The sequence below is a fragment of the Alkalihalobacillus alcalophilus ATCC 27647 = CGMCC 1.3604 genome (assembly GCF_000292245.2).
GTDB lineage: Bacteria > Bacillota > Bacilli > Bacillales > Bacillaceae_D > Alkalihalobacillus > Alkalihalobacillus alcalophilus.
Window position 1 is genome coordinate 1 of record NZ_ALPT02000004.1, and the last position, 57,671, is coordinate 57,671.

The 57,671-nt window shown below is 37.5% G+C and carries 59 protein-coding genes and 2 pseudogenes (1 of these 61 running past the window's edge); 19 read left to right on the plus strand and 42 right to left on the minus strand.

Features of this window, described 5'->3' with window-relative positions; translation table 11 throughout:
* Positions 1 to 42 precede the first annotated feature (42 nt).
* Complete coding sequence (locus BALCAV_RS01625; RefSeq protein WP_003324881.1) at positions 43 to 432, plus strand: DUF7147 family protein; 390 nt, start codon at positions 43 to 45, stop codon at positions 430 to 432.
* 149 nt (positions 433 to 581) lie between these two features.
* On the opposite strand, the gene BALCAV_RS01630 is transcribed toward BALCAV_RS01625, so the two are convergent.
* The 3 genes from BALCAV_RS01630 to BALCAV_RS01640 form a co-directional block, all read right to left on the minus strand.
* On the minus strand, positions 582 to 1,817 hold the full coding sequence (locus tag BALCAV_RS01630) for an MFS transporter (protein ID WP_003321068.1): 1,236 nt from the start codon (positions 1,815 to 1,817) through the stop codon (positions 582 to 584).
* Between the two features lie 225 nt (positions 1,818 to 2,042).
* Positions 2,043 to 2,321, minus strand: a complete 279-nt coding sequence (locus BALCAV_RS01635; protein WP_003321069.1) for a YlbG family protein — start codon at positions 2,319 to 2,321, stop codon at positions 2,043 to 2,045.
* A gap of 254 nt (positions 2,322 to 2,575) precedes the next feature.
* Positions 2,576 to 3,016: a YlbF/YmcA family competence regulator gene (locus tag BALCAV_RS01640; protein WP_003321070.1), complete on the minus strand. Its 441-nt coding sequence runs from the start codon at positions 3,014 to 3,016 to the stop codon at positions 2,576 to 2,578.
* A gap of 170 nt (positions 3,017 to 3,186) precedes the next feature.
* On the opposite strand from BALCAV_RS01640, the gene BALCAV_RS01645 reads away from it, so the two are divergent.
* Positions 3,187 to 3,963, plus strand: a complete 777-nt coding sequence (locus BALCAV_RS01645) for an ATP-grasp domain-containing protein (RefSeq protein WP_003321071.1) — start codon at positions 3,187 to 3,189, stop codon at positions 3,961 to 3,963.
* 680 nt (positions 3,964 to 4,643) lie between these two features.
* Here the strand turns inward: BALCAV_RS01645 and BALCAV_RS01650 are convergent.
* From BALCAV_RS01650 to BALCAV_RS01660, 3 genes are all read right to left on the minus strand, one after another.
* Complete coding sequence (locus BALCAV_RS01650; protein ID WP_003321072.1) at positions 4,644 to 4,889, minus strand: YlbE-like family protein; 246 nt, start codon at positions 4,887 to 4,889, stop codon at positions 4,644 to 4,646.
* A 15-nt stretch (positions 4,890 to 4,904) separates the two neighbouring features.
* Positions 4,905 to 5,384, minus strand: coding sequence for a spore coat protein YlbD (gene ylbD / locus BALCAV_RS01655; protein ID WP_003321073.1), 480 nt, complete (start codon positions 5,382 to 5,384; stop codon positions 4,905 to 4,907).
* A gap of 77 nt (positions 5,385 to 5,461) precedes the next feature.
* Positions 5,462 to 6,559 carry a CAP domain-containing protein gene (locus tag BALCAV_RS01660; RefSeq protein WP_003321075.1) on the minus strand — a complete coding sequence of 366 codons (1,098 nt, stop codon included), beginning with the start codon at positions 6,557 to 6,559 and terminating at the stop codon, positions 5,462 to 5,464.
* Between the two features lie 230 nt (positions 6,560 to 6,789).
* Here BALCAV_RS01660 and BALCAV_RS01665 point away from each other — a divergent pair, with 230 nt between their 5' ends.
* Positions 6,790 to 7,137, plus strand: coding sequence for a YugN family protein (locus BALCAV_RS01665; protein WP_003321076.1), 348 nt, complete (start codon positions 6,790 to 6,792; stop codon positions 7,135 to 7,137).
* Positions 7,138 to 7,196: 59 nt separating this feature from the next.
* Here the strand turns inward: BALCAV_RS01665 and BALCAV_RS01670 are convergent, their stop codons facing one another.
* The 7 genes from BALCAV_RS01670 to cyoE form a co-directional block, all read right to left on the minus strand.
* On the minus strand, positions 7,197 to 7,658 hold the full coding sequence (locus BALCAV_RS01670; protein WP_003321077.1) for a TcaA NTF2-like domain-containing protein: 462 nt from the start codon (positions 7,656 to 7,658) through the stop codon (positions 7,197 to 7,199).
* Positions 7,659 to 7,740: 82 nt separating this feature from the next.
* Positions 7,741 to 8,301 (minus strand): DUF420 domain-containing protein, encoded by a 561-nt coding sequence (locus BALCAV_RS01675; protein WP_003321078.1) that lies wholly within the window; start codon positions 8,299 to 8,301, stop codon positions 7,741 to 7,743.
* Positions 8,302 to 8,606: 305 nt separating this feature from the next.
* Positions 8,607 to 8,951 (minus strand): cytochrome C oxidase subunit IV family protein, encoded by a 345-nt coding sequence (locus BALCAV_RS01680; protein WP_003321079.1) that lies wholly within the window; start codon positions 8,949 to 8,951, stop codon positions 8,607 to 8,609.
* Between the two features lie 4 nt (positions 8,952 to 8,955).
* On the minus strand, positions 8,956 to 9,576 hold the full coding sequence (locus BALCAV_RS01685) for a cytochrome (ubi)quinol oxidase subunit III (protein ID WP_003321080.1): 621 nt from the start codon (positions 9,574 to 9,576) through the stop codon (positions 8,956 to 8,958).
* Positions 9,577 to 11,454, minus strand: coding sequence for a cytochrome c oxidase subunit I (gene ctaD / locus BALCAV_RS01690; RefSeq protein ID WP_003321081.1), 1,878 nt, complete (start codon positions 11,452 to 11,454; stop codon positions 9,577 to 9,579).
* Between the two features lie 37 nt (positions 11,455 to 11,491).
* Positions 11,492 to 12,544, minus strand: coding sequence for a cytochrome c oxidase subunit II (gene coxB, locus BALCAV_RS01695; protein ID WP_003321082.1), 1,053 nt, complete (start codon positions 12,542 to 12,544; stop codon positions 11,492 to 11,494).
* A 99-nt stretch (positions 12,545 to 12,643) separates the two neighbouring features.
* Positions 12,644 to 13,579, minus strand: a complete 936-nt coding sequence (cyoE, locus tag BALCAV_RS01700) for a heme o synthase (protein ID WP_003321085.1) — start codon at positions 13,577 to 13,579, stop codon at positions 12,644 to 12,646.
* Positions 13,580 to 13,867: 288 nt separating this feature from the next.
* Here cyoE and BALCAV_RS01705 point away from each other — a divergent pair, with 288 nt between their 5' ends.
* On the plus strand, positions 13,868 to 14,770 hold the full coding sequence (locus BALCAV_RS01705; protein WP_003321087.1) for a COX15/CtaA family protein: 903 nt from the start codon (positions 13,868 to 13,870) through the stop codon (positions 14,768 to 14,770).
* A 128-nt stretch (positions 14,771 to 14,898) separates the two neighbouring features.
* Here BALCAV_RS01705 and BALCAV_RS01710 read toward each other — a convergent pair whose 3' ends face one another.
* Positions 14,899 to 15,180 carry a YlaN family protein gene (locus tag BALCAV_RS01710; RefSeq protein ID WP_003321088.1) on the minus strand — a complete coding sequence of 94 codons (282 nt, stop codon included), beginning with the start codon at positions 15,178 to 15,180 and terminating at the stop codon, positions 14,899 to 14,901.
* A 114-nt stretch (positions 15,181 to 15,294) separates the two neighbouring features.
* The gene (glsA, locus tag BALCAV_RS01715; RefSeq protein WP_003321089.1) at positions 15,295 to 16,221 is read right to left on the minus strand and encodes a glutaminase A; all 927 of its coding nucleotides are present in this window, start codon (positions 16,219 to 16,221) and stop codon (positions 15,295 to 15,297) included.
* Between the two features lie 428 nt (positions 16,222 to 16,649).
* Between glsA and BALCAV_RS22655 the strand changes: the two genes are divergently transcribed.
* The gene (locus tag BALCAV_RS22655) at positions 16,650 to 16,907 is read left to right on the plus strand and encodes a hypothetical protein (protein WP_052044319.1); all 258 of its coding nucleotides are present in this window, start codon (positions 16,650 to 16,652) and stop codon (positions 16,905 to 16,907) included.
* Positions 16,908 to 16,966: 59 nt separating this feature from the next.
* Here BALCAV_RS22655 and BALCAV_RS01725 read toward each other — a convergent pair whose 3' ends face one another.
* Positions 16,967 to 18,295 carry a PhoH family protein gene (locus tag BALCAV_RS01725; RefSeq protein ID WP_003321091.1) on the minus strand — a complete coding sequence of 443 codons (1,329 nt, stop codon included), beginning with the start codon at positions 18,293 to 18,295 and terminating at the stop codon, positions 16,967 to 16,969.
* Positions 18,296 to 18,576: 281 nt separating this feature from the next.
* Entirely contained in the window at positions 18,577 to 18,840 is a 264-nt protein-coding gene (locus BALCAV_RS21940) for a hypothetical protein (RefSeq protein WP_136446000.1), read from the minus strand.
* A gap of 206 nt (positions 18,841 to 19,046) precedes the next feature.
* On the opposite strand from BALCAV_RS21940, the gene BALCAV_RS01730 reads away from it, so the two are divergent.
* Positions 19,047 to 19,250: a YlaI family protein gene (locus tag BALCAV_RS01730; RefSeq protein ID WP_003321092.1), complete on the plus strand. Its 204-nt coding sequence runs from the start codon at positions 19,047 to 19,049 to the stop codon at positions 19,248 to 19,250.
* Positions 19,251 to 19,272: 22 nt separating this feature from the next.
* Here BALCAV_RS01730 and BALCAV_RS01735 read toward each other — a convergent pair whose 3' ends face one another.
* Positions 19,273 to 19,602, minus strand: coding sequence for a YlaH-like family protein (locus BALCAV_RS01735; RefSeq protein ID WP_003321093.1), 330 nt, complete (start codon positions 19,600 to 19,602; stop codon positions 19,273 to 19,275).
* A 43-nt stretch (positions 19,603 to 19,645) separates the two neighbouring features.
* Positions 19,646 to 21,487 carry a translational GTPase TypA gene (gene typA, locus BALCAV_RS01740; protein ID WP_003321094.1) on the minus strand — a complete coding sequence of 614 codons (1,842 nt, stop codon included), beginning with the start codon at positions 21,485 to 21,487 and terminating at the stop codon, positions 19,646 to 19,648.
* A 175-nt stretch (positions 21,488 to 21,662) separates the two neighbouring features.
* Here typA and BALCAV_RS01745 point away from each other — a divergent pair, with 175 nt between their 5' ends.
* Positions 21,663 to 21,848, plus strand: a complete 186-nt coding sequence (locus BALCAV_RS01745) for a DUF5325 family protein (RefSeq protein ID WP_003321096.1) — start codon at positions 21,663 to 21,665, stop codon at positions 21,846 to 21,848.
* 225 nt (positions 21,849 to 22,073) lie between these two features.
* On the opposite strand, the gene BALCAV_RS01750 is transcribed toward BALCAV_RS01745, so the two are convergent.
* The 4 genes from BALCAV_RS01750 to BALCAV_RS01765 form a co-directional block, all read right to left on the minus strand.
* The gene (locus BALCAV_RS01750; protein WP_003320955.1) at positions 22,074 to 22,964 is read right to left on the minus strand and encodes an NAD(P)-dependent oxidoreductase; all 891 of its coding nucleotides are present in this window, start codon (positions 22,962 to 22,964) and stop codon (positions 22,074 to 22,076) included.
* On the minus strand, positions 22,965 to 23,771 hold the full coding sequence (locus tag BALCAV_RS01755) for an inositol monophosphatase family protein (protein ID WP_003320953.1): 807 nt from the start codon (positions 23,769 to 23,771) through the stop codon (positions 22,965 to 22,967).
* A gap of 170 nt (positions 23,772 to 23,941) precedes the next feature.
* Positions 23,942 to 25,330, minus strand: a complete 1,389-nt coding sequence (locus BALCAV_RS01760; protein WP_003320951.1) for an alanine/glycine:cation symporter family protein — start codon at positions 25,328 to 25,330, stop codon at positions 23,942 to 23,944.
* Positions 25,331 to 25,583: 253 nt separating this feature from the next.
* Positions 25,584 to 25,775 (minus strand): hypothetical protein, encoded by a 192-nt coding sequence (locus tag BALCAV_RS01765; RefSeq protein WP_003320950.1) that lies wholly within the window; start codon positions 25,773 to 25,775, stop codon positions 25,584 to 25,586.
* A gap of 251 nt (positions 25,776 to 26,026) precedes the next feature.
* Between BALCAV_RS01765 and BALCAV_RS01770 the strand changes: the two are divergent.
* A pseudogene (locus BALCAV_RS01770) lies at positions 26,027 to 26,672 on the plus strand (YktB family protein).
* A 51-nt stretch (positions 26,673 to 26,723) separates the two neighbouring features.
* Here the strand turns inward: BALCAV_RS01770 and BALCAV_RS01775 are convergent.
* Both BALCAV_RS01775 and BALCAV_RS01780 read right to left on the minus strand, forming a co-directional pair.
* On the minus strand, positions 26,724 to 27,248 hold the full coding sequence (locus tag BALCAV_RS01775; RefSeq protein ID WP_003320948.1) for a hypothetical protein: 525 nt from the start codon (positions 27,246 to 27,248) through the stop codon (positions 26,724 to 26,726).
* A gap of 24 nt (positions 27,249 to 27,272) precedes the next feature.
* Positions 27,273 to 27,548 (minus strand): UPF0223 family protein, encoded by a 276-nt coding sequence (locus tag BALCAV_RS01780; protein WP_003320947.1) that lies wholly within the window; start codon positions 27,546 to 27,548, stop codon positions 27,273 to 27,275.
* Positions 27,549 to 27,762: 214 nt separating this feature from the next.
* On the opposite strand from BALCAV_RS01780, the gene BALCAV_RS01785 reads away from it, so the two are divergent.
* Complete coding sequence (locus BALCAV_RS01785) at positions 27,763 to 29,238, plus strand: aminotransferase class I/II-fold pyridoxal phosphate-dependent enzyme (RefSeq protein ID WP_003320946.1); 1,476 nt, start codon at positions 27,763 to 27,765, stop codon at positions 29,236 to 29,238.
* A gap of 693 nt (positions 29,239 to 29,931) precedes the next feature.
* Here BALCAV_RS01785 and BALCAV_RS21425 read toward each other — a convergent pair.
* Positions 29,932 to 30,096, minus strand: a complete 165-nt coding sequence (locus BALCAV_RS21425; RefSeq protein ID WP_326938282.1) for a GapA-binding peptide SR1P — start codon at positions 30,094 to 30,096, stop codon at positions 29,932 to 29,934.
* 73 nt (positions 30,097 to 30,169) lie between these two features.
* The gene (locus BALCAV_RS01790; RefSeq protein WP_003320945.1) at positions 30,170 to 31,021 is read right to left on the minus strand and encodes a polysaccharide deacetylase family protein; all 852 of its coding nucleotides are present in this window, start codon (positions 31,019 to 31,021) and stop codon (positions 30,170 to 30,172) included.
* A gap of 118 nt (positions 31,022 to 31,139) precedes the next feature.
* Between BALCAV_RS01790 and BALCAV_RS01795 the strand changes: the two genes are divergently transcribed.
* Positions 31,140 to 32,195, plus strand: coding sequence for an aromatic acid exporter family protein (locus BALCAV_RS01795; RefSeq protein WP_003320944.1), 1,056 nt, complete (start codon positions 31,140 to 31,142; stop codon positions 32,193 to 32,195).
* Positions 32,196 to 32,377: 182 nt separating this feature from the next.
* The gene (locus tag BALCAV_RS01800) at positions 32,378 to 32,809 is read left to right on the plus strand and encodes a thioredoxin family protein (RefSeq protein ID WP_040323378.1); all 432 of its coding nucleotides are present in this window, start codon (positions 32,378 to 32,380) and stop codon (positions 32,807 to 32,809) included.
* 39 nt (positions 32,810 to 32,848) lie between these two features.
* Here BALCAV_RS01800 and lpdA read toward each other — a convergent pair whose 3' ends face one another.
* From lpdA to BALCAV_RS01825, 5 genes are all read right to left on the minus strand, one after another.
* On the minus strand, positions 32,849 to 34,258 hold the full coding sequence (gene lpdA / locus BALCAV_RS01805; protein ID WP_003320941.1) for a dihydrolipoyl dehydrogenase: 1,410 nt from the start codon (positions 34,256 to 34,258) through the stop codon (positions 32,849 to 32,851).
* 3 nt (positions 34,259 to 34,261) lie between these two features.
* Complete coding sequence (locus tag BALCAV_RS01810) at positions 34,262 to 35,542, minus strand: dihydrolipoamide acetyltransferase family protein (RefSeq protein WP_003320939.1); 1,281 nt, start codon at positions 35,540 to 35,542, stop codon at positions 34,262 to 34,264.
* A gap of 80 nt (positions 35,543 to 35,622) precedes the next feature.
* The gene (locus tag BALCAV_RS01815) at positions 35,623 to 36,600 is read right to left on the minus strand and encodes an alpha-ketoacid dehydrogenase subunit beta (RefSeq protein WP_003320938.1); all 978 of its coding nucleotides are present in this window, start codon (positions 36,598 to 36,600) and stop codon (positions 35,623 to 35,625) included.
* A 3-nt stretch (positions 36,601 to 36,603) separates the two neighbouring features.
* Complete coding sequence (gene pdhA, locus BALCAV_RS01820; protein WP_003320937.1) at positions 36,604 to 37,689, minus strand: pyruvate dehydrogenase (acetyl-transferring) E1 component subunit alpha; 1,086 nt, start codon at positions 37,687 to 37,689, stop codon at positions 36,604 to 36,606.
* Positions 37,690 to 38,204: 515 nt separating this feature from the next.
* Positions 38,205 to 38,864, minus strand: coding sequence for a YkyA family protein (locus BALCAV_RS01825; RefSeq protein ID WP_003320936.1), 660 nt, complete (start codon positions 38,862 to 38,864; stop codon positions 38,205 to 38,207).
* Positions 38,865 to 39,219: 355 nt separating this feature from the next.
* Here BALCAV_RS01825 and BALCAV_RS22660 point away from each other — a divergent pair.
* The 8 genes and pseudogenes from BALCAV_RS22660 to BALCAV_RS01865 form a co-directional block, all read left to right on the plus strand.
* Positions 39,220 to 39,288: pseudogene (locus BALCAV_RS22660) on the plus strand (YjcZ family sporulation protein); the annotation flags it as partial.
* Between the two features lie 258 nt (positions 39,289 to 39,546).
* Positions 39,547 to 40,083 carry a peptide deformylase gene (def, locus tag BALCAV_RS01835; RefSeq protein WP_003320933.1) on the plus strand — a complete coding sequence of 179 codons (537 nt, stop codon included), beginning with the start codon at positions 39,547 to 39,549 and terminating at the stop codon, positions 40,081 to 40,083.
* A gap of 555 nt (positions 40,084 to 40,638) precedes the next feature.
* On the plus strand, positions 40,639 to 40,848 hold the full coding sequence (locus BALCAV_RS01840; RefSeq protein WP_003320932.1) for a DNA-dependent RNA polymerase subunit epsilon: 210 nt from the start codon (positions 40,639 to 40,641) through the stop codon (positions 40,846 to 40,848).
* On the plus strand, positions 40,848 to 42,515 hold the full coding sequence (gene rnjA / locus BALCAV_RS01845) for a ribonuclease J1 (RefSeq protein ID WP_003320931.1): 1,668 nt from the start codon (positions 40,848 to 40,850) through the stop codon (positions 42,513 to 42,515). The genes BALCAV_RS01840 and rnjA overlap by 1 nt, the downstream gene beginning before the upstream one ends.
* Positions 42,516 to 42,960: 445 nt before the next feature.
* Positions 42,961 to 44,001: a LacI family DNA-binding transcriptional regulator gene (locus tag BALCAV_RS01850; protein ID WP_003324572.1), complete on the plus strand. Its 1,041-nt coding sequence runs from the start codon at positions 42,961 to 42,963 to the stop codon at positions 43,999 to 44,001.
* On the plus strand, positions 44,001 to 45,161 hold the full coding sequence (locus tag BALCAV_RS01855; RefSeq protein ID WP_003324573.1) for a Gfo/Idh/MocA family protein: 1,161 nt from the start codon (positions 44,001 to 44,003) through the stop codon (positions 45,159 to 45,161). Before BALCAV_RS01850 ends, BALCAV_RS01855 begins: the two co-directional genes overlap by 1 nt.
* Positions 45,162 to 45,209: 48 nt before the next feature.
* A complete protein-coding gene (locus tag BALCAV_RS01860) occupies positions 45,210 to 45,959 on the plus strand; it encodes a ThuA domain-containing protein (protein ID WP_003324574.1) in 750 nt (249 codons plus the stop codon).
* 24 nt (positions 45,960 to 45,983) lie between these two features.
* A complete protein-coding gene (locus tag BALCAV_RS01865; RefSeq protein WP_003324575.1) occupies positions 45,984 to 47,096 on the plus strand; it encodes a Gfo/Idh/MocA family protein in 1,113 nt (370 codons plus the stop codon).
* Positions 47,097 to 47,454: 358 nt separating this feature from the next.
* Here the strand turns inward: BALCAV_RS01865 and BALCAV_RS01870 are convergent, their stop codons facing one another.
* From BALCAV_RS01870 to BALCAV_RS01915, 10 genes are all read right to left on the minus strand, one after another.
* Entirely contained in the window at positions 47,455 to 48,303 is an 849-nt protein-coding gene (locus BALCAV_RS01870; protein ID WP_003321720.1) for an SDR family oxidoreductase, read from the minus strand.
* Positions 48,279 to 49,376 (minus strand): mannonate dehydratase, encoded by a 1,098-nt coding sequence (gene uxuA, locus BALCAV_RS01875; protein WP_003321721.1) that lies wholly within the window; start codon positions 49,374 to 49,376, stop codon positions 48,279 to 48,281. The genes BALCAV_RS01870 and uxuA overlap by 25 nt, the downstream gene beginning before the upstream one ends.
* A 102-nt stretch (positions 49,377 to 49,478) precedes the next feature.
* The gene (locus tag BALCAV_RS01880) at positions 49,479 to 50,162 is read right to left on the minus strand and encodes a GntR family transcriptional regulator (protein WP_003321722.1); all 684 of its coding nucleotides are present in this window, start codon (positions 50,160 to 50,162) and stop codon (positions 49,479 to 49,481) included.
* 131 nt (positions 50,163 to 50,293) lie between these two features.
* Positions 50,294 to 50,695 (minus strand): VOC family protein, encoded by a 402-nt coding sequence (locus BALCAV_RS01885; RefSeq protein WP_003321723.1) that lies wholly within the window; start codon positions 50,693 to 50,695, stop codon positions 50,294 to 50,296.
* Between the two features lie 5 nt (positions 50,696 to 50,700).
* Positions 50,701 to 51,813, minus strand: a complete 1,113-nt coding sequence (locus tag BALCAV_RS01890; protein ID WP_003321724.1) for a Gfo/Idh/MocA family protein — start codon at positions 51,811 to 51,813, stop codon at positions 50,701 to 50,703.
* A 24-nt stretch (positions 51,814 to 51,837) separates the two neighbouring features.
* Entirely contained in the window at positions 51,838 to 53,001 is a 1,164-nt protein-coding gene (locus tag BALCAV_RS01895) for a Gfo/Idh/MocA family protein (protein WP_003321725.1), read from the minus strand.
* Positions 53,002 to 53,072: 71 nt separating this feature from the next.
* Complete coding sequence (locus tag BALCAV_RS01900) at positions 53,073 to 53,954, minus strand: carbohydrate ABC transporter permease (RefSeq protein WP_003321726.1); 882 nt, start codon at positions 53,952 to 53,954, stop codon at positions 53,073 to 53,075.
* A gap of 12 nt (positions 53,955 to 53,966) precedes the next feature.
* Entirely contained in the window at positions 53,967 to 54,920 is a 954-nt protein-coding gene (locus tag BALCAV_RS01905; RefSeq protein WP_003321727.1) for an ABC transporter permease, read from the minus strand.
* A gap of 107 nt (positions 54,921 to 55,027) precedes the next feature.
* The gene (locus tag BALCAV_RS01910; protein ID WP_003321728.1) at positions 55,028 to 56,689 is read right to left on the minus strand and encodes an extracellular solute-binding protein; all 1,662 of its coding nucleotides are present in this window, start codon (positions 56,687 to 56,689) and stop codon (positions 55,028 to 55,030) included.
* Positions 56,690 to 57,116: 427 nt separating this feature from the next.
* On the minus strand, positions 57,117 to 57,671 hold the 3' portion of the coding sequence (locus BALCAV_RS01915) for an AraC family transcriptional regulator (RefSeq protein ID WP_003321729.1). Its footprint extends 381 nt past the window's final position; the window shows 555 of its 936 coding nt (coding positions 382-936); its start codon lies off the right edge, out of view; the stop codon is at positions 57,117 to 57,119.

The window sequence follows — 57,671 nt, forward strand, 5'->3', positions numbered from 1 at the left end:
AGCGAACAGGCTCCGCTTTTTATTTAAGGAGTAAAGATTATTATGATGCAACGTTTTATTGAATTAGGTAGAGGATATTCAGACCTCTATGAATTATTAGAAATCATCAACAGAAATAAAGACAGAGTACGGGCATTCGTACAATTAGATGTCGAAATAGGAACAGCGAAAAAAACATCTTTAGCTGTTGTCTTAGACGAAACAAGTGCTGGTCATTTTATGCCAATATACATTTGTTTGGAGGGAATTCCACAACCTGAGGAAACACCAAATGCCAGGTTTAATCTTTTTAAAGAACAAAGCGAAGAATTAGGGATACCGATTAAACAGTTAGCGGTTAAACCCTCAACCGTTTTTAATGAAAAAGAATTATATTATCAATATTTAATCGGTATTTTACGATTAAACCGAATCATCCCCCCGCTTTCATAAAAAAGAGGCTAAAACAAAACCCATCTCTAGTATGAAAAGCCGATGACATTTTACTCGTTGTAAAATGTCATCGGCTTTCGTTCTTTTTATTGAAAACGAGAAACAACTAAAATATGTCATTGGACTCGTTTTCTTCTTTCTATAGTTAGTTATGTCCCAGCCTCTCTTCTTTGTCTTTGTTTTTCTCTAGAAAATTTCCGTTTTGCAGGTGGAAGCACTTTCCCTTTGACAATTGCCACATTCATTAATAACAACGCTGCACTAATAAGGAATAAGGCACTCATTGTTGTCATACTAACGACCCAACCACCAAGTACAGGACCTAACATATTTCCTAAATACATCGCACTGTTAGAAAAACCATAGGCCCTGCCTTCCATCCCTTCTGGTGAATGGAGGCGAATGAGAGTATTAACAGCAGGAAGGAGACCTCCTATACATAGTCCTAACATAAACCGCAAGACAATAAGCTGCCAAATATCGGTGACAAAAGCTTGAGGAATCGAAATCATCGCTACCCCGAGCATTGCCCAAACCAAAACATTATGAGCCCCTACTTTATCACCTAACCGCCCTAAAAAAGCCGAAGACATCATATTAGAGAAGCCGAGAACAGCGACTGTTAATCCAGCAAAAAAAGCTGTATTTTGAGCAGGTGTTAATTCGGCTACATAAATCGAAAGCAGAGGGTTAATGCCCATCACCGCTAATTGAATGACAAAAATCACCGTATAAAGAGCAAGTACGGGCTTTTTCTCCGTCACCTTTTTAAAGTCTTCCATCGTATTCGTCTTTTTCGCTTGTTTATTAGGAGCCTTGAAGTTCTCCCTCACCATAAATAAACAAACAAGTGTCGCTATTAAAATGCCAAATCCTGTTATGAAAAAAATCATTCGATAACCAAATACTTCTGCCATTAGTCCACCTAATAAAGGTCCTAAAATTCCGCCAGCAACAGCTCCTGATTGCAAAATACCAAGAGCATAGCCAACCTTGTCTTTAGGCGTATTCGTTGAGACTAAGCCAATTGAGGCAGGAATAAATCCTGACACCATTCCATTTAATAAACGGAGTAATAGCAGAGAAATAGGGCCTGTTGCAAAGCCGGTTAAACCAATAATAAGAGCCATTCCAAAACCAGACCGCAAAATCATCATTTTTCGTCCATATCGGTCGGCCATTCGCCCCCAAAATGGGGCAAATAAAAAAGCAGTTAAAAAGTTTGCTCCGAAGATAACCCCCGTCCATAAACCGATCGTGGCTTCATTTTCTACCCCTAATTCTTTTAAATATAAAGGTAAAAATGGGATAATCATCGTCATCGCACTTGCCACAATAAATTGACAAACAACAAGAATCCATAAATTCCGTTTCCAATTTTTCATTTATCCTCACTTCCTTACTCCCATTATATGTTTCGCCCCACGAAATAATCAACCAAAATGACTTCATTTTCCAAAAACATGAGGATCTTCTCACTAAAAAGCCCTTTTCTTAGACATAACTAATCACTTCTCAAAGGCATCGTAGTTGACACCGCTTCTGTTCTTTGTGCTGACATTAACTCTCCCCTAAAACAAACAAAAAAATAACCAAGCATCACCACTTGGTTAAATTCCCATTTTATAATCATATTCTTTTGCTTTATCAGGTTTTGAGTTTTGATATTCCGTTTTCACAAAAGGTCGCATCGATGGTTTAACATCTCTAACAAAATGTAACGATTGTAATTTTTCAATGACTTCATCCGTTTTATCTTGATCACAATAAAAAATAACGTATTTCATTTTTTTTGATACATATTGAACATTTCCGAATCGTCTTAATTGTCTTGCAAATTTCAATGAGGAAAGCCACACTGCTATGCCTTGCCTATTACCTACTAGCATAAATAAGTTTCTCCTTTTTCAATAGGTCTGTAGTCATTTTAGCATTTCCGCCTTAAACGAGCAACATACGATTGTTTTTCAGATGAACAAACAACAAATAAAAGATCGAAATCCAACTTTCAGACACTAGACAAAGTGCGACTGAATTCCCGACTTCAAATCCATATACCTTTCATCATCAAAAAAGCTTGTCGACTCTCTCGTGTTCAGAGACTATGCCGACAAGCTAAAAGACAGTACCTTTGCCTTTTTATTTATCCACAGCTACAAGATCCTCCAGAACCACACCCACCTGAACAAGACATTTGATCAAAAAATGGGTTTCCTGTTGGAACCTTTATTGTTTGAGAAACAGAATGAGCAATTACCCCACTGACCTCATTAAGAAGCTGTTCTAATTCCTTCTCGGCTTTTTTAAATGCCATTACAGTCGGAATAAGATCAAGCTTTCGTTTTGTCTGACGAATCGTACTTGATACTTCTTTATAATCAGGGTGGTATTTACCGAAGCGCTGGACCTCTTCATACTGATCCTTCAACCGATTAAAATCAGCTATTGCTTTTTGCGCCTCTTTATCTTGTTCGAGCTGCTTCTTTTTTATCACATAATCCACAAATACTTCTGATTCGGATATCGCTTGTGCGAGCTCAGAAGCTTCATCAATTAAATCTACCATTGTCATGGTTGCGAGCATTATCCCACCCCCTAGTAATAATTATAACATGTTTGACGATTAGTTCATATTCTAACATATTTCCTCTCACTTTAGGCTTTAAAAAAAGGAATTGACATCGCCCTCTTACTTGACTATAATTCATTCGACTTCTATAAAAGAAAAACTAATGTATTTATAAGGAGATACGAATGAACTTTGTTACTTTTAACCCCTTTCGTACGATCGGCATTCCCAATATTAAATATGTAAAACCTGAGCATATGTTTGAAGATAAAGAAAAAATAATGACAGCTGATTACTGTTTATTCCCAGAAAATTGGCAAGTTAATTCACTTGTTTACGGAATGAAAAAAAAGATATTTCCAAGCATTCAATCGATTCAACTCGGATTTAACAAAATTGAAATGACACGTGCCCTTTGGAGTATAGCCCCTCAATATGTACCGAAAACGGTGATTTTAGGAAGAAATCAAGACAATATTGAGAAAGTGCTTCGAGATTTTGAATTCCCATTTGTTGCGAAAGAAATACGAAATTCAATGGGACGTGGCGTTTATTTAATCGAAAATAGACAACAATTTATCGAATACACCGAAAATAACCCTTACTTTTATGTGCAAGAGTTTTTGCCTATCAAACGCGACTTGCGTGTTTGCATCGTCGGTGATGAAGTGATTGCTGCTTATTGGCGTGAAAATGACGACTCCTTCAAAAATAATGTCTCACAAGGTGGCGAAATATCCTTTGATAACATTCCAAAAGATGCCTTTCCAATCGTTTTAGACATAGCCAAAACTTTAGGGATTGATCACGCAGGTTTTGACCTCGTGTTTGTTAATGAACGCCCTTATATTTTGGAATTTAATACATTATTCGGAAATCAAGGCTTCCAACAAATGAACATTTCCGTTGAACAAAAGATTTACCAATATTTAATGAAGCACCAAACAAAATCAGAAGACTAAAAGAGAACAGTCTAGATAAGCAGGCCGGTGAAAAAGTTAATGGTTCAGACACTCGTGCCATTTTTATGAGACTAGTGAGCACTTTCTTTTCAATTTTATATGTATGCTGCTTAAAAGTTTATAAAAGAGCTTTTGAGTAGCTTTTTTATTTTCCATCTATTGTAGTCACGTGATGTTCATTGCTCATTACGACGTATTCGCACCGTAATTCCGGCAACGTGGATTTTTCATTACCTATCCTACCCTATTCGCACCCTAATCCCGGCAACTCAACTTTTTCATTACCTATTCCTGGTTATTCGCACCATAATCACGTCAACTCGGCTTTTTCATTACCTATCCTACCCTATTCGCACCTTAATTCCTGCAACTCAACTTTTTCATTACCTATTCCTGGTTATTCGCACCGGAATCACGTCAACTCGGCTTTTTCATTACCTATCCTACCCTATTCGCACCCTAATCCCGGCAACTCAACTTTTTCATTACCTATTCCTAATTTTTCGCACCATAATCACGTCAACTCGGCTTTTTCATTACCTATCCTACCCTATTCGCACCTTAATTCCTGCAACTCAGCTCCTTCATTACTAAACTAAAAAAGCTGAACACGTTCTTACCACTCCGTAACAAAAAAAGGCCACTCAAAAGGTGCGATTTGACCTTTGAGTAGCCTATTCTTATCCTCCCACTGTTGTTTTACCCATTTTAAACATTTCAATCATCATCATGGCGAGCCCAAGATTATTTTGCATTTTTTCTACTCTTTGTGGCAGTGTTTTCCCGTAAAAATAATTGGCTTCTTTTTCAAGCTCAGGTATTTGATTTGGGTTGCGAGTCAACTTCCGGTACCAAATTGGGTTTTGCCTCATAAATTGTCTTAATTCAGGCTTTTCTACTAGCAACTGTTGCAATTCAACTCTCATACATTCTCACCTCAATTAATCTTTCCGAAACGAAAAGGAGCGATCAGTTGAACTGGTACTCGATGGGCTTGATGGCTTTTGAAAAGTTTGCATGACATTTTGTACATTTGCTAAAAGTGAGCTAAACTGTCCTAAATGATTTTGCAAATCCTGAACATTCATTTTGCGAAACATCGAAAATAATTGTCCTAATGTTTCACCTGCTGACTTTTCTGAACCAGCTGCTGAATCATGTGCTTGAGAAGCGGCATTTGTTGCATTTTCTGAACTCGTTTGCTCTGTTGCTTGAGCTGTTGTTGCTCCCGTCTCTGGAATTTCCGAAGCTACCGAACGGAGCTGTGTCCATTGCTCATGTTCTGGACCTAAAATCGTCCATTCCTCAAAAAAGCCTTGTAATGTCTTTTCATTCGCTCTAACTGCTTGCACAATGCCCTGATGTTCCTTAACAAAGGCCTTAAACTGTTGGACGGAAGGATTTAAATTTGAATCTGACATACAATCGACCTCCCCTATGATCCATATCAGTATATTATATTAAGGGTATTTGTCCCGTGTGCATCCTATTATATTCCTCATGGAAGCCATGGAGTCATAAAGTTTTGTGTATAATAATCCTCGTAGACCCCAACCCCTAAATGAGTAAATTCTTCATGTAATAAGTTAACTCTATGGCCTTCACTATTCAGCCACCCCTCTACAGCTGCTACTCCATCAACATAGTGTGCAGCGATGTTTTCTCCAGCTAAACGTGGACGTAATCCCCCTTCTTGAATTCGAGCACTTAAATCACCTGTATTAGGAGAGACGTGGGAAAAAAATTGATGTTTTTGCATATCCTCACTATGTTTGACCGCCACTTCTGCAATTTCTTGATCCCAAACAAAAGCCTCTAATTGATGTCTAGTTCTCATCACATTTGTCACATCAAAAATTTGCTGTTCTTCACCACGCTCTATTCGTTCTTGTTCTTCTGCCGATCTTTCAATTGGTTCTGGTAGCCTACCACGATACGAGACCGAATAAGGACGTTGCCTCACTAATATATCTTCATTTAGCACACGTAAGCTCGATAGTTGATTCGTAAATTGATCAAAATAAATTTGAAGCCAGACCCCATCTGCATACTGGATTAATGGGCGATTTTTTTTATCTTCTGGACTTAATTCGAATTGAAATTGACCATAAGTAGAATTTGCACTAACCTGCTCATCAAAATGATAATTTTCATTCATTTCATCATAAGTATCTAATAACTCATAAGGAAGCTCCTCCAACATATCGCCGATAAAATAAGCTGTAACGACCTTCCCATCTTCCATTCCAATTTGGAAATAGCTGCTATCAGACTTAGCATAAATAAGCCACTCATAGCCATAAGCGGATAAATCCGTTCGATCAGGCTCACCGAAGTCTTCTATTACCTCATCCATCGTCTTGCCAATGATTAAATCATCATGATCTAGTTCCTCTGATGCTAATTCTTCTTTTTGCTCCTCATGTTCCTCGATTAGCTCTTCATCCAAAAGTTCTTCCCCTTCATCAGATGTATTAGGAAGCAACTCTCGCTCTGGGAACCACTCTGTCAGCTTATCCTGATACATATATTCAAAAACAGCCACACATGCAAACAGAAAAACAAACACGACAATGATTAGATTTTTCTTTCTCATCATTCCACCCCCTAAAATGACTAAATATCTAACATACCCTTTCGGATTAAAGAGAAGTATTTCCTTTCTCTATTTCTGTAACCTTCTGTCTAGCTTTATGAATCAGTGTCGAAAAGGTGAAAATATGACTGGATTCCACAAAAACCTGCGGAATAGATTGCAACTGAAGCCTTTTCATACTATGATAAATAATGGACATAGTAAGTTGAAAAGAAGGAGGTTTTATCAAAATGAAATTCGAGCATATTGAAATTGCTGATAAAGAATTAAAATTCGAATCATTACACTATGCAGCTGAGTCTTTAGGTTTTGTCCATGCTGAACAATGGGATTACGAACGTGTTATGTTTGATTTGAAAATACATAACAACCAAGAGATCTACTACCTTCGTGTACCAGCCTACGCTATTAAAGGGGACATCCCTAAAGAAGACACAATCGTAAAGGTAATGACACCAATTCTTGGTAAATACTATTACCCACACGGTGTGGAATACGCTGGCGAAGATTTCCCAAAAACGGTTGTAGAAAAATGTAATACAAAGCTTACTCAATTATTAGAAGCTGTCAATAAGTAAAAAAATAAAACCAGGGCTGCCTGGTTTTATTTTTTTGCTAAAATGTGGACTAGTTATCATCAATCTTTAAATTGACGAATCGTCACAATACGAAAGGTACCTTCTGGACTTCTAACTAATTCAAACTCGATATGCCTTGAGACCTCTTCTACTTCTCCATTTTGATAAGAAAGAGCAACCTTTTCATTGGCCTCAACATAATATTCACTTTCCTCACCAACTAAAACCTCAATCACTTCAAAATCAACCAATTCTTTCGTCGTCTTTGATTGTTCGAGATCAGAAACATAACGACGAAGACTATGATAATAACTATTATTTGGAATTAAATAATCCTCTAAATAATCAAATCCTTCATTGCCAACAGATTTAGTCATATCTGCTTTATAATTCTCAACAAACTCCGCAGCGGCTTCAAAGTCCTCCTCATTATCAACAGGTACGACTTCCATATCACTCCGATTATCACTACAGCCAACTAATAAAAAGACAAAGACAACTAAACTAAGCCATTTCCTCAACTTTTCCAAACCCCTTTGTTTGATTTCCTATTTCGCATGTTAAAAAGACCTCAGTAAAACAACTGAAGCCCGACATTCTTTTTTAATAATATGGAGAAATCATTAAATAAACAAGTACCCCAGTTAAACTGACATATAACCATATAGGCATCGTCCAGCGTGCAATTTTTTTATGGAGTTCATTCTCCATATTCCAAGCACGTGTTACTGTTATTAAAGCAAGTGGCACAATAACTGCCGCTAAAACGATATGGGTAATTAAAATAAAATAATAAATTCCTGCCATCCATCCAGAACCACCATAAGAAGTCGATGGAGAAAGAAAATGATAAGATACATACGTAACTAAAAATAAAGCCGTCGAACTAAAAGCAGCATAAATAAAACGGCGATGCCACTTAACATTCTTTTTTAAAATCATAATGAATGCAGTCAGTAAAAAGGCAAACGTAAAGCTATTAAAAATGGCATTCATCATTGGTAATACATGAACATTAAATAGATCGAAATTTTCATAACCTGGCATACCCGATAAGACGATAACTAATCCATTTACGATAATCGTAATCGCAATAATCCACGGTTTATAATTTCTCTTCTTAAAATTCATTGAGTTTGAATCAACTGATTGGTCATTATTCATTTCATTACAACTCCTTAACCTAAAAGCCAAAATCCATTTCCTTATTTATTATATCAGAACGTGAGACAAACATCCCACTTTCCATGTCACAATACTGTGACATAACGAGCGATACGAGGTAGCACAGAGACGTTAGGCGGTGTTCCTACTCCTTTTTTACACACCAAGCCCGAAATTCTCCCTTTGACGGCTTTCCTCTCCCTTTTTTACACACCAACATCAGCCACGCTCGGCTCATCGGCCTTATTCCTTTTAAAAGCTACAAAAAAACCCTTCCTCCAAAATCGAGAAAGGGTTTTTCAAATTTAGTATTTTGTAATTCCAAGTAACAGCATTAAAGCTGCGATGGTTGGAACTGTTACAAAGATACCTGTAATCATAAAAGCGTTCGCCCATGCGTGGTCTTTATCTTTCATATGCATAAAGAACAACAGCTGTAAAGCCAATTGAACTGCAGCTAAAATTAAGATAAATGGTACCGCAAAGGAACGGGGTACGATGTCGCTTCCTACTGCTAAGAAAGCTAAAATCGTTAAGAAGATCATTAACGCAAATACGATGATTTGACGTCTAATCTCTTTTTTCGTTTGACGCTTTTCTTCTTCAGTCATTGCACTTTTGTCAAAGGATTGACTTAAATTATCCGCCATACGATCAGCCTCCTACTCCCATAAGATAAACGACAGTGAAGATGAATACCCAGACGACATCAATAAAATGCCAGTAAAGGCTCGCTACGTAAAACTTAGGTGCATTCGTTAAAGTGATACCCGATCTAGAGTAACGGATTAAAAGAACGATAATCCAGCTTAGACCGAACGCAACGTGAGCCCCGTGTAACCCTACTAATGAATAAAAGGCAGAGGCAAAAGCACTTTCTGAAAATCCTAAACCATAATGGTGGACATACTCATAGAACTCGTAAATTTCGAATCCAAGGAAGGCTAAACCTAATAATACAGTTATCCACATCCAAACCATCATCGATCTAAATTTATTCTTCTTCATCGCAAACATTGCCAGTACACTCGTTAATGAACTTGTTAAAAGAAACATTGTCATAATAAATACGAGTGGTAAAGAGAAAATGTCAGATGATGCAGGACCATCAGCAATCCCATTTCGTAAGCCTAAGTAAGTTCCGAAGAAAGTAGCGAATAAGATCGTTTCGCCTCCAAGGAAGAACCAGAATCCGAGAAACTTGTTTTTACCTTCAAGGGTAGCCCTCTCTGGATGAGAAGGTAAGCCTTTAGATGTATCAACATGACCCGCCATTTAGTTTCCTCCTTTCGAATTCATTTCTTCTTTTACACGAGAAGCTGGAATGTAATATCCATGATCCTCTTTGATAGAACGAACAAACATCGTACCAAATGTAATCGCTAAACCGACGATTAAGACGATTAATCCGTTACCACCAAGCTCCCAATGTGGGGACTTCATAATAAGTCCAAAACCAGCAATGTACAAACCAATCGACATAATAAATGGTAAGATTGAACCATTTGGCATATGAATATCTGCTACTGGCTCAGCTGGTTTCATCGTTCCATCACCATGTACTTTTTCATAAAATAATGGATCAAGTGAACGTACTTGTGGCGTTTGAGCAAAGTTGTACTCAGGAATTGGCGTTGGTGTTGCCCATTCAAGTGTACGAGCATCCCAAGGATCCGCCTCTGTTACTCGCTCTCCTTTAAATGCTGAGTAAATTACGTTAATAACAAGTAAAATAACCCCTGCAGACATAAAGAATGTACCAATTGTACTTATAAAGTTAAACGCATCTAAGCCTTGGTTTCCTAAGTACGTGTAAACACGACGAGGCATACCCATTAGACCTAATAAATGTTGAACAAAGAATGTTAAATGGAAACCAATATAGAAAATCCAGAAAAATAGTTTTCCTAATGTTTCATTTAACTTATGATTAAACATTTTTGGATACCAGTAAAATAATCCCGCAAACAATGCTAGAACAATTCCACCTACAATAATGTAATGGAAGTGAGCTACGACGAAATATGTATCATGGTATAAATAGTCAACAGGAGCCATTGCTAACATAACACCTGTTACCCCACCAAGTACGAACGTCGGCACAAATGAAGAGGCAAACATCATTGCTGTATTAAAAGTAATTTTACCGCCCCACATCGTGAGTAACCAGTTAAAGATTTTAATACCAGTCGGTACAGCAATTGTCATTGTCGCTATCGCAAAAATAGAGTTGGCTACTGGTCCCATTCCCACGGTAAACATGTGGTGAGCCCAAACCATGAATCCTAAAAAGGCGATGATCATCGTTGCAAATACCATTGCTGTATAACCAAATAAACGTTTTCTTGCGAACGCTGGAATAACCTCTGAAATAATCCCGAATGCTGGAAGCACTAAGATATAAACTTCAGGGTGACCAAAGATCCAGAAAATATGTTGCCATAAAACGGCGTTACCACCCATGCCTGGTATAAAGAACATACCATCAAAGATCCGATCTAACATGATAAGTGCTAAACCAGCTGCAAGTGGTGTAAACGCAAATAAAATAAGTGTAGAGGCAATAAATGAAGTCCATACGAATAACGGTAGGCGCATCATTGTCATACCTGGTGCACGCATGTTGACGATTGTTACTAAGAAGTTAATCGCCGATACTAATGTACCGATACCAGATACTTGTAAACCTAATACGTAGAAATCAATTCCTAATCCACCGTATTCACGGCTAGCAAGCGGTACATAGTTTGTCCAACCGGCATCAGGACCGCCTCCAAAGAACCAACTTGTACTTAAAAGCAATCCACCGGATAAGAACACCCAAAATCCGACTGCATTTACAAATGGAAAGGCAACGTCACGAGCCCCAATTTGTAAAGGTATAACAAAGTTCATAAATGCAAATAGCAAAGGTGTAGCCGCCAAAAATAGCATGATCGTTCCGTGCATGGTAATAAATTCATTAAATGTTTGACCACTTAAAAAATTCATTTCAGGCATCATCAACTGAATCCGCATAAAGAGGGCCATAACACCCGCCTTAACAAAGAAAAGCGTCCCGGCAATTAAGTACATAATCCCGATTTTTTTATGGTCGACAGTCGTTAGCCAATCCCATACAACGCTTTTATCTTTCGTATGTTGTGTAGCCAATGGGTTTCCTCCTTCTTCAATAGAATAAACGCTTACTCTACTCGTTGTCTAAAATCGTTAAAGTACGTAAATAAGCGATTAATGCTTCCATTTCATCATCACTAATATCATGACTTAAATATGGTGCACTAGCCATATTGTTTCCTTGCTTTAATGACTCAGGATCACGAATCCACTTTGCAAGCATTTCATCGTCATCCATATCGAGATAACCTGCAAAAACTTCACGGTCAGCAAAGTTTGTTAATGTTGGTCCAGCCGCTGTACCTGAACCACCGATCGCGTGACAGCCAATACAGCCAAGTCCGTCAGCACCAAAAAGTTCACGACCTTCTTGAGCAATTACTTCTTGTGGTTCTTCTGGACCTTCTTGCATTCCAGCCACCCAAGCGTCATACTCATCACGCTCTAAAGCAATTAATTTAAAGTCCATCAGTGCATGTGCTGGACCACAAAGTTCCGCACATTTCCCTTTATAAACTCCATCGTAACTCGCTTCAAGCCACATTTCATTTGTAATTCCAGGAACAGTATCAATTTTACCACCTAATGCTGGAACCCAAAATGAATGGATAACATCTTGTGCATGTAATTCAAATAATACTTTTTCGCCAACAGGAATATACACATCTTGCCCTGCTGTGAATCCTTCATTCTCGTAATCAAATTGCCACCAGAATTGATGCCCAGTTACCTTAATGACCACTGTATCTTCACCAGCTACAGGATCTGGCTCCATATCAGCCATCATAAATGTACCAGAAATAGTCGGTACAGCTAAGATTACTAATAAAATAATTGGGATAACGGTCCACGTAATTTCTAATGCTGTATTACCGTGAACTTGTTTCGGGATTTCATCATCACCCGGTTTACGACGGAATTTTGCAAGAATGATGAAAAAGATTGCAAATACGACAACTGTCACAAAGGCCATAATGTAGAGCGACAATAACATATTATCTAAAAGCCACTCAGCTTGTGGACCCTTTGGATCAAGTGCTGTCAAATTTTCCTCACCACAGCCAGCTAATAATAGCAGTAGTAAAGAAAATGGTAGAAAACGCCACGCAGTTTTCCAACGTTTCATCTGTTAAACCAACCTCACTTTCTTCAAGTAGTCACATAACTACATAATATATATTTATAATCATTATTCACCTTAATCATAAGTTCTATGAACATAATCTTAGAGGTGAACAATAACCATAAGCACAAATAAAATGGTTAAATAATTGAGAGAGTAGACAAACATCAGTCTCGCCCATTTCATATCATCCTTCATTTTAAATCCAGCTAAACCTAAAGCTAACCAACCAACTCCAAGTAAAGTGGCAATTACGGTATAAACAACACCGAAAGGATAAAGTAATAAAGATACTGGTAATAATGCGGCTACATAAATGACCATTTGCCGCTTCGTCATATCAAACCCTGCAACTACTGGTAGCATCGGAATGCCAGCTGCCCGGTATTCCTCAACCCGCTTCATTGCTAGAGCTAAAAAGTGTGGCGGCTGCCAAAAGAACATAATAAAGAATAACAGCCAAGCATACATATGTAGGCCCCCATCAATAGCAGCCCAACCAATTAATGGCGGTACAGCACCAGAAAAGCTTCCAACAATCGTATTTAATGTCGTTGTACGCTTTGTCCACATTGAATAGAGGACGACATAAATAAACAAACCAATCGCACCTATAACAGCTGCAGTTGGGGTTGTTAATGAAAGGAATATCATCCCTAAAATTGATTGTATCGCCCCGACTGTTAAAATATGCTTCCCAGAAAAGCGACCAGTTACTGAAGGACGATCTTTTGTTCTTTCCATAATAGGATCGATATCACGGTCTATGTAGTTATTAAACGTACATGCACCTGCCATAACGAGCCCTGATCCTAATAATGCAAAAATAGCTGCTGGTAAGTTAGCACCAAGCCCAGTACTTGTATAAATAGCAGCTAAGAAGATTCCTGTAAACGTTGTAATTAAATTCGACGTTACAATCCCTTGCTTAGCTAAAACTAAATAATCTTTCCATGAATTTTGCTGGCTAACAGCAACTGATGAATCTTGACCAGCCAGTGCATCATTTGGTTTTACGATCGTATCGGTCTTATTCATCAAGTTTCACCTCCTCATTCATATGAGAAACAACGTAAATTCAATTAAATCATCGTTATTTCGTGTTTCTTTGCAAAACACATTCACATTATATCTCAAATTTGATTATCTTTCATCAAATTAATGACTTTCACAGATTCTTCACATTTAAGATGTTCCTAAAATTGACACAAGAGACGAAATTGACATTTGATCATATTATTCTTAAGATCAAAGATGTTACTTAAATATACCCTTGCTAACTTTAGCATAATTCTTAACAATTTTATAGAAGGTATGGTGAATTCAATGCATAAAGCTCTAAAATTTTATGGCATTATTACCTCTATCGGTGTTCTAATCGTCTTATTACAAGGTGCTACGGTTACGAAAACGGATTCAGGAGAGGGCTGTGGAGCAACTTGGCCACTTTGTTTTGGTGAAGTTATTCCCACTAGTCCAGAAATTGAAACAATCATAGAATATAGTCACCGAATTGTGGCTGGCCTTGTCGGCATTATGATTCTTATTTTGGCCATGTGGTCTTGGAAAAAACTATCACATATCCGTGAAGCAAGACTTTTTGCTATGCTCGCCTTTATTCTTATAGTCTTCCAAGGACTACTTGGAGCTGGTGCAGTCGTGTTTGGACAATCTCATGCCATTCTTGCTCTTCATTTTGGTATATCGGCAATGTCGCTCGCATCTGTTGTCATACTGACGATACTCGCCTTTGAGGATAACCCAAAAGGAATAAGGATAGCTCCAAAAGTAACAAAAGGCTTTAAATATTATGTATTCTTTGTGCTTTCCTATTGTTATGCCGTCATTTATTCCGGTGCTTACGTTAAACACACCGAGGCAACCTTAGCATGTAGTGGCTTTCCACAATGTAACGGCATGTGGTTTCCTGGCTTGGAAGGACCGATTGGCTCCCATTATTTCCACCGTGTCGTCGGTATGCTTTTATTCGCATTTCTAGTGATCTTAATGATTTGGACGATAGCCAAATATCGTCAGCACCTTGTCCTTTTATGGTCAAGTATTCTCTCTGTCTTGTTAGTCCTCCTTCAAATTATTAGTGGTGTTTCTGTTGTCTTTACCCAGAACTCGTTGACGGTCGGATTAATGCATGCACTAATCGTCTCCTTATTATTTACCACTCTTTCGTATATGATGTTAATTTTAACGAGAGAAAAATCAATAAAATAAGCTAAACATAAAAAAAGTAGATGAAAGGCTTAAAAAAGCTGCTCATCTACTTTTTTTATTCGAGGTTTTTTCCAGTCTCAACCTTGATTTTTTCCATAAAAAAAATCAAGCCTATTTAAGCTTGATTTTTATTTGCGTAATGACGCTTCGTGAAGAGCAGCTAGCTTGTGCTCTAATTCTACTAAAAGCTGTTTGCCTTTCTCTTCCTCTACTAATTCAAGGCGGATCGCAAAGTCAATTTCTCGTGAAAGACCAAACATCTGTGTATCCAAAACCTCTTCGTAAAGGGGGCATTGAGGCATTGTTAAATTCTCCATCTGCACTTCAATCAGCTTGCGAATTTTTTCCGCATCGGATTTCAGAAGGGCAAAGGCTTTTTCATTTTGACCTGTCATCATTTCTGTTGACATGTTGTCCCCTCCTCATGCTCTAAGTATCCTTAATATTAATACTATCTTTTTTATAAAGAAAATGCAATCTTTTTAGTGCTTTCATCCAATAATCTGTAATGAAAAATTTCCCTTTTAGAAGATACTCAAATGATAATGCTCAGCTAACAACTCTAGTAACTTCATTCCTGCCACACTATTTCCCTTTTCATCCAAAGACGGGCCGTATATCCCAATCCCCAGTCGATTCGGGACTGCACCTAAAATACATCCGGAGACACCACTTTTGGCAGGGATGCCGACTTTTATGGCGAATTCCCCAGAGGCATTGTACATGCCACAAGTAACCATAAAGGTTTTGACCAATCTCGCAATTTCAAAAGGAATGACTTCTTGACCATCTGCACACCTTCCCTCATTAGCTAACACATAACCAATACGTGCCAAGTCATTACATGTTAATTCGATCGCACATTGTTTTGTATAAAAGTCAATCAGCTCATTGACATCTCCATCGATAATATGATGTTGTTTCAGAAAATATGCTAAGGCTCGGTTTAAATCAGCTGTTTCATATTCTGATTGAGCCACTTCCTTATTGTACGTAATCTTATTATTTCCACTTAATTTATGAATAAAAGCTAATAAGTATTGAACTTTCTCCTCTACTGTTCTTCCTTTTATTAATGAGCTGACAGCTAAGGCCCCTGCATTAATCATTGGATTTAATGGTTTCGATGGAATTTGCGTTTCCAATTTTGAGATAGAATTAAATGGGTCACCCGTCGGCTCCATTCCGACTTTTTTAAATACTTTATCCTCACCGCAATCCATTAATGCAAGTGCTAATGTAAGTACTTTTGAAGTACTTTGTAACGTGAACCTCTCTTCACTGTTTCCAGCAACAAAACAAAGATCAGCTCCATCAAAAATAGAAACAGCTAATACATCTCGCTCTGCTTTGGCTAACGCAGGAATATAGTTAGCGACTTTTCCATTTATCGTTGATTTTTGTGCTTGCTTAACCATTTCATCTAATTCCAACTGACCTTTACAAATCAAACGATTCACCCTTCCTCTAAAAGATAACCCTTCCATATGTGACAAAGTGTCAAAAGATCTTTATACTTTAATAGGATAATCTTTATCACTTTTTTCTAAACAATGATTTATGATTTCTTTTCATTATTTCTATAAGTTATTTAAATGGAGGTTTTACAACATGGATGAGTTTATTTTTTTATAACTGGAGAGGTTGAACACCCTTTGACGATCGACCCATCTGTTTGGATTTTTGATGAAAGAAAAGTTGATTTAAATACGTTTTTTATAGAAAAAAAGAAATAGAAGACCCTGAAATTGCCTATCGTAAAGCAATTTCTGCTCAATGGGACAAAGAGATCATTGAAGGAAGCGAGGCTCCAAATCCTAATGCCAATGGAAATAAAATAACGTATAACAAAAAAGAGCTTTTAAATTTATCATATGGAATGCCGCTTGAACCATTTCTTCTACATACAAATCCAAAAGAAAACGCAAACAAAGTAAAGATTATAACAAAATCAGGAGAAGAATTTACTTATGACTTCGAAGTTGCTCGTAAATTAATTGCTGGTTTTTCAAAAGAAGGAAAACCATTAAAAGAAGATGGACCGATTCATTTATATCATGGAGATGGCACAAATCTTGATTCACCAATTAAAGAAGTTAGTGAAATTAAATTGGTCAGCACAGGAAATAACTCTTGAAAAAACGATTAAAAACTAGTGAGGTCCATTTACGACTTCACTAGTTTTTCTTTTCTTAGTTAAAGTAAATCCGCTGCCAATTGGGCTAAACCAGACCGTTCCCCTTTCACAAGCTTAATATGGCCACTAACGCTTTGATCTTTAAACTTTTCAACAACATAAGTTAAACCGTTGTTAAACTCATCTAAATACGGATGATCGATTTGTTGTGGATCTCCCATTAAAATAATTTTACTGCGCTCCCCGACACGAGTAATAATTGTTTTCACTTCATGTTTGGTTAAATTTTGAGCTTCATCAATAATAATGAGCTGGTCAGGAATACTTCTCCCTCGGATATACGTTAACGCCTCTACTTGTATCGACCCCATTCCAGCCAAAATTTGATCGAGTTCACCTGGTTTTTTTGTATTAAACAAATACTCTAAATTATCGTAAATAGGTTGCATCCATGGGCGGAGCTTCTCTTCCTTTTCCCCTGGCAAAAATCCAATATCCTTACCCATCGGAACAACCGGACGGGCCACGACTAATTTTGTGTAACACCCTAAGTCCTCTGTTTGCATGAGTCCTGCCGCAAGCGACAATAATGTTTTTCCCGTTCCTGCTTTTCCAATCATCGTTACTAAATGAATATCTTCTCTTAAAAGTAATTCAAAGGCCATTCTTTGCTGAACATTTCGTGGCCGAATGCCCCAAACTTGTTCGGAATCTTGAATAAATGGTTTTATGAACTTCCCATCCTCATCGACCTTCCCAAGTGCTGAGCTTGAGCTCCCTAGGGCATCTTTCATAATGATAAACTGATGTGGGTAAAAGCTATGCCTGTCAAACACTTGAACCGGTAGATATCCATTTTGAAAAAAGCTTTTAATCATGTCAGCATCGACATACTTTTCAACATATCCACGGTAAACAGAATCATGTTCTACGACTCTGTCACTTAAAAAATCCTCAGCAACGATGCCTAGTGCGTCCGCTTTAACTCGAACTAAGGCGTCCTTACTAACTAAGATGACTTGTCTGTTACTCGTTTGTTTTTCCTCAACGGTCAAATTTAGGGCAACTGCAATAATCCGATTATCATTAGACATTTCAGCAAAAGAGCCTTTCATTCTTTCAAAAGAACGATGATTTAATTCGACCCTTAATGAACCACCCGTTTCTTCTAATTTTATTCCTTCATGGAGCCTTCCTTTATCTCTTAATTTATCAATCATTTTCGAAAAATGTCTTGCATTGCGACCTACTTCATCCATATTTCTTTTTTTGGAATCAACCTCCTCTAAAACAATAGCGGGGATCACAATCTCATTATCCATAAAAGAATAAATGGAATGTGGGTCTTGTAAGAGCACGTTTGTATCCAAGACGTAGATTTTTTTCAACATTCCGCCTCCTGACTGAAGTTCGTTTCACATGCCTTTATTATAAAATATGCATAATGAACAATTATGTCCATGAAACATAGCTTAGTCCTCTTATTAATGAATGTATGAAACGAAAAAGAAAGATAGACGAGATATCAAACGAAAAATAAAAATAAACGACAAAAAATTAGTCCACACTAAGATTCCTCGCTATTTCTTTACCTAAAGTTAACTAGCTTTTTTTAAATTTATCTCGTTCAACTGATGTCACTGATTGGTAATGAAATTTGCGAATCTGCTCAATTACGGTGCGTATAAATGGGAATTGGTAATGTAATAGCTGCGTTGGCCTTATTACGGCGCTTATAAGGGTGAATTCGTAATAAAATAGACGCTCTGACCTTTTTACGGTGCGTATAAACGGGAATTCGTAATAAAATAGACGCTTTAACCTTTTTACGGTGCATATAAACAGGAATTCGTAATGTAATAGCCGCTCTGCTCTTTTTACAGTGCGAATAAATTTCAAAAACCAATAAAATATTACGACTCGTTTCATTCAACTCTGCCCATTGTTAAATGTCATAAGGTACAGATAGCAACTCCCTATTAGAAAACGAACTTTTATTTTGAAAATCCATTTTCTTTTAAATGAAAAAAAGTTACACTTATAACAAGGATTAATACATGATTTAGGATTTCAACAATGTATACCATAGAGAAACTTTGGAAATCAATAGATACGTAATACCGAAATGGAGTGAAAATCGTGCGTGTAAAATGTGTTTTATGTGATAAAATCGATAAAATTGATGATCATATTTTAATTGCTAAAAGACTGAGAAACCGTCCCATTCATACGTATATGTGCGATTCGTGTCAAGAAAGAATTACACTTCGCACTAATGAACGTAAATCAACGGGCTCATTTATTTTAAGAAACTCAAAAGAAAAAGAGAGCGAATGGATTTAACTCCACTCGCTCTCTTTTTTGTCTAACCTTGTTTCTGCTCTTCTTGACGGTGCCGGTAGAGGCGATAACGATAAGCCCCTAACACAAGAGCCGATATGATGAGTACGATAATCATCGGTGCCCCGAAAAGAAATTCTAAAAACCATAAAACAAAACAACCAACCACTAATAAAATGTAAATGACGGCCATTTTTAACACTGGCAATTTCCTTGCAAACCCTAAATTAAATACGATTACCGCTAGGGCAACAATGGCTATGAAAGCCCAAAAACCATTCCAAGGATTTTCAGCAGACGCCCTCATTAACCACGAATAACCTTCAAGTTCCTCTTGTGTAAATGAGTGTTCCATTACTTTGTATCATCCTTTCAAAACCTAGCCATTACAACCGTTATTATGATTGCTGTGATAGCTTTTTACGCTTTTCCACTCGTTCACGTTCTGATTTATTTAAGATCTTTTTACGTAAACGAATCGATTCAGGTGTTAACTCGCAATATTCATCTTCATTTAAATACTCAAGTGCTTCTTCTAGTGTCATGATTCTTGGTTTTTTCATTGTAACGGTTTGATCCTTCGTAGCAGAACGTACGTTCGTTTGAGCTTTCATTTTCGTTACGTTGACCGTCAAATCATTTTCACGTGTATGCTCTCCAACGATCATACCTTCGTAAATTTCCGTTCCTGGTTCGATAAAAATCGTTCCACGATCCTCTACTTGCATAATTCCATATTGGCTCGCTTTTCCTGTTTCCATCGAAACCAGAACACCTTGGCGACGTCCACCAACTTGACCCGCAGCCATTGGTTGGTAACTATCAAAGGAATGGTTAATAATTCCATAACCACGTGTTTGAGTTAAGAACTCTGTCGTATAACCGATAAGGCCACGAGCTGGAACCATAAATTCTAATCGAACTTGACCATTACCAGAGTTTGTCATGTTCGTCATCTCACCTTTACGCTCACCCAATGATTCCATAACAGCACCTGTGTACTCTTCTGGAACATCAATTTGCACACGTTCAACAGGCTCAGAACGAACCCCATCAACTTCACGAATGATTACTTCTGGTTTAGAAACTTGTAGCTCAAATCCTTCACGACGCATATTTTCAATTAAAATTGATAAGTGAAGCTCTCCACGCCCTGAAACGATCCACACATCAGGAGAATCCGTATTATCTACACGTAAACTAACATCTGTTTCTAGCTCAGCTGTTAAACGTTCCTCTAATTTACGACTCGTTACCCATTTTCCTTCACGACCAGCAAAAGGACTGTTGTTAACAAGGAATGTCATTTGTAAAGTAGGCTCATCAATACGTAAAATCGGCAATGCTTCTTGATGCTCAACTGGACAAACCGTTTCACCTACATTGATTTCTTCCATTCCGGAAACCGCAATTAGATCGCCTGCTTTTGCAGAGGTAATTTCAATTCTTTTCAACCCTAAGAAGCCGAACATTTTTGTAACACGAAACTGTTTAATAGAACCATCAAGCTTCATTAGAGCAACTTGTTGTCCAACTTCAATTGTTCCTCTAAATACTCGACCAATCCCAACACGACCTAAATAATCGTTATAATCAAGCATCGTCACTTGGAATTGTAGCGGCTCTCTACTGTTATCCACTGGTGATGGAATCGTTTCGATAATCGTTTCGAATAAAGAATTCATATTCTCATCTTGTTGTTCATGATTTAAGCTTGCTGTTCCATTAATCGCAGAAGCAAAAACAACAGGGAAGTCCAATTGGTCTTCATCTGCCCCAAGGTCAATAAATAAGTCCACTACTTCATCGACAACCTCTGTTGGACGAGCAAAATCACGATCGATTTTATTCACAACAACAATTGGTGTTAATTTTTGTTCTAATGCTTTCTTTAAAACAAAACGAGTTTGTGGCATACAGCCCTCGTAAGCATCAACAACAAGTAAAACACCATCTACCATTTTCATAATACGTTCTACTTCTCCACCGAAGTCAGCATGCCCAGGTGTATCTAAAATGTTAATACGAGTATCCCCGTAATTAATCGCTGTATTTTTAGCAAGGATTGTAATCCCGCGCTCTTTTTCAATCGCATTTGAATCCATAGCTCTTTCTTCAACTTGTTCGTTTACACGGAACGTACCTGATTGTTTTAATAATTCATCAACCAATGTCGTTTTACCGTGGTCAACGTGTGCGATAATCGCAATATTTTTTATATCGTTACGATATTCAGTCATCCAATTCTCTCCTTAGTTCAACTTTAACTGTATAAGTATATCATAAACCAATTAAAAATAGGTAATCCGCTTTGTTAAATAAAAAGGTTATTTTTTTTGTCACAACATTGTCCTTTTTCTTTTCCTATTTTAAAGGTACACTATTAATGTTCACCGAACTTAGGGGGTAATTAATGTGAAGAAAGAAAACCTTTTATTTTTACTGTTAGCTTCAGTAACTGTTTTTTGTATTATGATTATTGGAGTTGCTATTGCTGAACGTAGTGTGTTCATTGCTAGTTTAGCGATTCTTGGAATTGTCGTTGCAATGGGACTAGGTTTTACACTAAAAAAAAGAGCTAGAGAATCAAGCGAAATATAAATCATTCTTTTCTTAGATTTATTATAACTGTAAACAAAATCACTAACGAAATAAGAGGGGCTGGAACAAAACCCTCCTCTGATCTGAAAAGCCGGTAACATTTTACAATTAAAATGTTACCGGCTTTCATTATATAGTAGATGACGTTCTTCTTCCCGTTTCCGAAAAATGCTTGCACGTCAATCGTTAGGTATGTAATTCGGTCTATTTTGGCACTTTGTTTTTTTATTTTTTTCTTGCTAAGGTTATGTTTGTTTTTTGTTCTAATGGTTTGACGACAGCACAAATATCTTCATGTCCATAATCATTTTTTGCTTCGGACACTTTTTCTGCTCCCAATTTAACCATATCGAGCGGCATATCAATTTCTTTCGCTAAATCAAGGGCCAAATTGATATCCTTGTTTAATAACTCCAATGAAAACCTAGCTTCGAATTGACGATCAAGAATGGCATCCACAGACCAGTCCATACTTTTAGAAAAGCCTGAACTACGTTTAATTAAATCATAAGCAATTGCAGGATCTACTCCACTTTTTTCTGCCATTACATAACATTCTGCTAGAGCTGCTTGATGGACTCCAATCAACATATTATTTAATAATTTGACGACAGTGCCACTTCCGACTTCACCAACAAGAAGAATATATTCACCGTAAGCTTCCATAATGGGTTTCGCTTTTTGAAACGCTCGTTCATTTCCTCCACACATAATCGTCAAAGTTCCTGCGATAGCTCCCATCGGTCCACCACTTACAGGAGCATCGATAAATTCTGCTCCTTTTTGCTCGGCAAGCTTAGCAATACGTTCATTTGTATTACGATCAACCGTTGAGTGGTCAACTAATATTTGCTCTTTCTGTACCCCAGCAAGAATTCCCTCTTCCCCTTCATAAACTTCATTAATCGTTTTTGGAAGAGGCAGGCAAGTTAAAATGACATCAACTGTTTCTGCAATTTCTTTAGGTGTTGAAAGAGTCTTCGCTCCAAGGTTAACTGCCTCTTCATAACGACCTCGCCCGTGCAGGACATAAACCTCATAATCTTTTGATAATAAATGCTGGACCATTGGAAAGCCCATCGTTCCAAGTCCAATATACCCAACCTTTTTTATCATTTAAAATTCCTCCCCTAAATATGAAGATATAATTTCTTTATGTAATTGTGGTTTCGCTGCGATCACCGTTCCTGAATCTAAAAGTGATAATTCATTCCCTGCAAATGAAGAAGCAACACAACCGACCTCTTTTAAAATAACAAGTGCTGCCGCATAATCCCATGGCGATAATTTCACACTAATGTAGCCATCTAATCGATCTGCCGCGACATAAGCCATTTCAATTGCCGCTGAACCATAAGAACGAATGCTGCGCACATCTCGAACTAATGCTCGTAGCGGATTTTGATAAACATTTCTTTCTTCCACGAGCCATTTTCCATTAACGCCAATGATGGACTCGTCTAAAACTCTTTCTTTTACCGGAACAAGTTCTTCCCCGTTTAAATAAGCTCCATTATCTCGGCTTGCATGAAAAAACTCATTACTCATCACATCGTAAATCATTCCAACCATACCCAAGCCATTATGATATACGCCAACGGAAATCGCAAAGTTATATTTTTGATGAACAAAATTCATCGTCCCATCAATCGGATCGATAATCCAGACTGTTCCATCTAAAGATTGTAATATTCCTTCCTCAGCAATTCCTTCTTCGCCTAAAAAGTGATGGTCAGGAAATGTTTGTTTAATTTTCTGATAAAAAAATTGCTCAGTTTTCTTATCGACCTCAGTAACTAAATCATGAGGATTCGACTTAGATTTTACTTCAATTGGATTATGCAAGGCTTCTTTCACCTTTTCTCCTGCTTCTAACGTCCATTCTTTTGCAATTTTTTCTATCTCCAACCAATTTAATGACATAACCTCGACACCTCTTTTAGAATAAACAAATTTTTTATTATTTAATTATGACATAAGTGACTTCATAAAGGAATTATTTGACCTAAAAGAAGTTTATATCCTTATCAAATAAAAAGCCTATTAACCATAGTCTTGTTTAACGTATGGTTTAATAGGCTTCATTGTCTCCATTAACTTGCCATTTTACTTCTCTTTTCTTCCAATTTCTCTTTTGCTCGAACCTCCCTAAACTTGTTGGTTTCTGCGACAATAACTCCAGATAATAAGCAAAGAGCAATTAAGTTTGGTATTGCCATCAATCCATTAAAAATATCGGCAATATCCCAAACGAGTCCAACAGAAGTTCCAGCACCAACCATAACCATTATACAGAAAATAACTTTGTAATAAATCGTATTTTGGTCCCCAAAAATATAACCAAAACATTTCTCCCCATAATAAGACCAACCAATAATAGTGGAGTAAGCAAAAAAGATAATCCCAAATACAACAACATAATTTCCGATACCAGGTAAAAAGGATTCAAACGCCGCTCCTGTTAAAACTGCTTGGCTCTCTGGACCTAACCCTAAATGAAGACCACTCATGACAATAACTAAACCTGTAATCGTACAAACGATCATCGTATCAAGGAATGTACCTGTCATCGATACAAGTGCTTGTCTACCAGGATAATCCGTTTTGGCTGCTGCTGCTGCAATCGGTGCAGAACCAAGACCTGCTTCATTCGAGAATACACCACGTGCAATACCGTAACGAATCGCTAAACCAATCGCACCGCCACCAACGGCCTCAGGATTAATTGCCGCGTGGAAAATAGTTAAGAATGCTTCTGGCACTTGGGTAATATTTAATAAAATAATAACGAGTCCACCTGCCATATAAAATAAGGCCATAAACGGAACAAAGATAGCAGAAACACGTCCAATTCCTTTAATTCCACCAAGTAAAACGAGTGCTGTTAAAACCATCAACACAAATCCTGTTATCCACGGATTAATATTAAAAGTAGCTTGTAATGAACCTGCAACCGTATTGGATTGTGTCATATTGCCGATACCAAACGATGCTAAAAAGCCAAATAAAGCAAATAAAATCGCAAGCCATTTCCAGCCAAGTCCTTTTTCAATATAATACATCGGCCCACCAGAAATCTCGCCCTTGTGATTAACGGTACGATACTTTACAGCTAATATCGCCTCTCCGTATTTAGTCGCCATTCCAAAAAAGGCAGCTAACCACATCCAAAAAAGAGCTCCTACTCCTCCCAAAAGAATGGCAGATGCAACTCCGGTCATATTCCCAATTCCAAGAGTTGCCGCCATCGCCGTCATTAACGATTGAAAATGAGAAATGTCCCCTTTTGCCTTATCATCTTTCTTTTTACTGCGGGAAAAAGTCAATTTTAGAGCATAAGGTAAATCACGAATTTGCAAAAAACCTAAACGAATGGTCAAAAATACCCCAGTACCCACAATCAAAAAGAGTGTTACTGGTCCCCAAACTACGCCATTAATGGCATCAACTACTTTCTGAAAGCCCTCTAAAAAACCTTCCATTTCATTGCCCCCAATCTGTTCGTCTTGTTTGTCTTCTCTTAATAAAATAAAGCATTGTCATTATTTTAGTTGATTCTTGTCAGAAAATCTATCAGAAAATATATATATTTTAGTTTTTTCTGATAATAATATCGATTCATTTCTTTTTTTGTCTATAAAATCATGTAAGCTTGTCTCAGCTTAAAACAAAAAATAACACGACTCTCCGTTTTGAGATTCGTGCCCTATGAGTAAAAAGCTGCATTTAGAATGCTTACGTAATTTCTAGCTTTTTTAATTCTTGCTGCAACTTTTTTAATTTCTCTAATGTCTGGAGCCTTGAAGCATCATCATCCGTTAATAAAGCATCATGTAACGTCATCAATTCATAATCAATCTCGAGCTTCAGAACAACAATACGATTCTTCACACCTGTAAGTTCAAACCCCTCCATGATCTGTTCCATTAACGACACCCCTCAAAGTAGGATTTTAATAACCTTAGGCCAATGCAACAAAGTAATGAGTTAGTACAGTTTATTAGCCTTTCAAAAAAATGTGCGGACTTCAAACCAATAAAATGATTACATCCTACTCTGATAGACATGTTGGAATATTTCTAGGCAATACTAACGGGATAAGAAGCATTATATTCTCATTTAATCGACATTATGTGTTAAACTTAAAGAATAATTATTATAATTAAGGAGTGTCAATGATGACTTTTTCTGGATTTAACGATTCTGATTTTAATGTATTTAATATAAACGGCCTTGAGGAGCGAATGGAGGCATTAAAATCCAATATTCGTCCTAAGTTTGAAGCAATTGCGGCAGAATTAGAACCGACTTTAGCTTCTTTAACAGGGGATGAAATGTTTACACATATCGCTAAACATGCACGCCGTACCGTCAACCCACCAAATGACACGTGGGTCGCATTTGCTAACAGTAAAAGAGGGTATAAAATGCTCCCCCATTTTCAAGTTGGCTTATTTGAAACCCATTTATTTGTTTGGTTTGCCGTTATTTACGAATGCCCGATTAAAGCCCCCTTTGCGGAGAAGTTGTTAAAAAACGTAAATAAATGGAAAAAAGACATTCCAAATGATTTTGTTTGGTCCATTGATCACATGAAACCGGAAGCGAAAAAACATGGAGATCTTTCAAAAAAATGAATTGGAAGCAATGTTCACCCGACTAAAAGACGTCAAAAAAGCGGAACTATTATGTGGTATCCACATTGATCGAAATGATCCAATCTTAAAAGATGGACAAGCGTTAATCCAAAAAATAGAGGAAACATATAAAACCATCTTGCCATTATATACATTAGCTCAAAACGCCCCCATTCCAGCCAATTAAAAATAAGCCCAAAGACATCTAGCGTCTTTGGGCTTATTTCATCTTACTAAATCAATATAACGCCTCTAATATCTTCTTACTTAGCTCAATATGTGTGCTTCGTTTATCAACAAAAGCAAACATGGCATTAGATAATTCAATATCCAATTCATCAATAAATCTTGTTTGTTCATTAATAGAAACAGCGAATAATTGTTCCTCACCAGTTTCTTCATCTTCAGCGACATATTGTCTGCTTCCTTCTCTTGCATCATCAGAAAAAAGTCCATCTAATGGAACTAAACCAACTGGGTCAAAAAACACATCTTTGGATTGATCAATAAAATATAAATCTCCCTCTTGGGCAGCAATAACGACAAGAATTCTTTCATGCTGAACAGGCTCAATCGAAATGTGAATCTCTTCCTCAACTTCACCTATTTCATTTTCAATCATTTTATGTAATTGCTCTTCTCGATCTCTTGGCACATCTCCAAAAAAATAAATCGATAATTTCTCATCATTTGCTCCACTCGAACAAGCACTGAGAACTAAAAAACCAAATATAAAAAAAATATTTAAGGCACCTTTCCCCATCTTATCCCTCCCCCCAAACATGACTTATTTCGTTAATCGAATCATTTCACCAGTCTGTTTCTCTTTTGCTGTTTTAACAGCATGATAACAGGAGACTTCTGCTTGTTCATCAAATTGTTGACAAAGTTGTTTTTCTTCACTTTTTGATGGGACGATTTCTTTAAAACGTTTATAGTAGTTTAAAAATTTGTCTCGCTCCATTCCACGACTAAATACATCTTCCACTGCTTGATAAAAATCGAGGACATCCACGACCTCATCCTTTGTCCAATCAAGTGAAATTGGCATATTCATATCCATTAAATAAACCCCTTTCTTCTTTTCTCTACAATATGTAACATGTTCCTACCTTTTATGCAAGAATCTACTATATGAACACAAAAACGTTTCGAAAAATACATATTTATTTCTTCTTTTAGCTATGCAAGTGAATGCCCTATTTGGTATACTCTTATTTGTTTTATATCACTATATCTTATATAGGATAATTTCATTATAAAAAGAGGTGACGTCTTTGTCGCGACAGTATTCTACTCCACTATTTGATGGGGTTCGTAAACATGCAGAAAAACAACCTATTCAATTCCATATTCCTGGACATAAAAAAGGGACAGGAATGGACCCGGAATTTAGAGAATATATTGGTGAAAATGCACTTGCAATTGACTTAATTAATATCGCTCCATTAGATGACCTCCACCATCCACACGGAATCATTAAAGAAGCACAAGAGCTTGCTGCAGAAGCATTTGGAGCAGATCATACATTCTTTTCTGTGCAAGGAACGAGTGGAGCCATTATGACAATGATTATGAGTGTTTGTTCTCCTGGTGATAAAATAATCGTTCCACGAAATGTTCATAAATCAATTATGTCTGCGATTATTTTTTCTGGAGCAAACCCTGTTTTTATTCACCCTGAAATTGATCCAAACCTAGGTATTTCCCACGGAATAACAACAGATTCGGTTGAGAAAGCTCTTCAAACTCATCCAGATGCCAAAGGGTTACTCGTCATCAATCCAACTTATTTCGGAGTATCTGGAAATTTGGAGAAAATCGTCGAAATTGCTCACAGTTACCAAATACCTGTCCTCGTTGATGAAGCACATGGTGTTCATATTCATTTTCATGATCAGCTACCTTTATCGGCTATGCAAGCAGGTGCAGACATGGCCGCAACAAGTGTTCATAAGCTAGGCGGTTCAATGACACAAAGCTCGATATTAAATGTTAAAGAAGGGCTAGTCTCAGCGAAGAGAGTGCAATCGATTATTAGTATGCTCACGACAACTTCAACCTCTTATTTGTTATTAGCTTCACTTGATGTCGCCAGAAGAAGACTCGCAACAGAAGGTCAAAAGCTGTTAACTAATACGATTGAATTAGCTGAAAAAACACGTGAACAGCTCAATGCCATTCCGAGAATCACATGCGTTGGAGAAGAAATTCTTGGTACAAAAGCCACTTATGATATGGATCCAACTAAATTAATCATTTCAGTTAAAGAGCTTGGAATAACAGGGTCAGAAGTTGAAGTTTGGTTAAGAGAGCGGTATGCAATCGAAGTGGAGTTGTCCGATTTATATAACATTCTTTGTATCATTTCTCTTGGAGATACCGTAGAAAAAACGGCAAAGCTTGTAGATGCCCTTACTCAGCTTTCTTTAGAAACAAGTGATACATCCCGGGAACAGAAAGAAATAAAAGTTTACGTCCCTAGAATTCCGACACTTGCTCTTTCACCCCGTGATGCTTTTTATGCAGAAACAGAAGTCATTCCTTTCTCAAAATCAGCTGGTAGAATCATTGCAGAATTTATTATGGTCTACCCACCTGGTATTCCGATTTTAATTCCTGGGGAAATTATCGCGGAAGAAAATCTTGCCTATATTGAGGAAAACATTAAAGAAGGTTTACCTGTTCAAGGTCCAGAAGATGGAACCTTCCAAACAATTCGAGTCATTAAAGAATTTGAAGCTATTAAATAAACGAAGAAATGAGCTGTTCCATTAAGGTTAATAAGTGACCTTTATTGGTACAGCTTTTTTGTTATTGATTTTACTTTATTCGCACCGTAATTTCCGCTCCCCATCTTTTTCATTACCTATTCCCTTTTTTTCGCACCGTAATTTCGATCTCCCAACTTTTTCATTACCTATTCCTTTTTATCCGCACCGTAATTTCGCTGCCCCACCTTCTTCATTACCTATTCTCTTTTTTTCGCACTGTAATTTCGATCTCCCATCTTTTTCATTACCTATTTCCTTTTATTCGCACCGTAATTTCGATCTCCCACCTTTTTCATAACCTATTCCTTTTTATCTGCACCGTAATTCCCGCTCCCCATCTTTTTCATTACCTATTCCTTTTTATCCGCACCGTAATTCCCGCTCCCCAACTTTTTCATTACCTATTCCTTTTTATCCGCACCGTAATTTCGATCTCCCAACTTTTTCATTACCTATTCCTTTTTATCCGCACCGTAATTTCTGCTCCCCATCTTTTTCATTACCTATTCCTTTTTATCCGCACCGTAATTTCCGCTCTTCACCTTTTTCATTACCTATTCCTTTTTATCCGCACCGTAATTTCGCTCTCCCACCTTTTTCATTACCTATTCCCGCCTATCCACGGCCCCTTCATTGGCTTCAAAAAAATCGACACTACGATGGTCAGGTCTCCTAACCATAGCAATGTCGATTTCCCATTAATCGTTTTTTACTTGTTTTTTGGCAGTGGCTGCAATGAGAGCACTTCACATAAACTTTTGTCACTTTTTCGGATTCGAAAGCCATAATTGATTCGTGACAGGTTTGACAAATGATAGTTCCTAACATCACAATCATCTCCTCAATCCTTTTTGTAAGCGCTTCAAACCACTGTATACCTTATGTTGTATCACTCATATTTAGACTTCATTTATTTGATTTCTTTCGGATTCACCATTTTATACCCTTTTTCCTGTAAACCATTTATGATATCAGTCAATGCTTCTGCCGTCCATGCTCGATCATGCATAAGCAGGTTCGCTCCATTTTGCAGTTCTTTTGCATTCACCATAATATCTGTTAAAGCATCTGCATTTTGATAATTACTTTCCCAATCATACCCGTAAGTCCAATTCATTAAAGTCATCTGTTCATCAGCAACGACTTCACGTGCATAATCCGTATTTGCTCCAAATGGGGCCCTAAAAAACCTTGGCCGTTCACCAATTATCTCTTCTACTAATTCATTCAATTCAACAATCTCATTTTTTTGTTCTTCTTCACTAATTTGCTGTAAGTTCGGATGTGTCATCGTATGGTTACCAATTTCAAAGCCCATCTCATAAATTTCTTTTAATTTATCACGTCCAGCCTCATCCATAATAAAGTGACCATTCACAAAAAAGATCGCTGGTACTTCTAACTTTTTTAAGTTTTTTGCCATCTCGATTGAATAGTTATCAGGTGCATCATCAATTGTTATTAACACAACGTTCTCATCTGCCCCCATTCCCTCAATCGGTTGAACAGCTGATGTTGTTGCATTAATGGTGTATTTTTTCTCTATTTTCTCAATAACTTCTTGGCTTTGTTTCTCTTCCACATCATCTTCCCCTTCAGACTCATGATCATGTGACTCCTCTTCCTCTACTTCACCCTCTTGTTCCCTTTCATTTTCCGCAACCTCGTCCGCTGGCTCCGTACTCTCGAATCGGGTTGTATCCGCATCATCTCCACACCCAACCAACAAAATGAGCCCTAATAAACAAACAATCTTTTTCATTTCGTTCAACCCTTTCGAATTTGTCCATAATTATGTGATTCATGAAGAAAATGTATAATTTATTCCCTTTACCCCGATACTAACTGCCGTATTCAATTATAACATTTAAGGAGTTACTATGAGAATAAAATGGCCGATCGGTAGACGTATCATCAAAACAGGAGTTGCCGTATTTATCACAGCAATTTTATGTCATACGATGAACCTATCTGCTTCTTTTGCGATTATTACGGCGATAGTTACCATTGAACCGACCGTTCATGCCTCAATAAAAAAAGGGCTGATTCGATTACCAGCGGCTGCGATTGGTGCTTGTTTTGCCGTTTTATGTGATATTTTATTTGGTGAAACAGCCTTAACCTATGCCTTAATCGCTATTTTTACACTTACAACCTGTGCCTCTTTAAAACTAGATCCATCTACCCTTGTCGCTACATTAACTGCAACAGCGATGGTGCCTGGAATGGTGGATGTAAGCATTCTTGATGTCCTTTGGCGAGTTACAGGTTCTTTTATTGGCATAACAGTCTCAACATTCATTAATTTCTTAATTTTACCACCAAAATTCGGTCCACTTCTTGTTCAGCGAATCGATGAGATTAGTGACCATATCGGTACTAGTATACAATCTATGATGCTCAATTTGCTGGATTCTGATCAAGAGCCTCGAGAAAGAATTGATACATATAAAAAAATCTCCGAAAAAATACATGATGGCTACCAACTATCATCCTTTCAAAATGATGAATGGAGGTATCGAACATCTTCTGAACATGAAAGACGCTCTTTTGATTATTTGCATAAGAAACTAGATCATTTAAACCATTTAGTCATTCATTTAGGCAAAATTGCCCATCTTCGCTTGAATCAGCCTATCAGTGTTCAAGAAAAAACATACATAATGGATACAATCCAAGCATTTGCTGACATCTTAAAGGATCCGTTCCACCAAATCGACACGTCGGTTATCGTTAAAGTGAATCAGCTGTCTCCTCTAGCAGCAAACAATCAGAATATGTCACCTAAAACCATTGAAATACTCTATTATGAACTTCAATCTATTTATGTATTATTACAAGAACTTGCTCAAATAACAAAGGATGAAAGGCAGTATTCATTTGAAGAAGAACAATACCCTGCCTATATTTTTCAAAAAAACTGGCAATATGATTAACTAACCTTAAAGAAAAAGGGATCACGATCAAATGTTGAATTCCTTTTTCTTTTTTCAATATCTACTTCCATATTTCTATTTGATTACATTTCGATTACCTAAGCCATTTTAAGGTTTTAATCATGCTAAAATAATTCGTATCTTAACAATTATTTTAAAAAAATAAATGGGATGTGACAAGCTTGAAAAAGACTAACGTAATAATTATTTTCTTCTTCTCTAGTATTCTATTATCAGCTTGTTCGACAGGTTTTTTAAAAGCAAATTCACCTATCAATCATGATGTCGGCCAGCATATGACCGTATTATTTTCTGATTCATCGAATATAAAAAAAGAAGACAACTATTATGATGCGATATTAGAGTTTCAATCAGAAAACCCTGAACAGACTCAACCTTTTATGATTATCGATTCTGATGAACGCGACATTGTCCGCTATTACGACGTTCAAGTATTCCCTACGATGATCGTTTTAAATGGCGGATCAGAACAGTTACGAATGGAAGGTGTACAATCTAAGGATGAAATTGTCACAACCTTGAAGGAAGCTCTAAAGATGCAAGTCCATAATGAATCTATTAGCTTTTTATCATTAAAAAAACACCTACCCTAGAAACATATGATGTTCCTTTGGGTAGGTGTTTTTTATTTATTATTTTACAATGTGAATTGGAGTGCCTAAAGCAACTTCTGCTGTTTCCATTGTAATTTCACCTAATGATGGGTGAGCATGGATTGTTAAAGCAATATCTTCAGCTGTCATTCCAGCTTCAATTGCTAATCCAACTTCTGAAATCATATCAGATGCACTTGCTCCAGCAATTTGAGCACCTAACACTAGGCCGTCCTCTTTACGAGTGATTAGTTTCATAAAACCATCTGTCTCATTTAAAGAAAGAGCACGTCCATTTGCAGCAAATGGGAATTTAGCAACAACTACATCGTAGCCAGCTTCTTTTGCCTCTTTTTCGTTGTAACCAACAGTAGCTAATTCTGGATCAGAGAAGACAACTGCAGGAATAGCTAAGTAATCGACCTCTGATTTTTCACCAGCAATCGCTTCTGCTGCAATTTTTCCTTCATAAGAAGCTTTATGAGCTAATGCTAAACCTTCAACAACATCACCAATCGCAAAAATATTGCTTACATTTGTACGGCATTGTTTGTCTACTTTAATTAAACCACGGTCCGTCATTTCAACACCAATTTGCTCTAAACCAAGCTCATCTGTGTTAGGTCTACGTCCAACTGTTACTAGTACATAGTCCGCTTCAAAAACTTCTTCTTTTCCTTTAATTTCAGCTGTTACTTTGACGCCATCCGTCGTTTCTTCAACACCTTTAGCTAATGCTTCCGTATGGAATGTTACGCCGTTTTTCTTTAATCGTTTTTCAACAAGTTTAGCCATTTGTTTTTCGAAACCAGGTAAGACTTGCTTTCCACCTTCAAGTACAACAACTTCTGAACCAAGGTTAGAAAGTGCACCTGTTAATTCAATGCCGATGTACCCTCCACCAATAACGACTAACTTTTTAGGTACTTCTTTAAGAGCTAGGGCACCTGTCGAGTTAATCACACGATCCGTATATTTAAAAGAAGGTAATTCAATTGGACGTGAGCCAGTTGCAATAATACAATTTTTGAAATTGTATGTTTGTGAACTCTTATCATCCATAATACGAACAGAATTCTCTGATGCAAAGTATGCTTCACCTTGAACAAGCTCTACTTTGTTTCCTTTTAAAAGTCCCTTAACTCCACCAGTTAACTTATCTACAACGCTTGCTTTCCATTCTTGGACTTTTTCGAAGTTCACAGAAACATTTTCTGCTACGATTCCGATTTCATCTGAATGTTTAGCGCTATGGAATTTATGACCAGCATTAATTAACGCTTTTGAAGGAATACAACCTACGTTTAAACAAACGCCTCCAACTGTTGCTTTTTCTACAACAGTTACGGATTGTCCCAGTTGTGCTGCACGAATAGCTGCTACATATCCTCCTGGGCCTGAACCAATAACTAGTGTGTCTACCTCTTTTGCGAAATCACCAACAACCATTTCTTACCCCTCCATTAATAATAATTGTGGATCGTTTAACAAACGCTTAACATGGTTTAAGGCATTTTGAGCTGTCACTCCATCAATTAGACGGTGGTCATAACTGATAGATAGTGCAAGTACAGGTGCCGCTACAATTTCACCGTTTTGAACAACTGCTTTTTCTTCAATACGGCCAATTCCTAAAATAGCTACTTCAGGATGATTGATAACTGGCGTAAACCATAAACCACGTGCAGAACCTACATTCGAAATTGTTGCACTTCCGCCTTTCATTTCCGCACTGCTTAATTTAGCATCACGAGCTTTTGCTGCTAAATCGTTAATTTCATCTGCTAATACGAAGATTGATTTACGGTCAGCGTCTTTGATGACTGGTACGAACAATCCGTGTTCAGTATCTGCTGCAATACCTATATTAAAGTATTTTTTATATACGATCTCTTCATTTGCATCATCAATAGAAGCATTTAATACAGGATATTTACGCAACGCAGATGTTAAAGCTTTAACAACATAAGGTAAGTACGTTAACTTTGTACCTTGTGCCGCTGCTATTTCCTTGTATTGTTTTCTATGTGCAACAAGTGCTGAAACTTCAACCTCATCCATATGTGTAACATGTGGTGCTGTATGTTTCGAGTTAACCATTGCTTTGGCAATTGCTTTACGAACACCTTTTAATGGAACACGCTCTTCTAACTCACCAACCGGGATAGAAACAGGTGCAGATTTTTTCGTTTCAGTAGAAGTTGCCACTTCTTCTGATGATGTGTCTTCAGATGCTGTTTCTTGGCTACCGCCATTTAAGAATGTATCAATATCTTCTTTTAAGACACGACCATTTTTACCAGAACCTGAAACTTTTTTAATATTGACATCCTTATCACGTGCATATTTACGAACAGAAGGCATCGCAATTACACGAGCATTATCATCTGAATCTGACTCAGTTGATGCTGCAGGAGTCTTCGTTGCTTCTTCTTTTTTCTCTTCTTTAGGCTCTTCCTTTGCTTCTTCAGCTGGTGCAGCTTCTTCCTCATAGCCTTCGGCGTCAATTGTTAAAAGAACATCACCAACAATACTAACCGTTCCTTCTTCCACTTTTAGCTCAAGAACTTTTCCATCTACTGGAGAAGGAATTTCTACAACTGCTTTATCATTTTGCACTTCTAAAAGTATATCATCTTCTTTTACTTCGTCACCAGCTTTAACGAACCATTTTACGATTTCGCCTTCATGGATACCTTCACCAATATCCGGCAATTTAAACTCATATGCCACTTTTAGTGCCTCCCTTATCATACATTTAGTTTGGCGAAGAGGAAAGCAATAAACGACTTTCCTCTTCAAAAAATTTTTTATTAGAAATTAACGACTTTATTTACTGCATCAACGATATCTTTGTGGTCAGGTAACCAAGAATCTTCCATTGCAGCGAATGGATATACGGTATCAGGTGCTGTTACACGTAATACAGGAGCCTCAAGGCTTAAAATTGCACGTTCCGTAATTTCTGCTACTACGTTTGCAGCAATCCCTGCTTGCTTTTGTGCTTCTTGTACAACAATCGCACGGTTTGTTTTCTCAACAGAAGCGATGATCGTATCGATATCTAATGGACTAACCGTCATTAAATCGATTACTTCAACATCGACACCGTCTTTTTCTAATTCTTCTGCTGCTTTTAATGAAGCGTGAACCATTGCTCCATAAGTAATAATCGTTACATCTTTACCTTCGCGTTTAATATCCGCTTTTCCTAATTCGATTGTGTACTCTTCTTCAGGAACTTCTGCACGGAATGAACGGTATAATTTCATGTGCTCTAAGAATACAACTGGATCGTTGTCACGGATTGAAGCAATTAATAAACCTTTTGCATCATAAGGAGTAGATGGAATAACGACTTTTAAACCTGGAGTTTGAGCCATTAATCCTTCTAAGCTATCCGCATGCATTTCCGGTGTTTTAACTCCTCCACCAAATGGTGAACGAACCGTGATTGGAGTTGTTTGCGTTCCACCAGAACGGTAACGCCAGCGGCTCATTTGACCAGCTACCGAATCCATTACTTCAAATAAGAAACCGAAGAATTGGATTTCCATAACTGGACGGAAGCCTGTAATCCCTAGTCCAATTGCTAAACCACCAATACCAGACTCAGCTAATGGTGTATCAAATACACGATCTTCACCGAATTCTTTTTGTAAGCCTTCCGTTGCACGGAATACTCCACCATTTTGACCGACATCTTCCCCAAAAATTAGGACATCTTCATTCTTTTTAAGCTCATTACGCATTGCATCCGTAATCGCTTGAATCATTGTCATTTGCGCCATTGGTTATTTCGACTCCTTTGCTGTATATTCTTCCATTTGCTCACGAAGATTAGCTGGGAGTTGTTCGAACATAACACCGATGATATCCGTTACTTTTTGCTTCGGAGCAGAGTCAGCTTCTTTAATTGCTGCTTTAATATCTTCTTTTGCTTTTTCAACCACTTCATTTTCTTTTTCTTCGTTCCATAATTTTTTGCCTTCTAAGAACTTACGGAAACGGATTAATGGATCTTTTTTCGTCCATTCATCATCTAAATCAGAAGTACGGTAACGTGTTGGATCATCACCAGCCATTGTATGTGGACCATAACGGTAAGTTAATGTCTCGATTAATGTCGGACCTTCACCGTTAAGAGCACGCTCACGAGCTTGCTTTGTCACAGTATAAACAGCTAAAACATCCATTCCGTCAACTTGAATTCCTTCGATACCAGCTGCCGTTGCTTTTTGAGCGATGGTTTTCGCTGCAGATTGTTTTTCAACTGGAACTGAAATTGCAAAGCGGTTATTTTGAACAACGAAAATAGCAGGTACGTTAAAAGCACCAGCAAAGTTCATTCCTTCATAGAAATCCCCTTGAGAAGCTCCACCATCACCTGTGTAAGTGATTGCAACGTTGTTTTTCCCTTTACGTTTTAGACCTAATGCAACCCCAGCCGTTTGGATAATTTGAGCACCAATAATGATTTGTGGCACAACAATATTTAATCCTTCTGGGAATTTACCGCCGCCGATATGACCACGCGACCATAAAAATGCTTGGTGTAATGGTAAACCGTGGAATACGATTTGCGGAATATCACGATATCCAGGTAAAATCCAATCCTCTTTATCTAATGCAAAGTGAGTTCCAAGCATAGACGCTTCTTGACCAGCAACTGGTGCATAGAAACCTAAACGCCCTTGACGGTTTAATGAAATCGCACGTTGATCCCAAATGCGCGTATAAACCATTCTTCTCATTAATTCTTGTAACTCTTCATCACTTAGTTCAGGCATGGCTGCTTCATTTACAACTTCGCCCTCTTCATTCAAAATTTGAAATGTCTCAAACTTTCCTTCTACTTGCTCTAAAGTTTTTGTACTCACTACCTTCACCTACCCTTTCTATTCGGAAAATGTCAATCACTTTTCTGGTCTATGTCTTCATGTTCACATGTTGTAATTCATAGTCAGAAACCCTTCATTAGGATGTCCTATTGTGCAATCAATCATTACATAATGATAAAAGAAAACACATATTCTTTGTTTTCATAAACTGTATTAGTCAATAGACAGAAAAAGTAATACAATTTACCCTATGCAAAACAGTCTACATCAACAGATAGAAATCCGTCAATCCTTTTGTTTTTCCGCTCTTACAATTTATGATTACTTTAACTTTTCTTTATATAAAAGCACTCCTGTGTTATAGATCACCTTACAATAAAATAGTACAGTTAGTTATACAAGCGTTTTCATAATATAAACAAGCCCCATCCCAGATAGACATTCCTTTTTTGCTAAAAAGTAAAACCCCAAAATGGACAAAGACTTTTATCGGACAAGCAAAAAACGAGAATTCTTATATTTCAAGAATCCCCGTTTTTTAAGCCTGCTTTTGCCTATTCATTTAATTCCCAATTTAAATCTGCCGCAGAATAATAAGCTTGCTTGCTTTCATTATACTCTTCTGTGAACTGATTAAATACATCTCTCGTTTCGTTTATACTGGAATATGATTCATTAACCTCTTCAATTTTTTCCTGTAGCTCAACTAATTCAAAATCTTCCCGTTGCAATAATTCAAATAATTCACGATCAAGATTAATCGATTCGATATAAGCTGTATGTAAGTCTTGGTAGCTATCATAACGGGCTTTCATTTTTTCCCGTAACGTTTGATAATGTTCCAACTCTTCACCTTCATTGATTTCATTTTCAAAGGCTTCTACTTTTTGGAATTCTTCATAACTTTGTTCGATGCTTTCTTTTTCCAAGGCGATTGCGCTCTCTCTGGTTTCAATAGAAGCAAGTGCCTCTTCGGTTAATGAAAGAATTTTCTCAAACTCATCAATTCCTAAATCAATCACTTCCTCGTAAAGTTGTTGTTCATTATTTTCAGCCGCTTTCAAGACCTCTTGCTGCTGCTTAAAAGTTGATTCCAGCTCAACGGCTTGTTCAAGATGGGTAAACACATCTTCTGCCACATTATTCCCACAAGCAGCCAACAACAGCATCATTAAAAGCGATAGTGTCATATACCATCGTTTTTTTACAGACACACCATTTCCCCCTATTCTAATCCCAACTAAATAGTCCCTTACTAAAGACACTAAAACAAACAAATCGAATTGGCAACCGAAATCCTTTTCCCTTTCTAAAAATCTATATGATTTTCTAATAAAAATTATGCACTTGTCCACTTTTTAACTAAACATATATCCACTTTTTCTTAAAAAAATGGGCATTCATCCAATCGCCCTCTTTGCTTATGCATATTGTAAATAGTGAGTCGCACATAGTGTGATGTACCAAAAAGGAGGAATTTACATGTACGGATATGGTTCAGATTGTGGATGTTATGATCCTTGTGGATATGGTTACGGGGCACCAGCAGCACCTGTTGCAGGTTTTGGCGGTGGATATAATAAAGGATTTGCGTTAATCGTAGTATTATTTATTCTATTAGTAATCGTTGGGGCAGCTTGCTTCAATGGTGGGGGCCCAGGACCAGACTGCAAAAAGTAAGAGAATAGTTTACTTAACAGCTTCTGAAGCACTTCATTCAGAGGCTGTTGTTTTAAAAAAGCTTCATTTCAATAAAAACTTGCCAATGCACTACACTTTTCGATAAAGTAAGACATAGTAAAAGGAGAGTTTATATTTTTCTTATCTCCTAAACAATCTAAACAAATCCCATTGACTATTATATAGCATTATTTGCTCTACAAAGGAGAGGTACATATGATTACAATGAAAGATATCGTTCGTGAAGGACATCCCGTTTTACGTGAGGTCGCAAAAGAAGTAACCTTACCAGCAACAGCCGAAGAAAAAGAAATACTAAGTGAGATGCTTCAATTTATTAAAAATAGTCAAGACCCAGAAATTGCGGACAAGTATAATTTACGTCCAGGTGTCGGAATTGCCGCACCGCAAATTGGCATCTCTAAAAGAATGTTTGCCGTCCACACTTATGACGAAAATGACGTCTTATATAGCTACGGTCTATTTAACCCGAAAATGATTAGTCATTCCGTTGAAGAAAATCATTTGGATGGCGGGGAAGGCTGTTTATCCGTTGACAGAGAAATCACCGGAATTGTCCCACGACATGCCCGAATCACAGTTAAAGGAACAACACTAGAAGGAGAAGAAGTCAAATTAAAATTAAAAGGTTACATTGCGATTGTTTTTCAACATGAATTAGACCATTTGGATGGCATTATGTTCTATGACCGGATCGAAGCATTTCAAGATAAGTTAAAGAAACCACTATAAGCTTTTCAATAAAAAGAGCTACCCGATAAAGATCATTTTAATTGACATTACCGGTACAGCTCTTTTTTTATAGTCCCGATTGTAGCTTGAAGGAGTATCTAAAATCAGCCCTAACCTAAATATCCATTGGTTTTCTTCCTTCAAAGATTAGCTGTTATCAAATTTTCAAATTATCTCTTCACCAAATGTTTGTCTTTCAAGGTTCACCCCTTCCTTTTCCATTCATTCCCACCAAAAGACCCTTTAATTTTACATATACTAACGCTAAGGACTAAAGAAAAGGAGGGTTTATTATGTTAAAAAAACTTCGCAAAAAGCTCATCGATGGTTGCAAAAATCTCTTGCCAAAGAAACGTTTGCTTGAGGTATAGAATAATTCAATAATGATTAAACTGTACAATTAGTCATAAAAACATGTAGGATAAATAAAAAAAGTTAGTTTCATTACAAGCGTTTACACTCTTTTTTATTATAGCTCTTAAAGAAAAACATGAAAAAGATGATATATTGCTTTATAATGAAAAAATAACCAATGTTTAAGGAGAGGTATTATCTATGTTATTTAAAGTTTTTTTCCAAAAAATCGCAAATCAAGTTCCAGTACGTGAACTTACAGATGCTATTTATGTTGAAGGTACAAGTGAGGCAGATGTCCGTAAAAAGCTTGCTGACCGCAACTACAACATCGAATTTATTACTGAAATCTCTGGCGCTCATTTAGAGTATGAACAGGCTCGAGAAGACTTTAAGGTGGAATCCATTTAATGAAACAAGTAAAAAATAATCAAACAGCCGTATTTGCTCTTGGTGGACTCGGGGAAATCGGAAAAAATATGTATGCTGTTCAGTTCCAAGATGAGATCATTATTATTGATGCCGGAATTATGTTTCCAGAGGACGAACTTCTAGGTATTGATTATGTTATTCCTGACTTTACTTATTTAAGTAAAAATATTGATAAGATCAAAGGCCTATTTATCACACATGGTCACGAAGATCATATTGGTGGTATCCCTTATTTATTAAGAGAAATTAACATTCCTATTTACGGTGGGAAGTTAGCCTTAGGTTTATTAAAAGGAAAGTTAGAAGAACATGGTCTTATCCGAAAAACTAAGCTAATAGAAATTCAAGAAGATCAAATTATTAAGTTTACAAAAACATCCGTATCCTTCTTTAGAACGACCCACAGTATTCCTGACTCATACGGTATTGTCGTCAAAACACCACCAGGGAATATTGTACATACAGGGGACTTTAAGTTTGATTTCACTCCAGTTGGTGAACCAGCAAACTTAACTAAAATGGCCAAGATTGGTGAGGAAGGTGTTCTTTGTTTACTTTCTGACAGTACAAACAGTGAAATACCTGAATTTACAATGTCAGAGCGAAAAGTCGGCGAAAGCATTGATAGCATTTTTAGAAAAGTGAACGGACGTATTATTTTTGCTACTTTTGCATCTAATATTCATCGCCTTCAACAAGTAATCGAGTCCGCTGTACAACATGGACGTAAAGTTGCAGTATTTGGACGCAGTATGGAGTCCGCCCTTTCAATCGGACAAGATTTAGGGTATATTAATGCTCCTAAAGAAACGTTTATTGAACCGAGCCAGTTAAACAAACTGCCTGACAATCAAATAACGATTCTTTGTACAGGGAGTCAAGGTGAACCAATGGCGGCTCTTTCTCGTATCGCTTATGGTACACATCGTCAAATTCAAATCATTCCTGGGGATACGGTCGTCTTTTCATCGTCACCAATTCCAGGTAATACCGTAAGTGTCGGAAAAACCATTAATCAGCTTTATCGTGCAGGAGCCAATGTTATTCACGGACCACTTAATGACATTCACACATCTGGACATGGTGGACAAGAGGAGCAAAAATTAATGCTTCGTCTGATGAAGCCTCAGTATTTCTTACCTATTCACGGTGAGTATCGGATGATGAAAATGCATATTAAATTAGCGAAGGATTGTGGAGTTGCTGAGGAAAATTGCTTTATTATGGACAATGGAGATATACTAGCCCTCCACCCTGATGAGGCTGGTGTCGTTGGCAAAATCCCTTCCGGTTCTGTTTATGTAGACGGAAATGGAATTGGAGATATCGGCAATATTGTTTTACGCGACCGCCGAATTTTATCAGAAGAAGGATTGGTCGTTGTAGTTGTCAGCTTAGATATGAAAGAATTTAAAGTAACAGCTGGTCCAGATATCATTTCAAGAGGTTTTGTCTACATGAGAGAGTCAAGTGACTTAATTCATGAAGCTCAAAAATTACTCGCCAAACATCTAGATGATGTGATGGAAAAGAAAACATCACAATGGTCAGAAATCAAAAATGAAATGACTGATTTATTAGGACCTTTCCTCTATGAGAGAACAAAACGTAAACCAATGATTTTACCAATCATTATGGAAGTCTAAAAATAATAGTAGAGGCAACCGCAAAGATGATCTTCTTGCGGTTGTCTTTTTTATATTTCGGATGGAATCTCCTTAAACCAACTAAAATCTTCTTTCCCCCATAACTTCACCTTTTCTCCTTCCAACACTAAAAAGATCGCTCAATTTAAAATTTTCTGATTATAAAGATTGAATTATATACTAAAACTAGGTATGATGTACACGTGTACATTAATCATGTTCTGACCAAACGGACTTCGCTTTTTATCAATCCAGCTACGTCCGTTAGAAGCTCGAGAAAAATCGGTCGTCTTTATGAAGACAAAGAACGTCTTCAACAGCCGCCCTTGCCCACAGGATGTGGGTACAAGGCGTGGTGATTGACGTCGCGAATTTAGCGTTGTTCCTCAGTAATCTCGCTTCTGACCAAACGGACTTCGCTTTTTATTTAAGGAGGTGTCGAGCTATGGGTACTAGAAAAGATGTCGCAAAACAGGCTGGGGTATCTGAAGCGACCGTATCACGTGTTTTTAATAACGTCCCCCCTATTCGTGAAGAAACAAAACAAAAGGTATTAGAGGCTGCCAAACAACTAAACTATCATCCTAATGCACTAGCCCAAAATTTTGCCAAAGGAAAAAGTCAAAACATTGGCGTCATCGTCCCTTATCTACCTAAGGTACGCTTGCTTTCCACTTACTACTTCTCTGAAATATTAAGTGGGATTGGTGTCAAACTCGGAGAAATGAATTATCGTTTGTTGCTCTTATTTCAATCTCCACATAAACCAAGAGACTATGTCCATCTTTTTCAAACACAAAAAGTCGACGGTTGTATCATTTTAGGCTCACAAGATTTTTTAGATGAAAAGGCCGCACTAGAACGATTACATCAATTAGCCCTGCCTTACTGCCTTGTTAATCAAACCTATACTGATTACCCTTTTCACTCGATTGATGCTATGCACTATAAAGGAAGTTATGAGGCAGTATCACTTCTTTTGCAAAAAGGCTTAACACAGATTGCCTTTTTAAATGGGCCCGCTAATTACTCCAATAGCTTAGATCGGTTAGCAGGATATCGAGATGCCTTACAAGACAATAATATCAAATTGAATGAACAGTGGATATTTCAAGGTAACTATAGCCGGAAAAGTGGGTATCAAGCTGCAGCGAATATCGGATCTCACCTCTCAGAAATAGAGGCCATTTTTGCTTCTAATGATCGGATGGCTGTTGGGCTTATGCAGGGACTACGTGAACAAGGCTATCAAGCTGGTCAAGATTATGCCCTTATTGGGTACGATGATTCTGATATCGTGAGCATGCTAACCCCACAACTAGCTTCTGTAAATGTCCCTCTGTTTGAAATGGGCCAACTCGCAGCCGAAAAAGTCTTATCTATGATAACGGAGGGAATTAAAGAACAAGTTCAAATTAAATTGCCCGTCACAGTCATGGAACGAGAATCTATTCAAGTCAATTTCCCAAAAAAGGAGATAAAATAATGAAAAAGTTGAATATTGGCATGATCGGTTACAAATTTATGGGAAAAGCTCATAGCCATGCTTATCGAGACCTCCCTCTCTTCTTCCCAAAACATATTCACCCCCATATGAAAGTGATTTGTGGTCGAAGCCTTGAAAGTGTGGCTGATGCTGCCTCTCAATTTGGCTGGGATGAATATACAACAGATTGGAGAGAAATGTTGACCAGAGATGATATTGACTTAATTGATATTAACGCACCTAGTGATGTACATAAAGAGATTGCTATTGAAGCAGCTAAAGCCGGAAAGCATGTGTTTTGCGAAAAACCGTTAGCGCTTACATTAGCAGATTCTAGAGAAATGTTAGAAGCAGTTGAAGCAGCAGGTGTTAAACATATGGTTGGTTTTAACTATCGCTTTACTCCCGCTGTTATGTTAGCGAAAAAATTGATCGATGAGGGACGATTAGGTGACATTTACCATTTCCGGGCTTGGTTTTTACAAGACTGGATCATTGACCCTGACTTCCCACTCGTTTGGCGGTTACAAAAAGAAATTGCTGGTTCAGGTTCTCACGGTGATTTAGGTGCCCACTTAATTGATATGGCTCACTATTTGATTGGCGATATAACAGATGTGATTGGGATGAGCGAGACCTTTATTAAAGAAAGACCACTTCCACAGGAAATGACAGGCCTATCTGCAACAGGTAGTCAAAGTAAGGAAAAAGGACCTGTCACCGTTGATGATGCAACATTATTTTTAGCTAAATTTGCGAATGGAGCTATTGGTAGCTTTGAAGCAACACGTTTCGCGACCGGTCATAGAAGTACAAACTCTTTTGAAATTAACGGAAGTAAAGGAAGCGTTATCTTTGATTTTGAACGGATGAATGAACTACAAGTCTATTTTGTCGAGGACAAGGAGGATGTCCAAGGCTTCCGTCGTGTCTTAGCAACAGATGCCGCTCATGCCTATTCCGACGTTTGGTGGCCTGCTGGTCATACAATTGGTTATGAACATACCTTCATTCATTCAGTTGTAGAGCTGATGGAAGCTTTCCAAGAAGAACGTCAGCCCGTTCCAAACTTCAAAGATGGAGTCAAGTGTCAGCAAGTTTTAGAAGCTGTAGAACATTCCATTGAGCAAAAGAAATGGATCAAAGTAACAGACTTATAAAATTCTGCTTAAGGAAAAGGTATAAACACAATAGAAGGAGGATTTATTATGAAAAAGAAGGCTTTAATTGTATGGGGTGGTTGGGATGGTCATGAACCAGAACAAGTGGCGACTATTTTTAAAGGAATTTTAGAAGAAGAAAACTTTGCCGTAGAAGTTTCTGATTCATTAGAATCCTATGCTGATGTGGATAAATTGAAGTCATTGGATTTAATCGTTCCCCATTGGACAATGGGTCAAATCGAAAAAAAATATGTGCAAAATATTTCAGCGGCGATTATGAGTGGCGTTGGTTTAGCTGGTTGCCACGGTGGGATGTGTGACTCCTTTCGAAACAATGTTGATTGGCAATTTATGACTGGTGGTAATTGGGTCGCTCACCCTGGGAATGATGGAGTTGAATATATGGTGAATGTTAAACATTCTTCTAGTTCATTACTTGAAGGGATATCAGACTTCAAAGTGGTAAGTGAACAATATTATCTCCATGTTGATCCAGTAGTAGAAGTGTTAGCTACCACCCGTTTCCCTGTTGTGGATGGTCCACATGCAACAAATAAAGCGGTCGATATGCCTGTAGTCTGGACGAAACGTTGGGGATCCGGTCGAGTATTTTACAACTCCTTAGGACATGTAGCAAACATCGTAGCCATGCCTGAGGTTAAAACGATCATGCGTCGCGGATTTCTCTGGGCTGCGGAAGGAAAAATACTTTACCAGGATAAAGAAGAAAATACATTTGCAGCATCAGGTAATGGCTCAGGAAACATTTACACTGGTATGGGAGATAGTCAGTAAACGAATTGGGGGTATCCATTCATAATGAAAAAAATAAAAGTAGGACTTATTGGATGCGGGAATATCAGCTCCGTTTATTTTAAAAATTGTTTAGAATTTGAACATTTTGAGCTGGTCGCATGTGCCGATCTCGACCTTGAGCGTACAAGAGCTCAGGCAGCACGTTATGGCGTAAATGCCTATACGATCCAGGAATTACTTAACGATGAAGACATTGAACTTGTTATTAACTTAACAACTCCAAAAGCACATGCAGCCGTTTGTATTCAAGCACTTGAAGCAGGAAAACATGTTTATACAGAGAAACCACTAGCGGTCACACGTGAAGAAGGGCGCCAGATCTTAGATGTAGCCAAACAAAAAGGGCTTCGTATTGGCAGTGCTCCTGATACATTTTTAGGTGGAGGAATTCAAACCGCCATCCACCTCATTGAAAAAGGAGAAATCGGTACTCCTATTGGTGCTACGGCCTTTATGATGAGTCGTGGACATGAGCATTGGCATCCTGACCCATCCTTTTATTATGATGTCGGTGGTGGCCCAATGTTTGATATGGGACCTTATTACTTAACAGCATTAATCGCAATGCTAGGCCCGATTAAACGAATCTCTGGTTCTGCACGTATTAGCTATCCTGAACGAACGATTACAAGTGAACCAAAAGCAGGCACAAAAATCCAAGTTCAAACTCCAACCCATATTTCAGGAGTTCTTGACTTTTCCTCAGGAGCGATTGGAACGCTCATCACAAGTTTTGATGTCTTTGGTGGCTCCACGCTTCCCCGGATGGAGGTTTACGGAAGTGAAGGAACGTTACTCGTACCGGATCCTAATACATTTGGCGGTCCGGTCTTAATACGAAAACGGGATGAACATGAGTTTGTTGAGGTTCCTTTAACTCATTATTACGATCAAAACAGTCGTGGAATTGGCGTGGCTGATATGGCGGAGTCTATCCAACGACAAAGAGCCCATAGAGCAAATGGAGAGCTTGCTTTTCACGTCCTTGAAGCGATGCATGGATTCCATGACGCCTCTAACAATGGCACATTCTATCATATGGAAAGCACGTGTTTAAAACCAGCCCCACTTCCTTTAAACTATCATTTTTCTCCGAGAACTAACACGACCAAATAACCAAGAGCTCTAACCATTTGTCAATTACTCTTCAAAAAAAAGAGGCTGAGACATAACCACTAAAAAAAGAGTTAGATGACTAGAACTGACAGTCATCTAACTTTTTTAATGAAAATTACTTATTTTATATTACAAAAGGAATGAGAAGATTTACCCTCTATCTTAGTGGACGAAAACATGCGGAGACTCCCAGTGGGATCTAGTGGCAGAGCCGAAATCCACTAGTGAAACTAGTTAGTTCGGCGCCACCCACAGGACGCGGAGCATGATTTTCGGGAACGGTGAGTAGAACGCTTTTCAAATCAGTACAGAGTTTTGTCCTAGCCTCTTTCAATTTTTCTCTAACAAAATTTCTCTTTTACACACCTGAATAAGATAAAAAACCTCCATCAACTGGGACCGTAATTCCCGTTACAAAGCCAGACATATTCTCATCTGCTAACCAGATCAAGGTGCCCAGTAAATCTTCTGGTTTTCCAAATCTCCCCATCGGCGTATGAGTTAAAATTTTATGAGAACGTTCTGTTAATGACCCATCTTCATTCGTTAATAATCTTCGGTTCTGATCGGTCAAGAAAAAACCTGGGGCTATCGAATTCACTCTGATGCCGACTTCAGCCATATGAACAGCCAACCATTGAGTGAAATTATCAATTCCCGCCTTAGCCGCACTATAAGCTGGAACCTTTGTCATCGGAGAAGGTGCACTCATTGAAGACATATTAATAATCGTTTTGCCACGTTTATTGACCATCTTTTTTGAAAAAACTTGGGTAGGAATAACCGTCCCGATTAAATTTAAATGAAAAACAAATTGAAAACCTTCTGTTGTTAAATCAAAAAATGTTTTGAGTTCTTTATTCTCTAAATCTTCTAGTTTAAATGTTTCATTGGTTGTTGCCCCATCTGGATGATTGCCACCAGCACCGTTAATTAAAATATCACATTCTCCAAGCTGTTCTGTTATGAGAGCTTCTGCCTCAATCACACTTTGTTTATCGAGCACATCACAAGAAACCGCTAGAGCTGTACCGCCACTTTCCCGAATCTCTTGTTCAACGACTTTCCCTTTTTCAAGCTGGCGATTTAAAATAGCGACTTTTACTCCTTGTCTACCAAGCTCGCGGGCCATCGCTCCACATAAAACACCACTACCACCTGTAATAACGGCCACTTTTCCTTTTAAATTTCCATTGATTGATAGCATTGTTTCTCCCCCTGCTTCAAACGTTCAAGTGAATCCCAAATTCCCCATAAGTACATAATGCCAAGGCCACGATCGTAAAGGCCATAACCAGGTCGACATTTCTCATCCCAAATATGGCGACCATGATCAGGTCTTGCATAACCAGTAAAACCAATGTCATGATAAGCTTTCATAATACTTAAAATGTCAACGGTTCCGTCAGATGAACGATGAGAGGTTTCAATAAAATCGCCATTTTCATATGTTCTCACATTACGAATATGAGCAAAATGAATACGATCCGCAAATTTCCTTACCATTTCAGCAACATTATTATTCGGATTGGCCCCCAACGACCCACTACAAAGCGTCAGCCCATTTGCTGGACGGTCAACAAGCTTTAAAAAACGCTGAATATTATCTTCGTTAATAATGATTCTAGGCAAACCGAAAACTGAAAATGGAGGGTCATCTGGATGAATCGCCATTTTTATATTGTTTTCTTCTGCGACAGGAATAATTTGTTCTAAAAAGTAGTGCAAGTTCTTCCAGAGATCTTCTTCCGTCACCTCTTTATAGAGATCAAATAATTTCGTTAAATATTTCAATCTCTCTGGTTCCCAACCTGGCATCGTAAGCGATACGTTTTCCGCAATCTCTTTTACTAGTTCAATTGGATCTATATTGGTAATCTTCGCCTTCTCAAAAAATAAAGCGGTCGACCCATCCTCAAGTTCCTTGAATAGCTCGGTACGTGTCCAATCAAATACAGGCATAAAATTATAACAAATCACCTTTACACCAACTTGAGCCAATCTTTCTATTGTTTTTTTATAGTTTTCAATATAGAAATCTCTAGTAGGTAGTCCTAACTTAATGTCCTCATGAATATTGACACTTTCTACAACATCAATGTTGAAATCATGAAGCTCTGCTTGTAATTTTACTTCTTTTATTCGCTCTAATGGCCACTCCTCCCCAACAGGGATGTCGTGAAGTGCCCAGACAATTCCTTCAACACCGGGAATCTGTTTCACATGCTCTAGCGGAATAAAATCATTCCCTTCACCGAACCAGCGAAATACCATTTTCATCTGTCTACAACTCCATTCCTTCTGTTTCTAAAGCTAAATAACCCTCAATATCCGTACTATTGATGTCGTTCACGAATGTTTATCCGTATTCATATTTTCTCGTCATTTAAAATAATTAGGATAAGCGACTTTCAGTTCACCTTGATCGTTGTTCACGAGTGTAAGATGATGGTGGACAATTTCTTTTGCTTTTAACGAATCTTGTGCTCGTATCGCTTCAATCATTCCTTCGTGCTGAGATAAAAGGATATTCCAATTATAATTATCTGTTAAACTCAACATCCGCACGCGATTTAAATGAGTATTCATTTGCTGGATAATCATCCAAATTCTCTTTTTTCCACATCCTTCAGAAATAGTCTCATGAAACTCTTCATCCAGTTCAAAGAATTTCTTATAGTCTCCTACTTCAACACAACGTTTTTGCATATATAAATTAAATTCTAATTTCTCCAAATAGGTAGGGGAAAAAAGTTTACAAGCCAACTGTATAGCGGCAATCTCTAAATGTTCGCGAATAAACCTAGCTTCTTCCACATGCTTAAGATCAATGAGTGCTACAAATGATCCTTTTTGTGGGAATACTTCTAATAGTTCATCTTGCACAAGTTTGACAAAGGCTTCTCGTACAGGCGTTCTGCTCACTTGAAGTTTCTCTGATATTTCTTTTTCTGATATGTTTAAACCCGGTTCAAGTTTTAATGAAATAATATTTTCTCGCAATACGTGATATACGTAATCTCGGGTCGACGAAAACTCAGTTCGTTCACTAATTTCTAAAATCACTGTATCCCCCTCCTTACTTCCATACTTTTCTTTTAATTAAATTTAGACAAAGGACTGATCCCGATACAATTAACTAACTAATCAGGGCTCAGTCCTTATTCATTACTAAACATACTTGCTCACCAAATCATCTAATCATTTTTTTGCCTGAGCATCGCTTGGTCAACATTCAGTTCAATTAAATTCCGATCTGGGTCCATGCAAAAAATTTGAGCAAATCCACTGTCACTATTTGGTTTCTCTACAATCTCAATCTCCTTATTTTTCAAGTATTGAAGAGTCTTTTCATAATCTTTCACACGGATAGCAAAATGACCATCCTTTGTCTGAATATCCCCTTCTCTTAAAGTATCAGAGGCTGGGTGCACAATTAAATGCAGCTGCTGATTTCCAATTTGATACCAAGCACCAGGGAAATCAAAATCAGGACGCTTTATTTCTTGAAAACCAAGAATCGTGCCATAAAAATACTTTGCTCTTTCTAAATTAGTAATAGAAAGACTTACATGATGTATCGACTCCATTTCAAACAAATGTATCACCCCTCAAACGGTGTTAAACTTACTTCTGTTTCAGCTGTTTCAATTTTTAGTGCTTGTTCCTGTGCGATAATACATAACTCAGCTGCTTTAAAGGCATGTTCTTGTGTCATCGCATTTTCCGTACCTTCCAAACAATCCAAAATAAACTGTCCAAAGTATGGAAACCCTACTTTTCCGGATAACTCAAAATGCTTCTCTCCTTCTTGATTAACAAGATATAAATGATTTGACGTGTTATCACGACCAATATCAATATATTTACGAATTTCAATATACCCTTCTGTACCTAAAATAAGCGCACGTCCATCTCCCCATGTTCCTAAACCATCAGGGGTCAACCAATCAACTCGAAAATAAAACGTTGCCCCATTATCAGCTACAAGTGTCGCATCACCAAAATCCTCGAAATGGGCGTATTCCTTAAAATGATAATTGGCTACTTTACTGTGTAAGACCTTGGCATCTTTTGCTCCTGTAAAATGAAGAAATTGTTCAATCTGATGACTTCCAATATCACATAAAATTCCACCATAACAATTTGGATCAAAGAACCAATCTGGCCTACTGTTAGCATTAGCACGGTGCGGTCCCGTTCCTATTACTTGAACAACACGTCCAATCGTCCCTTGTTCAATTAATTGTCCGGCAAAGACGGCACTTTCGACATGCAAACGTTCACTATAATAAATGCCCCACTTCAGCCCTGTTTCCGCTGTTTTTTGTCTTGCTTTTTCGATTTGATCAAGTTTCGTAAAAGCTGGCTTATCTGCAAAATAATGCTTTCCATGCTCCAAAGCTCGAAGACCTAACTCCCCGCGTTCATTTGGGATACAAGCGGATGCAATAAGCTTAATTTGAGAATCATTTAAGATTTCTTCTTCTGTTGTTGCAACTTTTACTTTAGGAAAACTCTCACAAAATTTTTCCACCTTTTTAGGATCTGGATCATATACGGCCACTAACTCTGCACCGGCTTCAAGCAACCCATTACACATTCCGTAAATATGCCCATGATCAAGGCCAATAGCAGCAAAAGGAAAACTCCCCCTTTCAATAACTTCATTGACCTTTCCTACTGGTGCATAATTCATTCCGTCTTGTTTATCCATTCCGTCCACCCCTTATCAATCGTTTTATTGCTCGTTTGAGTAATTCCCACCAGTTGTTATCTTATTTTCTGTAAAATTCTCTATACTACTTTTCTTCTCATAGAAATGAGTCGCTTGCTTCATAACTCCTTCCCGTGTATAAAATGGACTGTCTTCATTTAATGGGAGAGTAACCGCTGTACTTAAACTCGAGGCTTGGTAAATAGCTGTAATAAGTTCAAGTGTTTGCCGCCCTTGGATCCCATCAACAAGGACTTCTTTTTTGCCTTCTATCGCAAGGAGTACATCATTAATTTGCCCTGTATGTCCTTCATATTGAAGAGCTGGTTGTTTATCATATACTTGCTGGATTTTCTCCTCTAATTCTTGATCCTTTTCCGGAAAACCGTTTAATAAAGATTTGGACGCGGTTAGTTTCCAAGGAACCGACACACGAGCTTTTTTCCCTTGGAAGATCAATTGTTGTTCTTCTCCATGATGAACAACAGAACTCGTCACTTGTGCTAAACTTCCATCATCATAACGACAAATCGCAATCGACAAATCTTCTACCTCTGCATTGTCATGAGAAGTATTTGTTGAAACGGCCGTTATTTCATCTGGCATCCCATTCATCCATTGGAAAATGTCAATATGGTGAACCGCATGGTTTAATGTACAACCACCGCCTTCTTTCTCCCACGTTCCTCTCCACCAAAGATCATAATAACTATGGCCCCTCCACCAAAATGAATCAACTTGTGTATGAACGATTGGACCCATCAGTTTTGTCTCAAGGACCGATTTTAGCTTCATCATTGGTGTCTGAAAACGATTTTGAGCGACCACTGAGAGCACTTTTTGATTTCTTTTGGCTGCTTCATTCATTGCATCACATTCTTCTAAAGAAGAGGCCATTGGCTTTTCAACTAATACATGTTTGCTAGAATTCAATAAAGCAATTGCCACTTCGGCATGAGTATAAGGAGGTGTACAAACTGACACAAGATCAATATCCGTCCGCTCAGCTAACTCCAAATAATCTGTATATACATTTACATTCAGATGATACTCGTTGGCTAGTTTTTTAGCCTTTTCTGGATAAATATCACATAAAGCTACGATTTCACAACGTTCTGAAAATTGTTGATATGCTTTAATATGAGCTGAAGCAATTGCACCCGCTCCAATAATGGCTACTTTTATCACCAAGATCCTCTCCTTATTCATTCTAATCATACTAGTATGGTATAGACATTAAAAAAACAAATAACTGACTATTACTCTTTCTCTGCTCCTAAGACAATTCCTTTTACAAAATACTTTTGAATAAATGGATAGACAACCAACATTGGTAATGCCGCAATAAAGATTTGAGCAGATTGTACTGTACGTTGGGATAAATTCCGCAATGTTTCTGCATCTGTTATTTGGCTAAAATCTTGTTGCACAATAATCGTTTGTAAAAAAGTTTGCAATGGATAATTTCTTGCATCATTGTTATAAATCATCCCATCAAACCATGAGTTCCAATGAAAGACCATTGTGAATAATGAAACGGTTGCAATCGCCGGAACAGCAATCGGCAAATAAATTTTCAAGAAAATCTGAAAATGATTTGCACCGTCAATTAAGGCCGATTCTTCTAACGACTTTGGTACTGAGGTACGGAAGAAGTTTAACAATAAAATTAAATTAAAAGCATTTATAGCGGTCGGTAACACTAAGGCCCAGATCGTATTCGTTAAACCTAACCCTGTTACAACCATATATGTAGGGACTAACCCTCCATTAAATAACATAGTAAAAATAAAGAACCATACATAAACTTTACGTCCTTTAAACTCTTCATCATACTTTGAGAGTGAATAAGCTGCACATAGTAGTGCACCCATAGAAATAGCTGTACCTAGTACCACTCGAAGAATCGAAATAAAGAAAGAACGAATGAAATTTTCATTTGCTATTGTGCGTTCATATGCATCGATCGTAAAATCAATCGGCCAAAAAGAAACAATATTTGCTGCTGCTGCCCCACTTCCACTTAACGATACAGCAAAAATATGAACGAGCGGAAGTAGACAAAGCACAGACATTAAGATCATAAAGCTATAATTAAAAATTGTAAAAATGGTATAGCTTTTAGTTTTATACATCCGCATAGGAAATCCCTCCTAGAAAATTCTCCAGTTTGCATACTTGTAAGCTAAACGATATCCTACAATGATTAACACTAAGCTAATAACCGATTTGAATAAGCCTACTGCTGTACCATAACTAAAGTCTCCACTCACTAATGAAACACGATATACATATGTATCAATAATATCTCCTGTTTGATAAACGAGCGGATTATATAGGTTGAAAATTTGGTCAAAACCAGCGTTTAATACATTTCCTAACGATAATGTTCCAACAACGATAATAATTGGTAACATCGCTGGTAACGTAATAAACAAGGTTTGCTTCCAACGATTCGCACCGTCAACAACAGCCGCTTCGTATAAACTAGGATTAACAGCCGTAATCGCAGCAAGGAACACGATCGTGTTAAATCCTGTTTCTTTCCAAAGGTCACTAATAATAACCGTTGTCCTAAACCAATCGTTACTTCCTAAGAAAAAGATTGGATCGACCCCAAACCATAGTAGCCCTTGGTTCACAAGGCCTCCATCTGGTGAAAGTAAATCAAGCAAAATACCACCTAAAATAACCCAAGATAGAAAATAAGGTAAATAGATGATCGTTTGAATCGTTCTCTTAATCGCCATTTTGTACATTTCATTTAATAACAGAGCTACTGTAATTGGGACTATCAATCCAAAAATCATTTTCAATAAAGAAATAATAAGCGTATTCCAAATGACTTGCCTCGCATAGTCATATTCAAACATCATCCTAAAATGTTCAAGCCCCACCCACTGAGAGTCAAAAAAACCGAGCCAAGGTTTAAAATCTTGAAAGGCCATAACGACACCAAACATTGGGGCATATTGAAAAATAAGGCCGAGAACTAGTGCTGGTATCAATAACACATGTAATTGCCACGTTCGTTTAAAATTCCACTTTTGTTTATTCTTTTTAATAACACTGTCCGTTTTCTTTCCTACTACCGGCTGACTCTCCATGACTTTCCCTCCTCATCGCTAAAGAAAGTAACTAGTCTGTACAAAACTAGGTGCAAACAGATTCTTTTCCATCCCCAAATCGTTCACACCATAGTTCGTTTTTTACATTAATTACGAACCGAATCGTACCATTCGTTTACTTCCTCAGTAATTTGATCGCCACCAGCTTTCTTCCATTCTTCAACGAAATCATCAAAAGCTTCTAATGGTTTGTTCCCTAAAATGATGTCAGCAAATAATTCATCTTCTAATCTTTCTAAATGTTCTGATCTAGAAATCATTGTATCTGTTGGTGGTCCAGTAAACTCTTGAACAATTCGAATATCATTTTGTTTATTCACAATTGCTGCAGCCTCAATATAATCTGGTTGCCTTCCTGCAAGACCAGCTTCATAACCATTGACTGGATCTCTTCCAGTATCGTGAAACTCTTCTAGAAGACTATACATTTCATATGGGATTGTTGGGATATTAGTAGGCAAGAAATATCTACCTGGATCGACATGCTTTTCTCCCGTTATCTCTTCAAATTCATCAATATTATAAACTGGTTCTCCATCTTGCAACACATAATCATATCCTTCAAAAAGTCCATATTCAAAATATTCCGATTCACCTAGTGTATAACCAATAATCGCATCCCAGTATTCAAAGAATTTGTCCATATGTTCAAATTCACTATTAAACAAGAAGGAACCTACAATTAAACCTTCCCCTCTACGACCTGCTTGCCCATCTGGACCGACCACATGTGCAAACGGTTTGACAACCGCATCTGGAATGACTTGTTCAATTTCACCAATTGGGTAACCGTGAGCCCATGGAGGAGCAGCCATAATTCCAGATCTTCCAGAAATAAAACTTTCCTGAGCGTCCCCCGCACTTAAAATGGCAAAATCAGTTGCTAAGTACCCTTTTTCATACCAGTCTCTAATTTTCGCCAAACCATCTTTAACACTTGGTTGAATAGAACCGTATACAAGAGAACCATCTTCCCCTTGACTCCAAGCACCAGGAACATAATCACCATATGCCCCGAACACCCAACTAGCATCAGCAATGTTTCCTCCACGGAAACCATTATCACCAGCAGCAAGAGTAATACCCATTGTATCGTTTCGCCCTGAATCATTCGGATCTTCATTAACAAAAACATCCATAACTTGCTCTAATTCTTCTATTGTTTTTGGAGCTTCTAAATCAAATTTATCAAGCCAGTCTTGACGAATCCAAAGCAATGTGTCTGAGCCATTCCCACCAGAATATCTAGGAATCCCGTAACGATCTCCATCTCTTGTTGATGGATAAAAGGCTTCTGGAAACCTTTCAAATAATTCTTTCAATCTTGGCGTTGCATGTTCCTCAATCGCTTCATCAATCGTCATTACTTGCCCTGACTGAAGCAAATCTGCCTTAATATTATTATTTGAAACTAAAAATACATCTGGTAATTTTTCACGTGAGGACATCATTAAACGTAATTGTGTATTAAACTGTTCATCATTAGGCTGTGTCCATTCTGTCACAAACTTAATCCCTAGCTCTTCTTCTGCCCATCTCGTTACGACATTATCATGTACATTTTCTCCGTCTTTAAACACCGTACCGTCATCAAGAATACGTGCAGTTGTGATCGTTACAACTTCATCACTATCCTTAGAATCTGAATCTGAACTTGAATCTGAACTAGTTTCATCGTTTGAACAAGCCGCTAACACTAGACTTGTAAATACAAATAAGAAAAGCAGATAACTTAATTTCTTTAACATTTTTTATCCTCCTTTAATAATTCATTAAACCCCTTTTCCTTAAGTACAGAAAGAACAACTAATTATGAAAGCGTTATCATTTTTTTCAAAAAAACCTAGCTCCCATCACCTCCTTTCCTAATCGCTTTAAGTTAACATTTTGAAAACCTGGTCAAAAGCCGGTGGAACAGTTAGACTCTAGACTTTACCCTACATATTAATCGGACTAGTATAGCAGTGTAATGAATAAGAGAGTGAGTTTTAAAAAAGAGCAACAAAGTCTCTTTCTCATAAAATAGAAAATAATATGATTGCATTTTCGTGTAAAAATAAAAAGTAACATACAAGGTATGCTACCATGCAAGTTACTTTTATTTTAACAATAGAAATATTCAGAATCCATGTACATTTCTGTATAGTTCATTACCCAAATCTGTACTCGACGACTTTATCGTTTTTTTCGCTTCACATTTACTAATCGATATTGACTCGGTGTTAGGCCTGACCATCTTTTAAACTGTCTACTAAAATGGGCCGTATCATGATAACCCATTGTGTAAGCAATTTGTTCCACTGTATTATCTGGTTCTGAAAGTAATGCCTTTGCTTCATTTAACTTTTTAAAAGATAAATATTGACGGGGGGACATATTATAAACCTTTTTAAAAATCTTATGGCAATAGGAGCTACTAATATTTAGTTCATTTGCAATCTCTTCAATGCCTACTTTGTCGATATTATCAGAATTAGAATCTTCTGTTCGCTTAACTACTTGTTCAATCCTCTCCGCAATCCGATAAGCAATTTTTACAACTTTTTCACTCTCAGGTTCATAATCGTCCTGCTGTATAAGTCCTTCAATTAAAGCACTTAATAATTCAAACATAAGTGAATGCACTTTCATTTTCTCACTCAAGTTCACTTGAGGAGCTCTACAAACTTGAATCAATCGATTTAAATACGGAGTAATTAAAACACTCAGCTTTGAACTAGATGGAAAAAA

Excerpts from the sequence above, each read along its gene's own strand:
- BALCAV_RS01625 (WP_003324881.1), top strand. The coding sequence starts at position 43 with ATGATGCAACGTTTTATTGAATTAGGTAGAGGATATTCAGACCTCTAT.
- BALCAV_RS01630 (WP_003321068.1), bottom strand. The coding sequence starts at position 1,817 with ATGAAAAATTGGAAACGGAATTTATGGATTCTTGTTGTTTGTCAATTT.
- BALCAV_RS01635 (WP_003321069.1), bottom strand. The coding sequence starts at position 2,321 with ATGCTAGTAGGTAATAGGCAAGGCATAGCAGTGTGGCTTTCCTCATTG.
- BALCAV_RS01640 (WP_003321070.1), bottom strand. The coding sequence starts at position 3,016 with ATGCTCGCAACCATGACAATGGTAGATTTAATTGATGAAGCTTCTGAG.
- BALCAV_RS01645 (WP_003321071.1), top strand. The coding sequence starts at position 3,187 with ATGAACTTTGTTACTTTTAACCCCTTTCGTACGATCGGCATTCCCAAT.
- BALCAV_RS01650 (WP_003321072.1), bottom strand. The coding sequence starts at position 4,889 with ATGAGAGTTGAATTGCAACAGTTGCTAGTAGAAAAGCCTGAATTAAGA.
- ylbD (WP_003321073.1), bottom strand. The coding sequence starts at position 5,384 with ATGTCAGATTCAAATTTAAATCCTTCCGTCCAACAGTTTAAGGCCTTT.
- BALCAV_RS01660 (WP_003321075.1), bottom strand. The coding sequence starts at position 6,559 with ATGAGAAAGAAAAATCTAATCATTGTCGTGTTTGTTTTTCTGTTTGCA.
- BALCAV_RS01665 (WP_003321076.1), top strand. The coding sequence starts at position 6,790 with ATGAAATTCGAGCATATTGAAATTGCTGATAAAGAATTAAAATTCGAA.
- BALCAV_RS01675 (WP_003321078.1), bottom strand. The coding sequence starts at position 8,301 with ATGAATAATGACCAATCAGTTGATTCAAACTCAATGAATTTTAAGAAG.
- BALCAV_RS01680 (WP_003321079.1), bottom strand. The coding sequence starts at position 8,951 with ATGGCGGATAATTTAAGTCAATCCTTTGACAAAAGTGCAATGACTGAA.
- BALCAV_RS01685 (WP_003321080.1), bottom strand. The coding sequence starts at position 9,576 with ATGGCGGGTCATGTTGATACATCTAAAGGCTTACCTTCTCATCCAGAG.
- coxB (WP_003321082.1), bottom strand. The coding sequence starts at position 12,544 with ATGAAACGTTGGAAAACTGCGTGGCGTTTTCTACCATTTTCTTTACTA.
- cyoE (WP_003321085.1), bottom strand. The coding sequence starts at position 13,579 with ATGAATAAGACCGATACGATCGTAAAACCAAATGATGCACTGGCTGGT.
- BALCAV_RS01705 (WP_003321087.1), top strand. The coding sequence starts at position 13,868 with ATGCATAAAGCTCTAAAATTTTATGGCATTATTACCTCTATCGGTGTT.
- BALCAV_RS01710 (WP_003321088.1), bottom strand. The coding sequence starts at position 15,180 with ATGTCAACAGAAATGATGACAGGTCAAAATGAAAAAGCCTTTGCCCTT.
- BALCAV_RS22655 (WP_052044319.1), top strand. The coding sequence starts at position 16,650 with ATGCCGCTTGAACCATTTCTTCTACATACAAATCCAAAAGAAAACGCA.
- BALCAV_RS01735 (WP_003321093.1), bottom strand. The coding sequence starts at position 19,602 with ATGGAACACTCATTTACACAAGAGGAACTTGAAGGTTATTCGTGGTTA.
- typA (WP_003321094.1), bottom strand. The coding sequence starts at position 21,487 with ATGACTGAATATCGTAACGATATAAAAAATATTGCGATTATCGCACAC.
- BALCAV_RS01750 (WP_003320955.1), bottom strand. The coding sequence starts at position 22,964 with ATGATAAAAAAGGTTGGGTATATTGGACTTGGAACGATGGGCTTTCCA.
- BALCAV_RS01755 (WP_003320953.1), bottom strand. The coding sequence starts at position 23,771 with ATGTCATTAAATTGGTTGGAGATAGAAAAAATTGCAAAAGAATGGACG.
- BALCAV_RS01760 (WP_003320951.1), bottom strand. The coding sequence starts at position 25,330 with ATGGAAGGTTTTTTAGAGGGCTTTCAGAAAGTAGTTGATGCCATTAAT.
- BALCAV_RS01765 (WP_003320950.1), bottom strand. The coding sequence starts at position 25,775 with ATGGAACAGATCATGGAGGGGTTTGAACTTACAGGTGTGAAGAATCGT.
- BALCAV_RS01775 (WP_003320948.1), bottom strand. The coding sequence starts at position 27,248 with ATGGGGAAAGGTGCCTTAAATATTTTTTTTATATTTGGTTTTTTAGTT.
- BALCAV_RS01780 (WP_003320947.1), bottom strand. The coding sequence starts at position 27,548 with ATGGATATGAATATGCCAATTTCACTTGATTGGACAAAGGATGAGGTC.
- BALCAV_RS21425 (WP_326938282.1), bottom strand. The coding sequence starts at position 30,096 with ATGATTGTGATGTTAGGAACTATCATTTGTCAAACCTGTCACGAATCA.
- BALCAV_RS01790 (WP_003320945.1), bottom strand. The coding sequence starts at position 31,021 with ATGAAAAAGATTGTTTGTTTATTAGGGCTCATTTTGTTGGTTGGGTGT.
- BALCAV_RS01795 (WP_003320944.1), top strand. The coding sequence starts at position 31,140 with ATGAGAATAAAATGGCCGATCGGTAGACGTATCATCAAAACAGGAGTT.
- lpdA (WP_003320941.1), bottom strand. The coding sequence starts at position 34,258 with ATGGTTGTTGGTGATTTCGCAAAAGAGGTAGACACACTAGTTATTGGT.
- BALCAV_RS01815 (WP_003320938.1), bottom strand. The coding sequence starts at position 36,600 with ATGGCGCAAATGACAATGATTCAAGCGATTACGGATGCAATGCGTAAT.
- def (WP_003320933.1), top strand. The coding sequence starts at position 39,547 with ATGATTACAATGAAAGATATCGTTCGTGAAGGACATCCCGTTTTACGT.
- BALCAV_RS01840 (WP_003320932.1), top strand. The coding sequence starts at position 40,639 with ATGTTATTTAAAGTTTTTTTCCAAAAAATCGCAAATCAAGTTCCAGTA.
- rnjA (WP_003320931.1), top strand. The coding sequence starts at position 40,848 with ATGAAACAAGTAAAAAATAATCAAACAGCCGTATTTGCTCTTGGTGGA.
- BALCAV_RS01850 (WP_003324572.1), top strand. The coding sequence starts at position 42,961 with ATGGGTACTAGAAAAGATGTCGCAAAACAGGCTGGGGTATCTGAAGCG.
- BALCAV_RS01855 (WP_003324573.1), top strand. The coding sequence starts at position 44,001 with ATGAAAAAGTTGAATATTGGCATGATCGGTTACAAATTTATGGGAAAA.
- BALCAV_RS01860 (WP_003324574.1), top strand. The coding sequence starts at position 45,210 with ATGAAAAAGAAGGCTTTAATTGTATGGGGTGGTTGGGATGGTCATGAA.
- BALCAV_RS01865 (WP_003324575.1), top strand. The coding sequence starts at position 45,984 with ATGAAAAAAATAAAAGTAGGACTTATTGGATGCGGGAATATCAGCTCC.
- BALCAV_RS01870 (WP_003321720.1), bottom strand. The coding sequence starts at position 48,303 with ATGCTATCAATCAATGGAAATTTAAAAGGAAAAGTGGCCGTTATTACA.
- uxuA (WP_003321721.1), bottom strand. The coding sequence starts at position 49,376 with ATGAAAATGGTATTTCGCTGGTTCGGTGAAGGGAATGATTTTATTCCG.
- BALCAV_RS01890 (WP_003321724.1), bottom strand. The coding sequence starts at position 51,813 with ATGGATAAACAAGACGGAATGAATTATGCACCAGTAGGAAAGGTCAAT.
- BALCAV_RS01900 (WP_003321726.1), bottom strand. The coding sequence starts at position 53,954 with ATGCGGATGTATAAAACTAAAAGCTATACCATTTTTACAATTTTTAAT.
- BALCAV_RS01905 (WP_003321727.1), bottom strand. The coding sequence starts at position 54,920 with ATGGAGAGTCAGCCGGTAGTAGGAAAGAAAACGGACAGTGTTATTAAA.
- BALCAV_RS01910 (WP_003321728.1), bottom strand. The coding sequence starts at position 56,689 with ATGTTAAAGAAATTAAGTTATCTGCTTTTCTTATTTGTATTTACAAGT.